The sequence below is a fragment of the Terriglobales bacterium genome (genome assembly GCA_035561515.1).
Taxonomy (GTDB): domain Bacteria; phylum Acidobacteriota; class Terriglobia; order Terriglobales; family Acidobacteriaceae; genus DATMXP01.
In genome coordinates this window covers 1-50,057 of the sequence record DATMXP010000002.1, presented here as the reverse complement: position 1 = coordinate 50,057, position 50,057 = coordinate 1, and the positions used below count along the sequence as shown (strand labels likewise).

Genomic DNA, 50,057 nt, shown 5'->3' with positions numbered 1-50,057 from the left:
GGTCAGGCGAGAGCCATTGCCGTAGAGGGTTTCAGCTTAAAGATTACTGATTTCCCGATTACAGATTCCCTGCTAAACCAGCAGCTCTTGCTGTAAATAGGCTGGTTTGTCCGCGGCTCTCTTCTCCGAGGCAAGGTCCAGCACCAGGTTTTCCAGCACCATGCGCTTGCTCGGAGGATTCGACCGGAGCGCCAGGTCGGCCCGCGCGATTAGCCGCAACGCTCGCGTCAGTTCGCGGCGCGACTGGTAACGTCTCGCCTGGCGGATGATGTCTTCCGCGGCAAACGGTGGCACCCGGAACCCTTGCCACAGTGCCTGCCACAACATGCGGGAATCGCGGACCTTGCGTTCGAAGATCACCAGCATCTGGCGGAACGTTTTCGCCAGCATGTACAGATGGCCGATTGCAGCTTCTTCGCCATCGCCCGAGGAAAGAATCGCGTCCAAAATTTCGAGCGCCTTAACGCGATCTTTCGCCGAGATAGCGTCGGTAAGCTCATAGAGCGACCGCTGCTTCGCCGCCAGCACCATCGTCTCGACGTCGCCGAGCGTGATGCGCTTTTTCTCGCCGACGAACAGCACCAGTTTTTCCAGCTCGTTCGAGACAAGCATCATGTCGCCGCCGAGCGCGTCAACGAGTTCGCGGGCAGCATCGGCATCGATCTTTACGCCTTCCTGCGCCGCCTGTTCGTTCACCCACTTCACCGCTTCCCCTTCTTCCACGCGCGCCAGTTCCACGACGTTGCAGAATTCGCCAAGCGTCTCCTTGATGCGCACGTAGCGATCGCGGTCGGTCATGTCCATCTTGCGCGGATCTGCGGGAATGGAAATGTGATCGGCGACAAAAATCAGCAATGCATCGGGATTCGGATTGTCGAAGTAGTGCTTGATCGCCTCGAACTCGTCATCGTGCGAACCGCGCCCGTAAAGCTCCTTTACGCCGCGAATGAAGAAGACCTGGAACGGCGCCATCAACGACGGAGTCCTCGCATGGTCGAGGACCTCGACCAGTTCGGTTTCGGCGAGGTCGAAATCGTACAGCGAGAATTCGCGCATGTCTCCCGGAACAAGGAAGCTGAGCACCGCGTCGCGGCAGCGTTTCCGGAAGAACGCCTCGTCGCCAATGAACAGATATCCTGCCTTGAGTTTCCGCTCCTTGACTTCGGAGACGAATCGGTCAGGTTGGGCGAATGCCTTCAGAAGCCCTCCAGGATGTTCGAGACCAGGCTTCGCGCCACGTCGCGTGCAAGACGGTCGAGCGCTGGAGTCTCTTCGTCGAAGAAGCTGGAGAGTTCGCGCGAGATTTGGTACTGCTCGCGAAAGACGTAGTTCGGGTTGTCGAACAGGATGGTTCCGTTCTTGCCGACCAGCGAGACGCGCATGTTCACCGCAACCAGAGCCGTCGAAACTCGGCCCGTCGCGGAATCGTAGGTCACCGGCGCAGTCTGCGTCTGAACCACAATGCCCTTCAACGTCGCGTCAGCATCGGGATCTTCTTCGTGGACGATCCGGAATTGCGTCCGCGTGGTCAACTCGCGAACGATCGCGGTTGTCAGCACCTGTTCCACTCGATACGAATGAGTCTGGTTGATGAAAGCCGGAATCGCGAGCGTCTTTACTTGCGGCAGCGCATTATGCTTCGAGCTGGTCGTGTGATAGCCGCAGCCTGTCAGAATGACCGTTGCCAGAATCAACGCTGCGGCGAGTTTCACTGAACTTGTCCCCTTGGACGACTGGCGACCAACTGTTCGGCGCAGCCGATGGCATTCAACGCAGTCACGCGGAGATTGTCAGCTGCGGCCCAGATCCAGATTCCATTGGCGTTCTGCGCATCCGCGCGCAGCGTCACCATGATGCTTTCCTGTCCAGCAGCGCCTACGTTGCTGGGCGATTCTTCCTCGCCCCGCACGATCTCCACGTGTTCGCCGGCTAAAGCCTGCGCCAGATCGCCCATCGAAGCTGGCTTCTCAAGTTCAAGATAAAGGGAAAACGCATGTCCGTGGAAGATGGCTGCCTGGACGAGCATCAGCGAAGGCACGGGCACGCGGCCGCGAACAATCCGCCGCAAGTGCTCCGCTATCTTCTTCTCGGTGCTCTCCAGGCTCGAAGCGGCTGCTGCGCCGAAGCGCGATAGGAGATTGAACGCCACCTGCGCGTCGTACACGTCCTTCGGCAGGCTCTGGAACGACAGCAGATTCACCGTCTGTTGGTGGAGTTCGTCAAGCCCCTTCTTGCCCCGCTCAGAGGCCGGCTCGAATACCGTCACTGCCGTGGTCCGCGCTTTAACCACCTTGCTCAACCGCAGCAACAGCAGTCCAAGGACGATCGAAGCAGGATGTGCCACAATCACTGGCCCAGGCTGCAAGTCCATCGGCATGCCTTCCGCCAGTTCGCGGTCAAGCCAAGGCGCGCGAACACTGGCCGACTTCTCGTCTTCCAGCCCGTACGAGAGATCCACGACGGCGCTTCCGGCGCGAAGCGCCAAAGGGAAAGTCTGGCGCGTAAACGATGGATCGGAGGTGAAGAAGACCACATCGGCGTCATTGAAGTTATCTACGGCAACAGCCTGAACGAAGGTTACTTCTTCGCCGACCGCTTCTAACTGCCCAAGCGTGTCTTCGTCATCGAGCAGCCGCACTTCGGCCGCTGCCATGGTGCTCTCCGGCAGAATCTCCGTAAGTTCCTTGCCCTTCAGCGTGCTCGGTCCCACAACTGCGAGCCGTACCCCAACTCCAGCCGGACCGTGCGTCGTTCGTGAGTTCATTTCGATTCCGCCGCCTCCTTCAACTCCGCCTGCTGCCGACGGCCATGAAACAGATACCGCATCCCCATGATGACGCCCGACAGCATGTAAACGAGGGCGATCACAAAGAGCGTGACGTGCGAGAAATACCAGATCATCGCGATAACGATGGCAATGATGATCACCAAACGGAAGGGACGCCGACTACGGAAATCCAGGTCCTTGAAGCTGTAGAACCGCCAGGTGCTCACCATGAGCAGTCCGGCACATAGGACCAGCACCCCCCAGGCAAGCGCCATCCACCAGTTCGTAAGCGGATCGCCAAAGAAGTGCACCGTGGCAGCGACCACACCTGCGCCAGCGGGAATCGGCATTCCCACAAAATATTTCTTGCCAGGTCGCCCGGGATTCCAAGGCTGGGGGTTCGTCTGGATGTTGAACCGCGCCAACCGACTGACGCCCGCAACCAGGAATGCAAATGTCGCAATAGCTCCGAACTGGACAATACGATCGAGAAAGTCGTGCCCGCCGAGTTGTCCCAACTGCCGGAAACCCCAGACCCACGCCAGAATTGAAGGAGCTACGCCAAACGTGATGGCATCCGCAAGAGAATCCAGTTCACGGCCGAAGTCTGTGGTCGTGTTCGTCATCCGGGCGATGCGGCCGTCGAGCCCATCGAACAAGATGGCGAATCCGATTGCCTTGGCCGCGTTGTCGTAATGCCAGGACTCGGCAAGCGACCCCAGAAACGTGTGGTAGAGGGCGTAGTAGCCGAAAGCAATATTGAAGGTGGTTGCCAGCGACGGCAGGATGTAAATGCCTTTGCGAAGGCGCTTGCTGTTCTTGAAATCCGTGGCACGGCGCATGGGATGATCGCTCATGCGCGCTCCGTGCTGCTGACAGCTTCGGTTTCCGGCCGCGTACCTGCGACTGGCGCGATGGCCAACACACTCGATCCACCCTTCACATGGTCGCCAATCTTGACCTTGATATCCGCTTCAGCGGAAAAAACTACATCGCAGCGTGACCCGAACTTGATCAAGCCGATGCGTTCCCCGCGCGTAACGCGATCTCCGACTCGTTTGGTGAAGACGATGCGGCGCGCGATCAACCCAGCAATCTGCTTGAAAATGACCGTCTGGCCTTCGCCTTCGACCGTCACGATATTTTGTTCGTTCTGATCGGACGTGGCATCGCCCATGGCATTCGCAAATTTGCCTTTCCGATACTCAACATGTCGAATCAATCCGCCGATCGGAGTCCGGTTTACGTGCACGTTGAAGACGTTCAGGAAGATGCTGATACGGTTCACCCGCACACCGTTGACTTCAGTTATTCCGACGCTCGTGACCTTGCCATCAGCCGGGGAAACGATGGCGCCGGGAGCGGTCGGAATGCTGCGCTCCGGGTCGCGGAAGAACCAAAGGAAAAATGCCCCAAGCAACAGCGGAAGGATCGCTACGGCCGGAACCGTAAGCGCTCCCAGCAGAACAGCGAGAATAAGCGCTGCTAGACCGTAATAGATGCCATCGCGAACCATGAGTCTTTGGAATTATATAGGCCGCGAGGCTGCGGCGTTGGACGATCATTGGCGAACGATGATTCGGGAAGAAGGCGATGGCGGAGGACGCACTTTGCTTTACGCCTCCGCCGCCAAATGCGCAGGCGAGAAAAAACTCTCAAACGATTGAATTACGCGACCTGATGATCGCGACGATACTGCTGTTCGATCCGCTCCATTTCGTCTTTCAGACGAAGTTTCAGCTTCTTCAATCTCACTTCCTCTAATTTTTCGTCTTCGGAGAGATACCGCTTATTGATCAGGCTTTCGAGGCGTTGGGAGTACTGTTGGTGTTCAGTTGCCAACCGGCGAAAATCTTCGTTTTGGGCGATTAATTGTTCACGTGCAACAGAAGCCATTCAGGCCTACCTCCGAACTACAAGGGGTTTTAAGGTACCACCTTCCAGAGCACCCTTCAATGCTTTTCGAGCAGCTCCGGAGTGCACAAATACCGGTACAAAACGGCGTTCTCTTCGGGTCCCGAATAGTAGTTTTTTCGCACCGCTAACTGTTGAAATCCGCAACGCTCGTAGAGAGTTCGGGCGTAAGAATTGGATTCCCTCACCTCTAAGTGGATTGCCTCGGCCCCGCAGCGTTGTGCCAGGTCAACCAGCACGTGCATAAGCGCCTGACCGATTCCCTTCTTTTGCCTGTCAGGAACAACCGCGACATTCTCGAGTTCCCATTCGTGATCTATGGAGCGTGCGACCGCGAACCCGAGCACGCGTTCATCGTCTTCGGCGACAAGGACGGTACGCCGGGCGGCGATGTTTTCCAGAGCCTGAACGTATTCATCTTCCGGCCAATGTGCCGAGGTGGGACACGCGGTTGCTATCTCGTGGATGGCCGGCACATCTGTCCGAACAGCTCGACGTATCTTCATCCGATCAGTTTCGGAAGAGAAAACAGTTCGGCGTCCGAGGCGCGAAGGTAGTTGGCTTCCAGCAGATCAGCGGCAACAGTGACGCCGGCCAAGAGCTTCTCGTAGCCGATACGCGCAAACGTGTCGGCGTGCGGGTTTGGGATTTCCTGGATCACTACATTCTGAGATGCGGCTGCAGCCCTGATAGGGGCATCCGGAGAATAGGCTTTTGTTGTGGAATTCCTGATGATGCCGAAGAACTCGTCCCAACCCAGCAGTGATTCCTTTGGGTCACCAGCCCCATATTCCCCTACGAAGGCTTGTTTGCGACCAGCATCCATCGCGACAAGCACAGGGCCGTCAACTTTGGTGACTCGTGCGGCAGCTTCGAGGACCGAGACGGCCGCTATGGGCTTCTGAAACACCTCCGCGAAGGCTTTGATCGTAGAGAGGCCCACACGAAGTCCTGTGAACGAACCCGGACCGGAGGCGACCACGAAGGCATCAAGATCGGTTTTCCGCAAGCTGGCTTGCTGAAGAGCTTCCTGAAGCGCAGGGACCAACTGAGCCGAATACATGCGCCCTTCAAGCGGCAGCAGCGAGAGTATGTCAAAGCGCGAAGATTCCGCGCGCACGAGCGCGAGGCTACCCTGCCTTCCCGAGGTGTCAACGGCCAGCAGCAGCATTAGCCCACACCGACCGGAGCGTCTTGCACAAGTTCAAGGAGCACTCCGCCCGTGGATTGAGGGTGAACGAAGACGTATAGATGTCCGCCGGCGCCGATCTTGATTTCCTCATTGATGAGGCGAGCGCCGGAAGCTTTCAGTCTGTCGACCGCTGCCTGAAGATTGTCGACGTGCAGCGCGACGTGGTGCATCCCTTCGCCACGCTTGGCCATGAACTTGGCGATGGTGGAATCATCGGAAGTGGGCTCGAGAAGTTCGATGCGGCTCTCGCCGACGGTCACCATGGCCACCTTGACCTTCTCGGATTCGACGGTTTCTTCGCCGTGGATCTCCAGCCCAAGGTTCTCGTAGAACTTACGCGCCTGTGCCAGGGACTTTACGGCAATACCGAGATGGTCGATGCTGTAGCTCATCGGTACTCCTGAAGGCTGTTAGCCTTTGTTAACCAGTTCCTCGATCAGAGAGTATGGGTCACGCTTATGTTCCGCGATCTCCGCGGCATAAGTATCCACGCGTCCATCCTGCTCTTTCAGCACGCGTTGAAGCAGCGTGTCGCGAAGCATCTCGATCAGGCGCTCGCGCCAGTTTTCGATGCTCTTCTTCCTTCCCAAGTCGCTTTTGCCGAGGAATTCCTGGTAGCTGCCGATGGCGGTAGCCAGTTCGCTGATGCCTGTGCCGTCGCTGGCGACGGTTTTCACCACGGGCGGCACCCACTCGTCTTTGCGAACAGAAAGCGATTGCATGGAACGGATTTCGCGTTCGACGCGCTCGGCGCCATCGCGATCGCTCTTATTGATGACGAACACGTCAGCGATCTCCATGATGCCGGCCTTGATCGTCTGCACGTCGTCGCCCATGCCGGGAACGAGAATGACAACCGTGACCTCGGCAAGGCGCACGATATCGACTTCGTCCTGTCCGACGCCGACTGTCTCTATGAGGATGACGTCGCGACCAGAGGCGTCCATGACAGAAGCTACATCGGCGGTGGTACGAGCGAGACCGCCGAGAGATCCGCGAGTCGCCATTGAACGGATGTAGATACCGGGATCCGCGTAATGAGAACCCATTCGGATACGGTCGCCAAGAATCGCGCCGCCGGTGTATGGACTTGTCGGGTCCACGGCAATGATGCCGACGGTCTTGCCCTGCTTGCGATATTCGCGCGCGAGTTGGTCGACGAGCGTGCTCTTGCCGGCGCCGGGTGCACCTGTAAGTCCAATGACGCGGGCGTGTCCGGTGTACGGAAAAAGTGTTTTCAACAGCTCGGCCGAGTATGGGGCACGGTTCTCCACCGCTGTGATGGCACGAGCGAGCGCACGTGGACTTCCGGAGCGCAGTTCGTCAACAAGAGATTGGATTTGCGCGGTCACGATGAAGGACTAGGTAGTTTAGCAAAGATCGGTTGTTCACCCGCACCGGGCGGCAGTCGTCCCAAATCGGGAAAGCGCAGAGACAAGCGGCAACATACGAAGCGAAGTTGCGCTCCTAGTCTAAGGAACTTCTCTGGTTGGAAGTTCGATTTCAGTACCGGATTTCATACATGTCCCTTGCCCGCCCCTATTGGTTATTGCTCCTCGTTCTGACTGTTTCTCTATTTCTCGCAGGCTGCGGCTCCTCTTCCGGAGGCCTTATCAAGATCTCCGACGGACCGCCCACAATTTCTTTCACCGCCAGTCCAACTTCCATTTCCGAGGGTGAATTCACCACGCTCACCTGGAACGTACTCAACGCAACTTCGATCAGTGTCTCGCCGAACCTGAATGAATCGGATGACGGATCCGCCCTTCCTCGCTCAGGCTCGCGCACCCTGGTTTTGCAGACAACGACGGTCTACACGATGACTGCGCAGGGGCCGCGGGGAACGGCCACTAAGGAGGTGCGAGTGGAGGTGGGAGCGGCAAACCAGTCATTGACATTGGAGGCCGACCCGACGACTACGCTTCCGGGCGGCGGATCGACGCTGCGCTGGAGCAGCACCGGAATCACCCAACTTTCGATCGACAACGGTGTGGGGACTGTGACGCCGGGCACCGGGTCGGTCAGGGTAACACCCACGCAGACAACCACCTATAAGGCGACCGGCACTGGACCGAGAGGAACGCAAACAGCGAGTGCGACGGTGACCGTGGCCGGCTCCAACGAACTGGCGATTTCCCTGACGGCAAACAAGACCACCCTGGCTCCCGGCGAAAAGGTAACGCTTACCTGGGTCTCGCAGAACGCGAACTCGGTGAAGTTGGAGCCGCAACCCGGTGCTGTCGGTTTGTCCGGAAGCGTAGAACTCGCCCCGACGGCTACCACTACTTATGTCGCGACGGCGACCGGGGTGAACGGAAACACCAGCACCTCAAGCGTAACGGTAAACGTACTCTCTTCGTCGGCTGGCATGGAAAACATCAAGCACGTGATTTTCTTCATGCAGGAAAACCGCTCGTTCGATAACTACTTCGGCGTGCTTGGTCCATATCGGCAAGCGAAAGGTCTACCGGCGGAAATCGACGGCCTTGACCTGACCCGTGCACTTAAAACTGTGAGCGGACGAACGGTGTATCCGTTCCACCAAAGAACGGTTGAGACGGATGTGATGAGTCCGTCATGGAATGAAAGCCACTTCTATGTGAATCGGCAGGCGAACGGCGAATTCGCGATGGATAACTGGATGATGCAGCAGCGATGCTCCATCTATGTCGACACTGACCCTGAGTGCACACGCACGATGGGCTATTACGACCAGCGCGATATCCCCTACTACTACGAATTGGCGACGCAGTTCGCAACCAGTGATCGGTTCTTTTCGTCGGCAATGTCGGGGACGCTGGTCAATCGCGCTTTCCTGTTCTCGGCGACTTCGGGCGGCATGAATAACCCGGAAGATCCGTTCCCGGTATCGGCACCCACGATTTTCCGGAAGCTTTCAGAAGCCGGCATTTCGTGGCTCTACTTCTACCAGGACGACAGCGTCTTCCTCGGCTACTACACGTGCGGAGGCGCGTGCGATTGGGACCGCTACATGGATCGTGTTTTCCCAATCTCGAAGTATTACGAAATTCTGGCAAGTCCTACGGCGAATGAAGACCTACCGCAGGTCGTCTTCATTCAGCATGCGGCGAAGTTGCGCCTGGACGAACACACGGGAAATAACATCCAGGAAGGAGTAGCGCTCTCGAAAAAGCTGATCGACGCGTTGATGAACAGCAAGGCATGGCCGTACTCGGTGTTCTTCCTCACACATGATGAAGGCGGTGGACTGTACGATCATGTGCCGCCGTATCCCGTGGTGAATCCGGACGGGAAAGCACCAATTCTGGAAACGGGCGACATCGGCGAGTGGGACAACTTCACGTACAGCGGATTCCGTGTACCCCTGATGGTGGTATCACCGTGGGTGAAGCCGAACTACGTTTCTCACACGAACCGTGAGTTCACGTCGATCCTGAAGTTCATCCAGACGCGCTTCGGTCTTACGCCACTGACGCAACGCGATGCGCAAGCCGACGACATGATGGAGTTCTTCGACTTCACCTCGCCCAGGCTGTTGGTGCCTCCGCCGCTACCGGAGCAACCGACGAATGGGACAGTGGACAGGAGCCTGCAAGCGTATCCGTAATAGACAGAAGAGGGACGGTCGAGTGACCGTCCCTCATAATTTCGAACGTTAATTCTTCAGTATCTGGCGCGCGATCACCAACCTTTGGATCTCGCTGGTGCCTTCGCCGATGGTACACAGCTTGACATCGCGGTAGAACTTCTCGGCCGGATAGTCCTTGATGAAGCCGTATCCGCCGTGGATCTGGACCGCTTCGTTTGCGGCCTTCACGGCGACCTCGCTGGTGTAAAGCTTCGCCATCGACGATTCCAGCGTGGTCTTCATGCCGCTGTCTTTCATCCAGGCGGCGCGGTTCGTGAGCAGGCGGGCGGCGTCGATCTCGGTCGCAAGATCGGCGAGTTTCCACTGAATCGCCTGGAACTCGCTGATGGCTTTTCCGAACTGCTTGCGCTGCTTCGAATACTTCAACGCCGACTCGTAGGCGCCCTGCGCCATGCCGAGTCCGAGGGCAGCGATAGAGATGCGTCCACCGTCGAGGACACGCATGGCGTCGATGAAACCGTTACCTTCTTGACCAAGCAGGTTCTCGGCGGGAATTTCGCAGTCCTCGAAGATCATCTCCGAGGTGTCGCTGGCGCGCAGGCCGAGTTTGTTTTCCTTCTTGCCCGGGCGGAAGCCCTTTGTGCCCTTCTCAACGACAAAGGCCGAGAGACCGTGAGTGTGCGCTGTCTTGTCAGTCACGGCGATGACGACCATGGCGTCGGCATAGTGACCGTTGGTGATGAAGGTCTTTGTGCCGTTCAGAACCCACTTGTCGCCTTTTCGCACAGCCGAGCAGCGCGCGCCACCTGCGTCCGATCCGGAGCCGGGTTCGGTCAAGCCCCACGCGCCGATCCATTCGCCAGTTGCGAGCTTCGGGATGTACTTCTTCCGTTGTGCCTCATTGCCAGCGACATAGATGTGGTTCGAGCAGAGCGACGTGTGAGCCGCGACGATGATGCCGACCGATCCGTCTACGCGCGAAAGCTCTTCGATAGCAATTACGTACTCGACGTAGCCCATTCCGGCGCCGTTCAGTTCGGTCGGGAAAATCGTTCCCAGCAATCCAAGGCGACCGAGTTCCTTGATGGTCTCCATTGGGAACTGCGAGGCTTCGTCCCAGGCCATTACATTGGGCCTGATTTCCTTCTCGGCGAATTCGCGGACCGTCCTGCGCAGGTCCTGTTGCTCATGCGTGAATTCGAAATCCAAAACTTCCTCCACGAGTGCGATATAGGGCCGGGGGGCCGAACAGGATTATTCATACGCCGACAGAGGCGGGCGCCACCCACACCGAACATTTAGATATAACACAAACTTTGGGTGCCTCAAACAAGTGCTTATGACGGTAGTAATAGTCCGGCGGTCATTGGAGGGAGCGAATGGCGGCGAGGAGCTCATCGGGACGCGGCAGGCGTTTTGTCCGCTGATACGAATAGATTTGCTGGCCGTTGACGTAGACGTTGAGGGTTCCCGGGCCACCCATTTTGAGCGTAATCGGCATGCGAAGTTCGCGTTCCAGTTCGCTTTTCAGGCGCACGGCCTGGGTTCGGATGTCGTGTCAAAAGAAACAGCGGCGGATGACGACTTTCATGGCAATTGAGATGCTTTGGCCAACTGGGCAGCAGCGAGTTTTTCACCTTCGCGACAGAGTGCATTGATCCATGCGGCGTACATGTCCATCATCTGGCGGTGCATGCGCTTGCCGATGAACAAGGTGAGAAATCCGGACACGTCCTCCCAGGTCCTTACGCGAGTAGTGCCATCAGGCATCAGGATAAATTCATGGCCGTGTGTTCCAGCAAAACCGGGAGCCTTGCCCGTCCAGGAGACGCGAATGGGGATGAGGATCTCCTGGATCATCGGCCTAAAAATGATCTTCTTCGGTTGAAGGATCTCCATGAAGAAGGTGCTGCCTGGCTTCCACGGCGCGCCAGTGAGCCAGTGCGACTTGCCGACAACCGGGTTCCACTCCGACCAGCGATCCATGTCGGAGAAGACCTGCCATACGTGCTGAGGTTTGCAGCGCGCAATGGCTTCGTACTCGAAATGCTTCATACTCTCACAACCTCTTTCACTATCTGTACGGCTCGTTCGCAAGCGGCGCGATCGACGTCCATATGTGATACGAAACGTACGACCTCATTGTTCACAGAACCGATCAGCAGGCCCATTTCGGCCAGCCTTTTCGTGAACTCGGTTGCGTCGATTCCGGTGCCGCTGATGTCCACAATCAGGATGTTGGTCTGCACCGTTGCCGGGTCGATCTTGAGTCCGGGGATTTTTGCCAGTTCTGCTGCCATGAACTTGGCATTCGCGTGATCCTCATGCAGTCGGGCGGGCATCTTCTCGAGCGCGATCAGACCAGCGGCGGCCAGAATTCCGGCCTGTCTCATTCCTCCTCCGAGAGCCTTGCGGTATTTCCGCGCCTGGTCAATGAGTTGCCTGCTTCCAACCAGCATGGATCCGACCGGAGCTCCAAGCCCTTTCGACAGGCAGAACATAACCGAGTCGAACTTTCTCGTAATGTCCGCGACCGGCTTCCCGAGGGCCGTGGCGGCGTTGAAGATGCGCGCTCCATCGAGGTGTACAGGGAGTCCCTGCTCGTGGGCGCCGTCGCAGATCTCTTCCGCTACATTGGTCGGGTACACGGTTCCTCCGGCCATGTTGTGCGTGTTTTCGAGCGACACCAGCCCCGTCTGAGCAAGATAGTAAGTCTTGCCGGAAATCTTCTTTTTCACCTGGTCCCAATGCAGAATGCCGCCTTCCGCGGCGATGGGACGAACCATGCATCCGGAGAAACTCGCCAGGGTGGCCATTTCGTAGTTGAAGATATGGCCGCGCTCCTCGCAAATGATCTCCTGTCCCGGACGGGTATGAATCTTGATAGCGATCTGGTTCCCCATGGTGCCAGTTGGGACGAAGATGGCAGCCTCGCGCCCGAAGATCTCTGCTGCGCGCTGCTCCAGCCGATTGATCGTCGGGTCCTCGCCGTAAACGTCGTCGCCGACTTCGGCTTCAAACATTGCCTTGCGCATTTCCGGTGTCGGCCTGGTAACGGTGTCACTGCGCAAATCAACGGCTACAAATGGCTTTGCCGCTTCCGACACCTGGGATTTTGTTTCTGTACGGGAATACATGAAGAACTCCTGGGTATGAATCCAGAAGTCTAAATGATGAAGAGTGCGGGAGCGAAGAGCTCCCGCGGAAGTTCAGGCCGCGCGCATGGACTCGATGGTCACGAGTTTGTCGTGCAGGCATTGCAGCACGCGTTCGTGTTCCTTTAGCAAGGTCTTGAACTCGTAGGTAGAGGTGTGGCTGATTTCGGTTCTCAGTCCCCGCAGACGTTCTTCGAGGACATAAATCAACGTTCGGAGTTCCTGCTCAGTGAGATCGAGCTGCATGTGCCCTCCTTCCCTGCCGGCGGATTCGGACAGGACTTTCAGGGCCGAGGGAGTATTCGCACAGACGAAATCATAACGCCAACTGGTATGCCATGACTTCCATCACCGATTCGTGTGCTAAGAATGGGACCACCGGACCGGTGCCGGTGGTCCGGTGCAGTCCTAGGCGGCTCGACGAGATCGCCCACGGCTGGTTCCAGCTTTCCGTGCCGATCCTGGTTTCCGCGGCGACTCCATCTCCTCGGTTTCCTCCATCTCTTCGTCTTCCATTTCTTCCATCAGGCGCTCGGGCTTCATCTTCTTCAGGAAGGTTTCCATCTTCTTCAATGTCTGCTGCTCTTCCTTCAGGTTCTGGTTCAGGAGTTTTACTGCCTTGTTGTGACCCATTTGCTGGGCCAAATTGATCAGACTGGTGTAAGCGGCGATTTCGTAGTGCTCGACCTTACATGCGGCACCAACGTTGAAAATGTCCATCAGGTCCTCGGATGGATCTTCTTCCTTGAAGGAGTCGTGCTCGGCGATGAGGCCCTGGATGCCCTTACATTCCGTTTCTTCCGGATCTTCCTCAAGGCTCTCGAACGCCTGCTCAAGGCGCTCCACCTGCTTTTCTGTCTGCTGACGGTGCGACTCAAACGCTTTCTGCAGGTCGGGACGGCTGCACTCGTTCGCCTGTTCCTCAAGCGCCTCAAGGATGTTGCGCTCGGCGTCAAGCATGTCACTCAATTCGTGCAGGAATAGTTCGTGGGCTGTCTGCATTTGCTTCTCCTAGGGTCAATGAGATGCAAATCGAAGAGACCGAGCGAATGGCAGTTCACGTTGTCTTGCGTTTTCTGTCGCGTGGTTTTCGGGTATATTCACCTATCCGAGAATGGCTAATTTCTACTCCAGATTTCTGCAGTCCGTTGAGCAGTTCCCGTCCATTGTTGCCGTGGAATTCCAGAAGGAATCAGGCGAACTGGAGCGGTACACATATGCCGACATGCGCCGGATGTCTGATTCGGTCGGCAATTGGCTGCTCTCGCAGGGTGTGCCGCGCGGAACGCGCTGCGCGATTCTTGCGAACAATGGTCCCCGATGGGTGGCCACGTACCTCGGCATTCTCGCGGCTGGAGCGGTGGCGGTTCCCTTTGACACAGCATTTACTTCCGACCAAGTTGCCAAGCTGCTGCTCGACAGTGGGGCGGATTTTCTATTCGTCGATGCAAAGCACTTGCCGACCGCCAAGGAGGCGCTGAAGAAGGCACCGGTGAATCTGCTGCTCACCCAGCGCATCGACGGCGAAGAACGTCCGAACTTCGACGCCATGCAGCAGCAAGGCCCCGGTGATTTCCGTTACGTTGACCTTGGCTTCGATGACATGGCGGCGATCCTGTACACCTCAGGCACGACCAGTGATCCAAAGGGAGTGATGCTGACGCACGGAAGCATCGCCGCCGAAGCCGAAGGTGCGTTTCGCCTGGTGACGGATCTTGGGCCGTCTGACGCACTGCTGGGTATCCTGCCGCTATTTCACGCATTGGCACAAATGGCGAACCTGCTGCTGCCACTCGTCACCGGCGCCCGCGTTGTCTTTCTCGAGGCGCTGAACACTACCGAACTGATGAAGGCCCTGCGGGAACGCGGGATCACGATCTTCTGCTGTGTGCCCCAGTTCTTCTACCTCATTCACGGACGCATCATGAAGGAGGTAAGCGCCCGCGGACGACTTACCGAAAAAGCCTTCGGCATGATGCTGAAGACGAGTTCACTCCTGCGGAAGCTCGGCATCAACATCGGTCCGGTGCTGTTCGGAAAAGTGCACCAGATGCTCGGCTCGAAGATGCGTTACCTGATCACCGGCGGCTCACGCCTGGATCCACAGGTGGGACGCGACTTCTACGCGATGGGCTACACCATCCTGAACGCGTACGGCCTTACGGAAACGAGCGGTGCCGCGACAGTTACACGCCCGAATAACAACGTCATCGGGTCGGTCGGACAACCGATGTACGGAGTGGAAGTGAAGATCGTCAACCCGCAGCTCGATTCAGAGATCGGTCGAGAGGTGGGGGAGATTGCAGTTCGTGGCGGCGTGGTGATGAAGGGTTACTACAACCGGCCCGACGCGACTGCGGCGGTGATGCAGGACGGTTGGCTGCTTACCGGTGATGTGGGATATCTCGACGAGGGGAACAACCTTTTTATTACCGGCCGTGCCAAGGAGATCATTGTTCTCAGTTCGGGCAAGAACATTTATCCGGAAGAGATCGAAGCGCATTTTCAGCGGAGTCCTTTTGTTAAGGAAGTCTGTGTGATTGGGCTGGAGGGCAAGCCGGGAGAGCCGCTTTCCGAGCGCCTGCATGGGGTTATCGTGCCAAACTTTGAAGTGCTCCGTGAGCGCAAGATCGTCAACGCGAAAGAGATCGTCCGGTTTGAAATCGAAACGCTATCGGCCCAACTTCCCGCGACGAAACGAATCCTGAGCTACGACATCTGGCAGGAAGACCTCCCGCGCACAACAACTCGTAAGCTCAAGCGTCGCGAAGTAGAGAAGAAAATTCGATCCGGTGAATCGACCAGCGTCGGTGAGCAGACGACTACGCGAGATCTATCCGATGCGGATCGTGACTGGCTCGACATTCCGGAAGTGGCGCAGGCTATCCCGGTTATCCGCTCGGCCGCCAAGACGAAACGCGAACATATCTTCCCCTCTGACAGCCTGGAACTCGATCTCGGGCTCGACTCGATGGAGCGCGTCGAGTTGCTGGTTGCACTGGAGAAAGAACTCGGTGCTTTCGTTGAGGACTCGGTGGTGTCCGAGGTTTATACCGTTCGTGAACTGGTGGACGCCGTGCGTGCGCGCATTGGGGCTACGGGTACCCGTGAATCGAGCCAGAGTTGGGCAGGGATGCTGGCCGAGGATCCGACTGAGCCCGAGATTCTAGCCATTGCGAGGCCGCATCCAGTCTCCACGATTGTCTGGTACCTGATCTCGCGAGTCTTCCTGCTGATCGGAGTCTTCTTCTTCCGCATGCAGGTGCGCGGGAAGGAACGTCTGCCAAAACAGGGACCGTTTATTTTGTCGCCTAACCATCAGAGCTACCTGGATGCTCCGGCGCTTCTCGGCCTGCTGCCGTGGCGAGTGTTCAAGCGGCAGTTCTCGGTGGGTACAAGCGAGATCTTCGGTACCGGAATCGCGCGAAAGATTGCGTACACGCTGAACCTGGTGCCGGTCGACCCGGACGCAAACCTGGTGCCGGCGATGAAAGCGGGCTCTTATGGACTACGCCACGGCAAGGTGCTCATCCTCTTTCCTGAGGGAGAACGGAGCATTGACGGCAGTCCGAAGAAGTTCAAGAAGGGGGCGGCAATCCTCTCGGCGAACCTGAACGTCCCAATCGTGCCCATTGCACTGTCCGGATTTCACGAAGCATGGCCACGCGGCAAGGGCTTCCAGGGGTTCACCAAGCTTCGCGTGGTTTTCGGCGAGCCTATCTACCCGGGTGATAAGCCGGAAGACGAAGCTGTATACGAGTCGCTCACCACGGAGCTGCGCAACCGCGTCTTGAAGATGTGGGAAGAAGCGCAGGCCCAGCAGGCGCAACCAGAAATGGCCCGCTAGTTAGCTTTAAGCAAAAGCGTGCTTGAACCCTTCGACAACGTGTCCGTCGAAGTGTTTCTGCGCTGCGATCTTTTCGATGACCTGTGCGGGCGCCAATCGTGTTCCCTGCGAACCGGATTCATACAATGACGCGAGCATCAGGACCTGCGCTTCGATCGGCATGCCATCGATCTTCCCGGCGCGTGCTTCATGAAACGCCATCAGGATGGGAACTGCGCGGGTCAGGCTGGAATCTTTGCCTTGAACGGATTTTTGGCTTTTCGCTGATTTGTTGATTCCAGAAGCCTTCATGAACAGATCAATCGATACGCCTGACTTCTCCATGTCTTCCAGCAGAGCCGCAGCCCGGATGTCTTCGATGCGCTCAAATGGCAAGCTCATGGCTTCAGCGATCTTGGTTGAGCAGAGCGCCAGACGGCTGTTCTGACCCATCTTGCTGTTGGAGATGAGCTGCTGCAGCAGGGCCGTCATGCCGTCATAGCTGTCGCGCAGATCGTGTACGTTCTTCGTAACCCGTTCATACAGGGTTCCCATAGCATAGCCGGTGATGATGAGAATGCCGCCCCAGGCAGCGAGGTCGAACCAGCGCTCCACCTGCAACGGCGTCACGTCGATAAGTCGCTTCGGAATCGGGCGGAAGTACATGACCACAACCACGAGCGAGATGCTCGCAATAGCAGTCATGACGGCATGGCGGCGTCCGTAGTAAAAGGCTGAGAACAGGGTCGGCAGCATGTAGAGCCCGAGCACCACCTGCTGCGATGCGACGAGATTGTTCGCCAGAGCGGCGAGGACAAAGATGGACAGGAGCAACCAAAGCTCTTTGTTCACTTTGGCGAACGAACTGTCGTGGCCTTTTTCTGCCGTAGTCTTCGGCGGCATGGCGGGACTCCTTCAGCTATGTACGAATGCTGAGGAGATTTCAGCCCACTTCATCTACCTGTCACAAGTACGTCAGTGCAGATGTTGGTGACTGCCGTAACGCCGGAAAACAGGCATATTGTGAGCTGCATCACAGCTACTTTGCCCGGGGATGAGTGGCGTCGTAAACCGAAACAACATGCTTCATCGAAAGCTGCGTATAGCGCTGGGTAGTGGACAGGCGTTCGTGACCGAGAAGTTCCTGAATGGCGCGAAGGTCGGCTCCCTCTTCCAGCATGTGCGTCCCGAAGGCGTGCCGCAGCGTGTGCGGATGAATGTCAGCGGGCAACCCGCGCGCCACCGCGATCTGCTTCACGATTCGTCCCACACTACGCGTGGTCAAGCGCGTACCCCTCAGATTCAATAGCAGAGCCGGATTGGTCTTCTTCTTCGACTTTAGAAGTTCCTGGCGTTTCGGCAGATACTCGCGAATTGCTAGAGCGGCCGTCTCTCCAAGCGGCACAATGCGTTGCTTGCGGCCCTTGCCTCGCACAAGAATCGCCTCATTCGACCAGTGAATATCGTCGAGATTGATGCCGATCAACTCGGAATTTCGCAGGCCAGAACCGTATAACAGTTCCATCAGTACACGGTCCCGCTCGGGAAAGGCGGCATTCTCGGGCATGTCCTTATCGAGAACGGTATTGATTTCTTCCATGGTAGGGACGCGCGGCAATTTCTTCGGCAATTTCGGAGTCGATACCAGGGCAGCCGGGTTCTGCTTCACCATACCTTCGCGCGCCATCCAGCGATAAAAAGAACGCACGGCTGCGAGATGTCGTGCAACGGACGTTTTGCCCAGTCCGCGATCATAAAGTTGGGACAGGTAACCGCGAATCCTGACGTGGTCAACCGATGAGGGTTTCTCTTCCCCAATGTATTCGATGAAACTTGTGAGGTCCTTCGTGTAAGCCAGGATCGTGTTCGGCGATGCGTTCCGCTGCTGTAGCGATCGCAGGAAATTCTGAACTGCCTTCGTCATGGGGCCCGTACTGGTCATCCTTGTTGCTCCGAAACTCGTGTGCGCAGCTTGGATCGCGGGTGCAGCTTATGGACTGCCTTGAGGCGATCAAGCGCGAGGTGCGTATAAACCTGGGTAGTCGAAATGTCGGCGTGGCCAAGAATCGTCTGCACAGTTCTCAAATCGGCGCCGCCTTCCACCATATGCGTCGCGCAACTGTGCCGTAGCATATGTGGGCTTGCCGGACGACCCGTGGCTTTCGCCGCCGCCTGGACCAGTTGCCAAATCCGTTGACGAGTAAGAGTTTTTGCTCCGCGGGCAATAAAGACGTTTGGCGAATGTTTCCCCGCGGCAAGAACGGAACGTGACTGCGAGAGGTACTCTGAAACAGCGTCCGCCGCCAGACGTCCCATCGGCACGATGCGGTCTTTGTCTCCCTTTCCCCGGACGAGCGAGTAGCCGAGATCGAGCTTCACATCCTCGAGCTTCAGGTTCACAAGTTCGGAAACCCGAAGGCCGCCCGCGTAGAGCATCTCCATCATTGCCTTGTCCCGCGCCCACAACGCATTTGCGAGTTTTGAATCAGCGACCTGCCGCTCGGCTTTCATCACTTGGGCAGCTTCCGTGCGAGAAAGCGCTTTAGGCAGGACTTTCCACTGGCGTGGCGTCTCGATGTTCAGTGTGGGATCTTCCTCAATCATGCGATCGAGCAGCAGGTACTTGTAGAAGTGGCGTAAAGCCGACAGCTTTCGCGCTACGGAACGCCCGTCCACTTCATTCGTGAGTAGGCGCTCCAGAAACTCGCGGACGTCAGCGCGTTTCGCCTTGATCAAAGTGCGGCGTTGCTTCTCAAGATGTTCAGCGAATTGCAGCAGGTCGCGCCGGTAGGCGGTCACACTCAGGCGAGCGAGTCCTTTCTCGACCTTGAGGTAATCGCAGAATGCGAGCAGCACTCGCTCATTGGTAGCAGCCGATGGCACGATCACATTATCGGACGAAGATGTGGCTTCTGAGATTATCCGTCCCGGTACTACCTGGCATTTTCCTCTGCGAGCTTCAGCACTTCCGATGCCCAAACCGGCCCCTGGGGCAAATCCTCGTGCTTGAAGAAAACATAGACCTCGCGGGTATGAGCGTGCGACCCCAATCGGCCTGCAATCTGGTGCAGATCCGAACTGCTGTATTCAGGCTTGCGGTAGCGGTAATAGGAAAAGCTCGCGGTGACGACGTCGGGAGTAACCAGATCTTCGTTCTCGGCGACGCAAAGGGCGGCGTTGTGCTCGGAAAGAACTCGATACACCTCGTCCGCAAACCAGGATTGATGCCGAAACTCGAATGCGCAACGCAGTCGTTTCGGAACTGAGCCGAGGAACTGCTGAAGCAATGGAAGGTCGCACTTCAGGTTTGGTGGAAGTTGAAACAGGGCTGGACCGAGGCGTCCAGCACGTTCGATTGGATTGAGCGAATTCACAAAGCGCTCGAGCGGCTCCTGCGCGTCCTTGAGTCGCTTGAAGTGCGTAATCGCCTGGTGCGCCTTGAAAATGAACTTGAAATTGTCGGGCGTCTCAGCCAGCCACTTTTCTGCTGTGCTTTCGGCGAGCATCCGGCGGAAGGTATAGTTCACTTCCGTTGTGTTCAACCGAGTGGCGTAATAACGAAGGAAGTCTTTTTGCTTCACTTCAGGCGGGAAGAAGTCTGGTTTCCAACTGGCGTACGCCCACCCCGAAGTCCCCACGTACAATCCTGCGCGAGAGGCTGATTCCTGACTGCTGGATGCCATTTTGAGATGGTACTACTAAGCCGCTTTCTTTCTGCGCGATTTCGTTTGCGCAGCCTGTACTGTCGTCCCCGTCAGGCTGCCGCCTAGTTCTTGCAGCGTTTCAAGCTTCGGCAGCTTCTGCTTTGTCTTCAGAAGAGGTTCCCAAATGTCCCCCATCTTCTCGACCCGAGCCAGAGTATCTTGTGTCTCAAACACCAGCAATTCGGGATCCTGCTTTTTGAGGCAGAGTTCCACCTCTTTCCACTCGATAGGGGTGGAAACCGTCGGCCGATCCTTGGCGCGCATCGAGTAGACATTGACTGTGGTCTTGTACTGATCGTTTTGGCTCCAGTCGACCAGGACCTTATTTACTCGGAGGGATTTCTTCATATCGGATACGACGTCGTCTGGGTGGACGGTTTCGAGTATGCGGGCGATGGTTTTCGCGAAAGGCTTTGTCTGGTCGTACGTGACGGCGGTGTTCAGTGGGACGTAAATTTGCAATCCTTTTGAACCACTGGTTTTGGAGAAGCTCTTCATCCCGAGTTTGTCGAAGATGTCCCTCACCCAGAGTCCCACCCGACAGCATTTCAGAATGTCTGCCGGAGGCCCGGGATCCAGGTCGAACACGATGTAAGTGGGCTGCTCGATCTTCTTCCCTAACGAAAGCGAGGTATGTAATTCGATGGAAGCCAGGTTCGCCGTCCAGACCAGGGTGGGAAGGTCCTGGATGGTGCAATAGTCCATCCAGCGATTGTTTCCGTGACTCCAGACTGCGGTGGTCTGCACCCAATCCGGACGATGAGTGGGACAGTTCTTCTCATAGAAGAACTCGCCTTGGACGCCATTTGCATAACGTTTCATCGTCAGGGGGCGGCCTTTCAGATGGGGCAATAACACTGGAGCGATGCGGACGTAATAGTCGATGATCTGGGCCTTGGTAAAGCCCGTTTCCGGATACATCACCTTGTCCAGGTTCGATAGGGTCAGTTCCCGACCCTGGATTTCGACGGTCTCGGCGGTTCGCTTGGCCACGTAGAACTCCCGTTAACTTGGATGCGGGCAACCCGGTTACGGCGGCAAATCTGGCCGCTCACAACTTGGTGCATGGCTGGTGCCATCCAAGTTCGGGTGCCGACTAAGGACGAAGACCAACTGCCGATCAGTTCCTCGATCCCGCCGGAGTTTGCGCCGGAACAGGAGCAGCTTTTCCGCGAGGTACTCACCCTGCTGAACGGCAGCGGCGTTCCCTACGTGATCTCGGGGGCTTTTGCCTTGCGCGAGCACACCGGAATCTGCCGCGACACGAAGGATCTCGACGTATTCATGCCACCGGCAGACGTGGCCACGGCCATGGAGTATCTGCACCGGCACGGCTTTGAATGCGAGGTGGCAGACCCGGTCTGGCTCGCCAAGGCACACCGCGGCGACTTCTTTGTCGACATCATCACCGGAATGAGCACCGGCACCATCACGGTCACCCGGACCTGGATCGATCGGGCCACGCCTTCGGAACTATTCGGCGTTCCGGTCAAGGTGCTCGGGGCCGAGGAACTTATTGCTTCCAAACTGTTCGTAACCCGCCGTGAACGTTTCGATGGTGCCGATATCGCGCACGTGATCTACGGCACGAAAGGCAAGATGGACTGGGCATGGTTGATGGAGCTCGTCGGGGAGCATTGGGCGATTCTCTTCTGGGCGCTCGTTCTGTACCAATATTGCTATCCCGCACAGACCGACTATGTACCCCGGTTCATCTGGGATGACCTCCTTACCCGGTTTCGAAATGAGATCGAAAATCCCAACCCGGATGCCCGTTTCCGCGGCAGCCTGATTGACCCGCGTATGTTCGCCATCGATGTGAATGAGTGGCGCATGCCCGACCTGCACTCGGAATACCGCAACGCACGGGACCCGAAATTACCAAACCTTTGCGAAAACCCGGCAGCCTGAAGCTGCGTCCCTCAAGGTAGCCATGAGAATCGCTGCGTTAGCTGATCTGCATTTCACGCCAGCCGCTTACGAAGGCATCAAGGTCACCATGGAACGTGTCCGCCAGGACGCAGACGTACTGGTGCTCGCGGGCGATCTGACGAACTACGGAAAGACGAGCGAGATGGAAGGGTTGCTGAATGTTCTCGTCCGCCTGCGTATCCCCATAGTCGCGGTACTCGGAAACCACGACTACGAAAGCGGCCAGCAGGATGAACTCATGAAGATGATGACCGTGGAGGGAATCAAAGTGCTCGACGGCACCGGCTACGAGCGCGACGGCGTCGGTTTCGCAGGAACCAAGGGCTTTATTGGCGGCTTCGGCCGCGGTGTTCTGACCGCCTTTGGCGAACCCGAGATCAAGCGCCTGGTCCAATCCGCGATTGACGAAGCCCTTAAGCTGGAGCGCGCCATGTCACAGTTGAGGACAGAGAAACGAGTGGTGGTACTTCACTATGCGCCGATTGTGGGAACGGTTCAGGGAGAGCCGCCAGAGATCTTCCCTTACCTCGGGACCTCTCGGCTCGCGGAAGTCGTTGACCGGCATGGTGCCAATCTTATCGTTCACGGACATGCACATCATGGCGGACGCGAAGGAAAGACAGTGGGCGGGGTGCCGGTGTACAACGTAGCGCTCCACCTTTTGCAGGAGCAACAGCCGCCTGCGGCATACCGGCTCTTTGACGTTTAAAGTTTGCTGACGAGTTCGGCTACGACGAACAACACCAGCGCCAATCCCACAAAGAAAAAGACCAGTGCGGCCAACATCAATTTCTGCTTGGCAGGGGGCGGTGCGGTTACTCCGAAGTATACCGAGTAGAAGTCGAAGAACTGCTCAATGAGACCTTTGCGTTCGGAAGCCACTTAGTCATGCTAGCAGAGGACAGCGGACGCCTCGGAAGTTTCAACGCCGCGCGAGGAGTGCCAATGTTATAAGTGGAAGGGGGAGCGGCATGGAAACAGAAACCGTCGCACAGGAACTCGCACGCCTGATCACCGACCGCAATTGGCAGGCCGTGCGTGCCACTGCGTCCAAGCTCCCTGCTCCGGAGTTGGCGGATATCCTGCCGGAACTCGAGAAATCCCATCGCGTACTGCTCTTCCGCATCCTTCCCCGTGAACTTGCGGCCGACACAGTCGCGTATATGGAGTCCGGCACTCGCGATGAATTCCTCAAGAATCTCACCGACGAAGAAGCCCGCCAGCTACTGGCAAATCTTTCACCCGATGACCGCACGGAGCTTTTGTCCGAACTGCCGAGCCAGGCCACGCGCCGGCTCCTGAACCTGCTCAGTCCCGAAGATCTCGCCGAGGCCAGAAACCTGCTCGGCTACCCCGAGCAGAGCGTCGGCCGATTGATGACGCCCGACTACGTCTCGGTGCGTCCGGAGTGGACCGCGTCGCAGGCGACACGCCACATCCGCCAGTATGGCCGCGACTCTGAGATCTTCGACCAGGTCTACGTTACTGATCGCCAAGGGAAGCTAGTCGGCAGAATCTACTTGCGGAAGCTGATCTTCACGCATCCGGACACGCCGGTCACCACATTAATGGAATCTGGTATTCAGTCGGTTTCTGCATTCGACGACCGCGAAGTCGCCGTGCGGACCGTCGAACATTACGATTTGAACGTTCTTCCCGTGGTCGGATCGGATGGCGTCCTGCTCGGCATCATCACCGTCGACGACGTGCTCGACGTGGCCGAAAAGGAAGCCACGGAAGACATTCAGAAGATGGGCGGCTTGGAGGCACTCTCCGGCCCGTACCTCCAGGTTAGCTTCCCGTCGATGGTTCGCAAGCGGGGGGGATGGCTCGCGCTTCTCTTCCTCGGTGAAATGCTGACGGCTACGGCGATGTCTTACTACGAACACGAGATTGCGAGCGCCGTCGTCCTGGCATTGTTTATTCCGCTCATCATTAGCAGCGGCGGAAATTCCGGTTCACAGGCAGCATCGTTGATCATTCGCTCGCTCGCTTTGGAAGAAGTGAGACCTCGTGATTGGTTTCGGGTATTTCATCGTGAAGTACTGACCGGAGTCGCGCTGGGTACAGTTCTCGGGTCCATCGGCTTTGTCCGGGTCGTCCTATGGCAACATCTGGGAATCACGAATTACGGTGAGCATTACCTGCTGGTTGGGTTCACCATCTGGGCGAGTCTAATCGGCGTGGTCCTGTTTGGCAGTCTTGCCGGCAGCATGCTTCCGTTCGTCATGCGTAGCTTTGGTTTCGACCCAGCTGCCAGTTCCGCGCCCTTTGTCGCCACGCTTGTGGACGTGACCGGACTGGTAATCTATTTCAGCATTGCCCACTTCATTCTGCGCGGTGCTTTGCTCTGAGCGCGTCGGCCTGCGCGCCTTTATTGAAGCTGTTAGACTGTTTGGTTTCCGGAGGCCTCATGATTCGGAAGTTCCTCCTCTGTGCACTCCTGCTGACTCTCTTGCCAATGTACGCGCAGGACGTCGCCTCGTTCGAAAAGCGTATCCAGGTTCGCACTCTGCCCAACGGGCTCACGGTGATCCTGATGCAACGGAAGGAAGCGCCAGTCTTTTCCTTCTTCACCCTGGTTGACGCCGGGTCAGCACAGGATCCCAAGGGCGCCAGCGGCCTGGCACATATGTTCGAGCATATGGCCTTCAAAGGCACGGACAGCATCGGCACCACTAACTACGCCGCCGAGAAAATCGTGCTCGAGAAGATCGAAAAGGCCTATGCGGCCTACATCGCGGAGCGCGACAAGCGCGTGGGTCAAGATCCGAAGAAACTCGCGGAACTGGAAAAGCAGTGGCAGGATCTGACCGCCGAAGCGGAAAAATACGTCATCCGGAACCAGTTCCCCGACTATATCGAGCGTAACGGCGGCGTCGGACTGAACGCCAGCACATCGGAAGACGACACCACTTATTACTACTCCATGCCGGTGAACCGGCTTGAGTTGTGGTCTTACCTTGAGTCGGAGCGCTTCCTGCAACCGGTAATGCGGGAGTTCTACAAGGAGCGCGACGTCGTTTACGAAGAGCGCCGCATGCGTGTCGAGAGTAACCCCATCGGACGACTGCTGGAGCAGTTCCAATCGGCTGCATTCACCGCGCATCCGTACGGCACTCCGGGAATCGGCTGGCCATCCGATCTCCACTCGTTTTCGGCTACGGAAGCGATGGAGTTCTACCGCAAGTATTACGTGCCCACGAACATGACCATCGCCGTCGTAGGTGATATCGAGTTTGCGAAGACCTGGCCCGTGATCGAGAAGTACTTCGGGCGGTTGCCGAAACGGCCACAACCGGATGAAGCTCTCACCACTGAGCCGCCACAAACCTCCGAGCGCCAGGTAGTTCTGCGCGAGATGAGTCAGCCGGTATACATCGAGGGCTATCACCGTCCTGACTACCGCAACAAGGATGACGTGGTTTACGACGCTATTAGCGACGTAGTCTCAAACGGACGCACCTCTCGTCTTTACCGTTCGCTGGTGCGCGACAAGCGAATCGCCCTTCAGGCCGGCGGCTTCAGCGGTCTGCCCGGCATTAAGTATCCGCACCTGTTCGCTTTTTACGGGATCCCAAACCGCGAGCACACGGCTGACGAGATTCGCACAGCTTTGCGCGTCGAGATCGAACGTCTCAAAAACGAGGACATCACTGACGACGAACTTCAGATGGTGAAGACGCGTGCCAAGGCTGGCCTCATCCGCAGCCTGGGCAGCAACTCCGGTCTGGCTTCCCAACTGGCCGTGTACCAGGCCCGCTTCGGCGACTGGCGTGAGATGTTCCACCAGATCGACAAGATCGAGAAGGTCACGAAGGCCGACATTCGCCGTGTAGCGAATGCCACGTTCGTGGACACGAACCGTACAGTCGGCATCCTGGAGACCACCCGTCCGGCAGCAGCGCGCCAGCAACCCGGAGCACAATCTCAGAATCAGCAGCAACCGCAATGAAGGACTCCATGAACAGACTCATTCGCAGCTTCGCAATCTTCCTGATGATGTCTTCCATTGGCCTGTGCACTGCTGCGTCGCAGACGGCGAAGGAACCTGCCCCGGTTCCCAAGAAGAGCCAACAGGCCCCCACGCAAACCAAGGCACAGCAAAACGAGGTCAGCAGGATCGCCATCCCGCCCCTGCCCAAGTTTGAGCCTCAGCAGCCCCGGCGGATCGTCCTCAATAACGGCATGGTCGTATTCCTGCAGGAAAACCATGAATTGCCGGTAGTGGGCGGAACTCTTCGCGTCCGTGGCGGTTCTCGCGTGGAACCCAAAGAGAAGACGGGTTTGATGGACATCTACGGAACGGTTTGGCGCACCGGCGGATCGAAGCAGCGCACTGGCGACGAACTCGATGACTTCCTCGAGGTCCGTGCCGCGAAGATAGAAACCGGGTCGTCCGACGATTCCACGTCCATTTCATTCAACTGCCTGAAGGGCGATTTCGATCAGGTTTTCTCCGCCTTCCGCGAACTGACCTTCGAACCCGCGTTTCGCGACGACAAAATCGACCTGATTAAGAAACAGCTCTTTGCAGCCATCTCGCGGCGCAACGACGATATCGATGACATCGCCGGCCGTGAGTCGGTGAAACTGGCTTATGGCGCCGACAATCCATACGCTCGAATCGATGAGTACGCCACGGTCCTCGCTGTCACTCGCCAGGACCTGCTCGACTGGCACGCGCGTTTCATGCACCCGGAGAATGCAATTCTGGGTATTTACGGCGATTTTGACCCTGCACAGATGGAAGCAGCCATCCGCAAGGCTTTTGAGAGTTGGCCGAAGGGTACCAAGGCGACCGATCCGAACATCGAGTTTCAACCCGCTAAACCTGGCATTTACTTCATAGCCAAGGAAGACGTAGACCAAAGCTCCGTCCAGTTGGTCACGTTGGGGATTCGGCGCGACAATCCGGACTACTTCGCCGTTTCCGTCATGAATGAGATTTTGAGTGGAGGCTTTGCGTCCCGCCTGTTCAGCAATCTGCGTACGAAGCAGGGCCTGGCCTACTCCGTCGGCGGAGGTGTCGGTTCTGCCTGGGACCACCTCGGCATTCAGCAGTACAGTATCGGCACGAAAAGTGAAACCACCGCAAAATCTATCCAGTCCCTGAAAAAGGAATTGGCGGATTTGATCGCCGCTCCGCCTACGGCGGAAGAGTTAAAGCGGGCGAAAGACTCGATCCTGAACTCCTTCGTTTTCAACTTCGACTCGAAGCAGAAAGTACTCGCTGAAAAGATGCGCTACGAATTCTATGGATACCCTGTTGATTTTCTTGAGCGGTATCGTGCAGCTATAGATAAGGTTGCGGTCGCTGATGTTCTTCGCGTGGCGCAGAAATATGTGCATCCCGATCAGCTGGCGATTCTCGTGGTGGGGAATCCCGGGGAAATCGGAAATCAGCTTGCAGCTTTGGGCGCGGTTACGAATATCGACATTACGATTCCGCCTCCGCCCGGCGCACCCGCAGCAGCAGGTGTAAAACCTTAGAATTCGGCTAAGTGGAGTACTTATTTCCCCGGAAAATCGTGAGCTGTTGCTGAATTCAGAGAGTACACGACAACTTCCACAGGGGTAGTCGCGTCTGTATGTAAAGCGAATGACTCGACCTGTCCCTCATCGACCAGCTCGTCAGAAACGTGACGTGCTCCTGGTGGAAGCTCCCTCGACTGCGCGCGACCGCCACAACCGTACCCTCGTTCGCAACGGATACAAGGTCATCCCCGCCGATAACATTGACTCCGGCCGAGAGCAGTGGTCACCCCATCGTTACGGGCTTGTAGTAGTGTCGCTGAACGGTTTCGGCGAACAGGCCGCTCGCTTCTGCGACGAGATCAAGGAAGCCGATGAAAGCCAGGTGATCGCAATGATCTTCAATCCAGACCAGGAACTCCCGGCAACCGAGTGCCCTACCCTCATTTTCACGACCGAACCGGATGAATACTTTTTGGCACGGGTAGAGACACTTACGTCAGTAGCATATGCCGCATAGCTAGCTACAATAGCTAGCATTCTGAACTCCGAACCCAAGGTCCGCCGCCTTCCGCCCGCAACTCCGCTCATCGCGGTACTCGGGCTGACGTTTCTTGCTTACGTCAGCACCCTGCAATTTCAGTTCGTGTACGACGACGAAGCTCAGATCGTCGGAAATCAACTGATCGAGCATTGGAAGTATGTGCCCTATTACTTCAACATGCAGGTTTGGGCGCATATCAATCCGAATGCAGTCGGAAATTACTATCGGCCTATATTTATGCTGTGGATGCGCATCAACCATGCGCTCTTCGAGTTTCATCCGCTCGGCTGGCATCTCACGACTGTCTTGTTCCACTTGCTCGCTACGTTCATGGTTTTTCGCCTGGCGCGCCGGTTGAGTTCCCGCGAAGATATCGCCTTCATCGCCGCCCTCGTCTTCGGGCTTCATCCGGCGCACATTGAAGCCGTTGCGTGGGTCTCCGGAGTCACCGAATCCCTGTTCGCGGTTCTGTTGCTTGGGGCGTTTCTCGGTTTCCTCAATTGGCGGGAAGGCAAGAACAATGCGCGCGCTTGGTCACTGCTGCTATTTGCGCTCGCCATTTTCTCGAAAGAAACATCTGTCTTGATGCTGCCGCTGATCTTCGCCTATTGCTGGCTTAACCCACGCGAAGACCGTCCGACCATCGCAGCGCGCTTCTGGACGTCCCTGGTTCCGACATTCCCTTACGTTGCCGTCACGATGGCGTATCTCGGATTGCGCTACGTTGCGCTTAATGGACTATCTCATCCACTCCATGAGTTAAGTCTGCGCGTCAACCTGCTCACGATCCCGTCGGTGCTTTGGTTCTATCTGAAGATGCTCGTGGTCCCAGTTGGCCTGAGCGCCTTTTACGACACGCCGTACGTCACCAGTCCGGACCTTCATCATTTCTGGATTCCGTTGCTCGCAGTGATTGTCGCCGCAACGGGTTTGTTTTTCTGGTGGTGGAAGACGCGCGACCGCCTTGTTGCCTTCGCCTCGGTGCTGCTTGTCCTGCCGCTTTTACCACTGCTGAATTTCACGTTCTTTTTCGATGGAGAGATCGCCCACGACCGCTATCTGTACGTTCCCTCGATCGGATTTGCCCTGCTGGTGGCAATCGCTATTACGCGGCTGAAGTCGTCCCGAACACTGTGGATGGTTACAGCCGCTGTCGCGGCCGTCTTCCTCTGTCTGACGATTTGGCAGTCACTCTACTGGGCTGACAATCTCGTTCTCTACAGTCGGGGGGTGAACATCGCGCCGAATAACAACCTGGCGCTTAACAATCTCGCCAACGAGACACAGAGACGTGGAATGCTCCGCCAAGCCACGGCCCTGTACGCGAGGATACTCGATCGCAACCCGAGCTTTTATTGGGCCAACTACAATCTGGCTTACGCGCTGTTCCAGGAGGAAAAGTACTCGGAAGCAGCGCACTTCTTCCGCCGGGCAGCATCGCTCGACGCCAGCGATGCCGGTACGTTCTACTACCTCGGACAATGCGAGATGCATCTCGGGCGCCTTGATTTTGCTGAAGCCGCATTCCGCCGCGCCATCGCCACCGACAGCCGCCTGCTTGGCCCGCGTTACATGCTTGGCCTCGTGCTGAAGCAGCAGGGACGCACCCGCGAAGCTCTGGACTACTTTCGCGCCGAACTGACCAAGAACCCCAATGACGCAAATGCCCGCAAGGAAGCGGATGCGATTGCGTCCACGATGTAATCGAGACTGCTGACGGTCACGCGCCTCGTCCTGTATTCTGATTAATCACATCACCGCAAAGGAACCAGCCGTGCAACTCGATTTTCTCGGTGACACTAAACGTACTCATATGTGCGGAGCACTCCGCGCCGCTGACGCAGGTACCACAGCCACCATCATGGGATGGGTTAATAAACGCCGTGACCTCGGCCAGCTCATCTTTATTGACGTTCGCGACCGCACCGGTGTCACACAGGTCGTCTTCGATGCCTCCAGTCAGGCGCTGCACGAAAAAGCGGAGACACTTCGCAATGAGTTCGTTGTCGCCGTAACCGGCACGGTTACCAAGCGCGATGCGCAGACTGTGAACAAGAACTTGCCCACCGGCGAGATCGAGTTGGTCGCGAGCGAACTCAAGATTCTCAACGAGTCCCAGCAGCTTCCCTTTCAGCCGGGCGACACCGTGTTACCCAACGAGGAAATGCGTCTGAAATACCGCTACATCGATCTGCGCCGCGAAAAGATGCAGGCCAACATCGAGATGCGGCACAAGGTCGCGCTTGCGATTCGTGATTACCTTTCCAGTCAGGGCTTCTTCGAAATTGAGACACCATTCATGACTCGCAGCACTCCAGAAGGTGCTCGCGACTACCTGGTCCCCAGCCGCGTGCATCCGGGACAGTTCTACGCATTGCCCCAGTCGCCTCAGCTGTTCAAACAGATCCTGATGATCTCCGGCTTCGACAAGTACTTCCAGATCGTGCGCTGCTTCCGCGACGAAGACCTCCGCGCCGACCGTCAGCCCGAATTCACACAGATCGACTTGGAGATGAGCTTTCCCACCCAGGCGCGTGTGTTCGAAGTCGTAGAAGGCTTTCTCAAGGCTGCGTTTAAAGTTGCGGGAGTCGACATCCCGACGCCGTTTCCGCAGATGACCTACGACCAGGCAATGCGCCTTTACGGCTCCGACAAGCCTGACCTCCGCCTACCCGCCATGACAGATGTCCGCGAATTCTTTGCGCCTGAAAACCTCGACACGCTAAAGATCAATAACGGACAGCCAGTGATGGCCATCCGGATTCCGAAAGTTGGCGACCTCTCGCGCAAGGAACGCGATGACCTGAAGCCCCTCTTCGGCGACCGCAAAGACGCGAAGCTGTTCGAAGACTTCAAACGGCTTGAAAAGTCCTTCCCCGAAGCAACCGCGAAGATCAAGCAGGCGACGGGAGCCGAAGAAGGCGACCTGATTGTGCTTGTTGCCGGCAGCGCGATACCTTCGGAACACAGATCAGAAGGCGGGATTAAGCCTGAAGTCAAACAGCACGACGTCGCCGTCTACACCGCAGCTGGGCAATTCCGTCTCGAACTTGCACGTCGCTTTGCGGACAGGCACAAGTTATTTGCCGGCGATCGGAAGCAGGCCAGTTCGTATCACTTCCTGTGGGTAACTGACTTTCCGATGTTTGAACGCGACGACGAAAACAATCGCTGGGCCGCCGCGCATCATCCGTTCACATCGCCTCATGAACAGGATATGGACAAACTCACCAGCGATCCGGGCTCAGTCCGCGCCAATGCTTATGACGTAGTCCTGAACGGCACCGAACTTGGCTCGGGCTCGATCCGTATTCACCGGCAAGATATCCAATCGCAGATCTTCTCGGCACTGGGCATGACAAGAGAAGAAGCCGAACAACGGTTTGGGTTCTTCCTCGAGGCACTCACTTATGGCACGCCGCCGCACGGTGGCATTGCCCTCGGTCTCGATCGCATTGTGATGATCCTCGTCGGTGGAGACTCTCTGCGTGAGGTCATCCCGTTCCCGAAGACAGCCCAGGCTAAGGACTTGATGGTCGATGCTCCTACCCCGGTCAATGAAGCGCAGCTGAAAGACCTGAGCATCAAGCTTCGGAACTAATCTGCTCCATACGGCGGACGAAACCGTCCGCCGTTTCTCTACTCTCCTGCTTCATCCTCCGATTTATCGCTTCATCCCATGAAACCTCGTTTCGCCTTAACACTACGGATGTCCTTCATCTTGCGCCCATTGTTTTGATGTCGAGTGATGAACGTACAGCTAGTGTGGGCGGGTAACGCAGATGTTACTGCCACTTCTATTTTCCTCATCCCCCATTTCTCACATCACGTCACGTCTCAGGTTCGTTATGCCACGGCATCGAGCATATTCATCCCTTCGTTGACACTTGTGTCGCTTCACAGAACGACAACCTCGTAAAAATACGGCCAAAAATTGAAAAATTCATAGACTTTCGTCCCACTTTCCAGAAAGTCATACAGAACTCCTGCTCATCAAACGAACAAACTCCGTAAAGCATTGAATGCATTACCTACCCTCGATTTTTGAATGCTGGCCAGCAGAATGCCTTCCTTAATCCCAGTAGCACAGAGCCTCACCAGTGGGTTCGTCCCACAAATCTGACGTAATTAACTAGGGGGTTACACACGTGAAGAGTTTATCGTCAACGAAATGCGCAGTAGTGCTTTCACTGCTTTGCGCGTTTCTTGTGATAGGCAGCCTGCCGCTGATTGGACAGGAGCGCTTCGGCAACGTGACTGGCGTGGTTACAGATGCCAGCGGTGCCGTCGTCCCTGATGTCACGGTGACCGTCACCAATAAGGACACCAACCGTACCTTCAGCGCGAAAACGCGTAATGACGGTACTTTCAATGCTAACGACCTGGAACCGGGACGCTATTCGCTCCTCTTCCAGAAGACTGGCTTCAGCCGTTATGAAGTTCCCGACGTCGCAATCATGGTCGGCAGGACGATTAACGTGCAGGCCCAGTTGAAGGTTGGTGGCGTCGATCAGAAGGTGGAAGTCGTCGAAGCGGCTCCCCTCATTGATACCAGCACCAACATGGTTGCGACCAACGTTACGGTGGAAGAAATGGATCGTCTCCCCAAGGGACGCAACTTCCAGGGCGTTGCAGTTCTTGCTCCGTCCGTCAACACCGGCCAGCTTGAGGGCGGGTTCCAGATTAACGGTGCATCCGCCGCTGAAAACAACTACTACATCGACGGTGTCTCCACCACGTCCGTAATCGACGGTTCCAGCCGCCAGAACGCTACGTTCGACTACCTGCAGGAAGTTCAGGTTAAGACGACTGGTCTTGATGCCGAGTACGGTGGCGCACTCGGCGGCGTGGTCAGCGCTATCACCAAGTCCGGTGGTAACGACTTCCACGGCGAATTCCACTACCTCTTCTCCGGCAATAAGATCAGCGCAGGTCCGACTGAGCGTTTGATCCTCGATCCAAACGTTCCGGCTGATTTCATTGGCTCAAAGGACGTTGCGTACTTCCAGGATCCCAAGCAGAAGCTCGATATTCACGAGCTCGGCGGCTCTTTCGGTGGCCCTATCGTGAAGAACCGTATGTGGTTCTACACGTCGTTCTCGCCGCGCTTCCAGGCGCAGCGTAACAACTACCAGTTCACCGATGTAACGCCCACGTACGACGACGCCGGAAACATTACCGCCCCGGCGCAGTTCTCCAACGGCAACCTCGACCGCAGCTTCACTAAGCAGAACTGGTTCAGTAAGCTGTCGCTCGATCCCACCTCGCGTATCCGCATGAACTTCAGCTTCCTCTACACTCCGGAATACCTCAGAGGCGCATTGCCCGCATTTCTCGGCTTTGGAGTTTTGAGGACCAACCAGAGCAAGGAAGCCAGCGTTCAGAACAATCGCCTTGGTTATAGTCAGGCGGAGAACAACGTTACAGGACAGTTGGACTTCACCTTGACGAACTCCACGCTCCTGAGTGTCAAAGGCGGCCGCTACTTCTTGAACTACAAGGACACCGGCGTCGACGCTCTGTGGCAAACTCGCGTGGGTAACCAAGCGTCGGGCATTCCGAACTTCCCGTCCGAACTCGCCGGGGCGACCGGATCGGCTTCCGCTGTTGCGGCACGCGTGCTTCATGACACAACCACTCGTGCATACGTGCAGGCCGATCTGAGCCAAGTCGCTCGGTTCCTCGGGCAGCACAACTTCAAGTTCGGCGTCGGAACCCAGAAAAACATTAACAACGTTAACGACAGCGCTCTCGGTCCGTTGGGCCGTACTACTCTCTACTGGAACCAGGCCTGCACTTATGCGGGTTGCAACACTGGTACCACCACCGGCGCTTACGGCTACTACATCGTGGAAGACTTCGCGACTCGTGGTACCACCGGCGCGAATATCACCCACATTTATGTACAGGATTCCTGGAAGATCGGCCGCTTGGTCGTGAATCCTGGCGTTCGTTTCGAGAAGGAAACCATTCCCTCGTTCCGGCCGGACATTGCCAAGTACGCGTTCCAGTTCGGCTTCGGCGACAAGATTGCTCCTCGCCTCGGTGCCAGCTACGATCTGCTTGGCAACGGCAAGGTGAAGATCTCCGGCGGATGGGGCCGTTACTACGATTGGACCAAGTACGACCTGGCCCGCGGCACCTTCGGTGGCGATCTGTGGCACGTGTTCTACCGCACGCTCGACACGATCGATCCTCTCGTCGTGAACAACATCAACCTCGAAAATATGCCTGGTACCAACCTACTCACCGGCCAGTACCGCGATCGTCGTCTCCCTGGTTTCGAAGATCTCGATCCCAATGTGAAGCCGATGAGCACGGAATCCATCAACGCCGGCGTGGAATGGGAAATCTTCAACAACATGGTGTTCACCGGACGGTATGTTCGTAACCACCTGGTCCGCACCATTGAAGACATGGGCGCACTCGACGCCAATGGCGACGAAGTGTACCGCTACGGGAATCCCGGAGAAGGCACCAATGTATACGCTCCGGTTTCCGGCGCCACCTGCACCGTCACTGTCGCTGGTAGCTGCGCCTTCATTCAGCCGAAGGCTCAGCGTGACTACGACGCGATGGAACTGTCGTTGAACAAGCGCTTCGGCGGTGGCTGGCTGGGTAACATCAGCTACGTCTACAGCCGTCTGTACGGCAACTACTCCGGTCTCCAGAGCACGGATGAAATCCGTCCTCCGGGACTCAGCACCTTCGCCGGAAATCAGACCTTCTTCGGTCAGGTTTACCGTTCGGGTGGCAACGCCAACCGTTACTTCGACCTTGACGAAGCACTTTACGACGCCCACGGCAACGATGGCCTGTTCGGTCGCCTGCCCACGGACCGTCCGCACGTGCTTAAGTTCTACGGCGCCAAACAGTTTAAGTTCGGGACCGAAATCGGCGGATTCTTCCGCGTGATGAGCGGCACACCCGTCACAACACAGGTTGTCTCATCCAACGGCATTCCGATCTACGTGGAAGGCCGCGGTGATCTTGGCCGTACACCGACGTTCAGCCAGACCGATCTCCTCGTTGCTCACAACGTGAAGGTGGGTGAAGGCAAGTCGCTCCGGTTCGAGTTCAACATGCTCAACCTGTTCAACCAGAAGACCTCCATGTTCACGTGGGATCGTTACAACCGTGAGGATCTCTCCGACTCTTACGGTATTAACCTCCAGGACGTGAATCTCGATCAGGGCTTTGATTGGCAGTCGATGGTCAACGCGTTCGGTTCTGGCGCGCTTGACTACCGCTACAAGAAGGCCGCCATCTTCAATCCTGGTTTCTCGGGACGCTTCTCCGTGAAGTTCACCTTCTAACCAGGCCTTGCTCGTGACTAGGGGCTGCTTCGGCAGCCCCTTTTTCATTCGGAAAACGACACCTAATCTGCGGAAGCAGTTGCCGCTTTTCCCTCTTGCCAAGGCGGCAATATCCTCGTTAGCACCGCGAGAATGAAGAACGGCAAGATCATCAACGCTCCCGCAATCAACAATCCCTCGCGGGAGATTAAGTCCAGCTTGTAGGTCGTGTATCCAAGAAAACTCTTCGAGAACAACTGCCCGCCAATGACCACATTCCAGCGCATCGAGAATATTCCAACGAGTGCCAACGCCGCGGAAACCCCATAGATCCGTTTCCGTACCGACTCGGAGAATCGGACGAACTGCGTCAGTCCCAGGAATGCAATCGGAACAAGGGTGCCCACAATGATCTGCAAAACGATTTGCGACGTAAACAGTCGAGTACGCACCATGAAATCGAGACTTCGGAAAGACTCGTCAGCTTCGTAGATCCTTTGGATCAGGTCGACCATTTCCAGCGTGAAGTCGATGATGAACGTATACAGCAGGTACTGGGCAATTGCGTCTACACACCGCATGTCGATCGGTTGCTTCCGAATGCGCATGGTAGCCATGTAGATCAGCATGACCACAGCAATCCCTGACACCATGGCCGAAAACAGAAACACCACTGGCATCAGCGGTGTCGACCACCACGGATTCGCTTTGATGGATCCGAAAATGAAACCAACGTATCCATGCAACAGAAAAGCCGACGGTATGCCGATGAGGGTAATTGCGTATCCCACCCGGTCATCAATCTTCAGCGCTTGTTCACTCACGTTTTTCGATCCCAGCGTGAGCACCTTGTAGACAAGCCGCTTCCAGCCTCTGCTCGTCTGCGCCCATTCCACGATTTCCTTGCGGTAATCGAGCCAGATCTCCAATACCAGTACTGCCATCAGGTACCACAAATAGACGAAGCCGAACATAGCCATGGCCGACGAACGATGTGGAGTTAAATACATCTCAAAGGAGCGTTCCGGCCTGCCCAGGTGTAACTGCAACGGTAATGGCGCTACCAACAGGAACGAAAGCGCGGTCAGCAGAGCGAGCCTGTACGTTGGTTTTACAGCTTCAACGTGAAACACACGCTCCAACGACGCCAGGATGAATGCTCCCGCCACCAAACCTGTTACGAACGGATACACCACAATGAGAACGCTCCACTGCAACTCGATTTCGTTCGGGTACATGAATCCGTCGAAACCCATATTCGCTCCTTACCTCACCGAACCGTCCAACCCGTTGTAGAAGACCTTTGCGCCTGTTGCGAGGTACGGCTTCAGCACCTGTACGCTGTGCGTCCGCAGGAATTCGTGTACCGGATCCGCCGGGTCTTTCAGATCAACCAGTTGCCTGGCACCGGTCGGGCAATTCTCGCAACATGCTGTGGTCAAACCCTTGGTGATCCGGTGATAGCAGAGCGTACATTTCTGCGCAGTTTTAGTTTCCGGATGAAGGAACCGGCAACCATACGGACAGGCCTGGATACAGTACCGGCAACCCAGGCAATACTTCTCGTCGACGAGCACCACGCCCTCGGGCGAATCGAACGTCGCTCCCACCGGACAAACCTGTGTGCATGGTGAATCCGCACAGTGATTGCACAGCTTCGGAACAAAGAAGTTCTTTCCACCGACCGTTTCTGACGGCGGGAATCCATCCTTGCCGCCGTTCGGCGAATCAACCTTCGGACTCTCAATGTGCCAGTCGGTTACGTGATATCGCTCCACCCACGTCCGGAAATACCCATCTGGAACGTTGTTCTCTATGGCGCAAGCCCTTACGCAGTTGCCACATCCGATGCACTTGGTGATATCCAGCAGCATGCCCCACCAGTGCTTCGAGTGGTCGTAGTTGGGTGATTTTTCCGGTGTGCCGGCGAGCACGTGTTCCCACGCCAGGGCCGCGGCCGGAAGCAGTACGAGCAATCTGCGGCGCGTGATCATGATTTCTTCTTTGCCTCCTGAGCGACCGGCTGGTCCATAGACGGCGTATGTGGCTTGTGACACGAATTGCAGGCCGCATCGCCCGCATGATCCTTTGTCACAACCTGCGGGAATGTGCTCGGTTTCGCCGCATTCGCCTCATGGCAGCGCGCGCACAAGACCTTCGTGTCTGGAAGTTGAGGCACCACAGCGGCCGGGTCCTCAGCATGGTTCGCCAGCGGGCCGTGACAGGCCTCGCAGTTCACGCCTTTGTGCTTCCCTGCCAACTTCGTCTCCAGAATGTCGGCATGGCAGTCTTCGCATGCCTTGTGACCTGCGTACTTCACCGCCTTGGAAGCATTCTCAGCCAGAGCGTTACCGCGATAATGTCCATACTGTCCGAATGATTTGGGGACGAGTTGGGAGCGCAGAAGGAGGAACAGAAGAAATCCAGCGAGAAAGACGGCTGCCAATCTCAGCAGGTGTTCGGCATCTTTCAGTCTGGCCACAATGTGACCTCTCGGGCACCCGTTCTTCACGGGCGTGATGGGTCACAGGAAATATCTTAATGACGCAAGAGGCCGTGATGGTCGTCACAGGCCCGTGTTCAGTGTGAACACGACTGACTAATCGCCCGAGCGGGCGCTCGCTGCGTAATAGCCTTTCCGGGCTTGCACCTTTAGGTCTTTGCCTACGGTCTTAATCTCGATTTTGCGGAAACTGCCGTCGCGCACGGTGTTTGTCGGGGTATACCCGATGCTGTACTGTGACCGTAGTTCAGCAGCGATCTGGTCGAATGCTTCCCGCAGCTTCTCTATCTTGTTACCGACATCGATCACCCGGCCGCCCGTCTCCTGCGCCATCTTCTTCATCTCGCCTTCACCATAGTAGGCGCCACCGTAAAAACCGCGATCTGCGATCAATAGCACGTACACGATCGTATCGGCCTTTTGCGCCGCTTCCACGGCAGCCTTCATATTCATCTGGCTGCCCTGGTCCGCTCCGTCGGTGAGCAGGATCATGGCCTTGCGCCCCACTTCTGTAGACAGCTTCTCGCGTGCGGCAAGGTAGACGGCGTCATACAGCAAGGTTCCCTTCGGAGTACCGCTAGTCGGAACCGGACTGCCGCCAGTGCCCGGGAGCGACACAAATCCGCCGCCGGAGTTGATTTTCGCCGACTCCAAGGCATCTCGGAGCACTCGTGCTTCGTTTGTGTAGTCGTGCAGGAGGTCTACATTCACATCGAAGCTAATGACAAACGCCAGGTCCTTGGGACGAAGCACGTCACGCAGGAACGCTGCCCCTACCTCTTTCTCCATCGGCAGCACCCGCTCCTGGCTTACGCTGGTGTCGATGAGCAACCCTAGGGTCAGAGGCTGGTTGGTTTCTGCCGAGAAGTACTTGATGTTCTGAGGTTTACCGTCCTCATACACCTCGAAGCTGTCCTTTGTCAGATTGGGAATCAGGGCACCCTTTTTGTCCTTCACATTGAAGAACAAATTCACCACATTGACGTTTGCAGTAAATGTAGGAAGATTCTCCTGAGAATCCTGCTGCGGTTCCTGTGCTGTTCCGATCAGCGGAAAGCTCAGGAGCAGCATGACTCCGGCCCAAATATTCCAACCGGCTCGGGTACTAAACAACATGATGTGACGGTGTCCTCGTTGTTACACTTATTGTAATGCAGCGTTTCATACAGCGGTTTCTCGGAAAGGGCAGCAAAGGAATGATTCGCAACCGAAAGCCCTCGTCGATGTTGGCTCTGTTCGCCGGCATGTGCCTTCTATTCTTCGTTGTCAATTCCGCATTCACCCAGAGCTCGGGTCAGCAAACGATTCCCGACGCACCTTCCGCAAGCCGTCCGTTCCCGAAACCTTCAGTCCCGTCGACCTCTGCCCCGGCACCTCCGGATACGCCTGCGGAACAACCGCCCTCGGAGCCACAGGAACAGAGCGCTGAGCCGGCTCCTCCCGCCAACATCACCACCGTGCCTGCTGGTGGAGCAACCAGGGAGCACGCCAGTGGGCGTGAAGAACTCTTCACTTTGATTAAAACCGTGAACTTCGTCCAAGTTCCGGTCACGGTGAAAGACGACCGGGGGCAACTTGTAGCCGGACTGCTCCCGCAGGACTTCATGATCCTGGAAAACGACGACGCCCAGCGAATCACCTTTTTCACCAGCGACCCGTTTCCGCTGTCGGCGGCAGTTGTCCTCGATCTGGGAATGACTGATGTGGCGGTCTCACGTGTTCGCGAAACGCTGCCGGCCCTGGTCGGCGCATTCGGCCAGTTCGATGAAGTCAGCCTCTACACCTACGGCAATACGGTGCAACGGGTTCAAGGCTTCACCCCCGCGCAGAACGAAGTATTCCTCCAGACCATGCGTAAACTTCAGAAGCAGGCCACCGGCAGAACGATGGGCGCTCCGATGATTGGCGGACCGCTTGGCTCTGGGCCCACCATCAACGGGCGACCGGCAGACCCCGGCGCCGCTGCAACGGTCAACGCGCCACAGTCCGGGGATATCTATCGCCCAACGTCACGCGTCCTCAACGACGCCGTTCTCCAGGCTGCCCTGGAACTCGGCCAACGCGATCGGACGCGCCGGAAGGTCCTGTTCATCATCAGCAATGGACGCGAACTCGGCAGCGACGCCAGCTACAGCGAGGTTTTGAAGGTTCTCCTTACGCACCAGATCACCGTCTATGCGGTAGGCGTCGAGGAAGCTTCCATCCCCGGATATAGGCAGTTGAATAGGATTCGTATTCCCGGCCAGGGTTACGGCGACATTCTTCCCAAATACGCCGCCGCAACCGGCGGTCAGGTGTTCCGCGAGTTTACTCGCGACGCCATCGAAACTGCGTACGCGCAGGTCACTCAGGAAGCCCGTAACCAGTACACAATCGGATACCTGACTCGGCCGTCTGCCTCTTCGCAATATCGCAGCATCGAGGTTCGCGTTCGCAGGCCAGGTTTGAAGGTCATTGCGCGCGATGGTTACTATCCACTGCCGCCAAGTGCGAAGTAAGCACTTTGGTGACGCTTCGCTGTGAGGTGCGCCTGCGGTATGGTATAAAGCAGGTACTCCCCTAGGTAAGGGTTAGAATTCAAAGGCGCTTAGGAGCGCCTGACTAGAGGCTGGGCATTTGAGTTTTATTAACTTCGCAGCCCGCGAAATCAACTGCAAGATTGTTTATTACGGCCCCGGCCTCGGTGGCAAGACCACCAATCTTCAGATTGTGTACGACAAGACCGGCGAGAAACAGAAGGGCAAGATGATCTCGCTGGCCACAGAAACTGACCGTACCCTGTTTTTTGACTTTCTGCCCCTCGATTTGGGCACCGTTCGTGGATTTAAGACCCGTTTTCACCTCTATACCGTCCCTGGACAGGTCTTCTATGACGCCAGCCGCAAGCTGATCCTGCGCGGCGTAGATGGCGTAGTCTTCGTCGCCGACTCGCAGGAAGAGCGCATGGACGCCAACATCGAGGCCCTGGAGAACCTTCAGGAAAACCTCAAGGAACACGGCTACGAGTTCGCGAAGATCCCCTACGTTCTTCAGTTGAACAAGCGTGACTTGCCCAGCGCCCTGCCCGTGGACATCCTCAAGAAGGAACTAGTGAAGAAGGGCGAGCCTGTATTCGAAGCGGTTGCGTTTCAGGGCACCGGAGTCTTCGAAACCCTCAAGGACGTCGCCAAGCAGGTTCTTACCGAGCTCAAGAAGGGCTAGCAATCTCCTCGACCTCGATCCTCAGGTCTGAGCGTCAATCCCAAAAAGCTGATCATCAACAAAAACGGCCCCCATTTCTGGGGGCCATCGGTGTTGTCCGTTCGTAGTGCGGATCGGTTATGTTTGTACGATTTTGGGAGTGACAAAGAAGAGCAGTTCCTGCGTCGAGGTGCTCACCGCGCGGCGCCTGAAGAGGTTGCCGACCACGGGGAGGCTGCCCAGCAACGGAACCTGCTGCACAGAAACCGTATTCTGCGTCTGAATCACGCCGCCAATCACCACCGTACCGCCGTCGGTGACCAGCACAGACGTCGTTGCCTGTTGCGTGATGAGCGTTGGGTTGCCGCTGACCTGCTGGCTGAAATCTGGCGTCGTGTTCTCAACGTCGATATTCAGGAAGATGGTGTTCTCAACCGTGATCTGCGGCGTCACCGTCAGGCGAAGGAACGCTTCCACATACGTCGTAGTAGGCGGACCACCCAACTGGGCTGCGGTCACAACCGGCACGCGCACGCCCTGCCGGACCAGCGCCTGTACGTTGTTCTGGGTTACGATGCGCGGCCGCGACAGAATCTTCAGCAATCCACGCGATTCCGCCATCGTCAGGATCATGTCGAGGCGGTAATTAGAGCTCACGTTGTTGAAAGATAGGCCGCTTGTCGGGCCGTTGGCCGCCAGGTTCGAGAACAGTGGAATCTGGTTGCTGCCCACTGTGAAGTACTTCGGTCCGGCCACGCCCACCTGCAGCGGGCTCGTCCCGACGGAACTGGCACCACCCACCGCGGACGGTCCATTGCCCCATCCGAAGCCAACCTGCACGCCGATATCTCGTGCGAAGGTGCGGGTCGCCGCGATGACGCGAGCTTCGATTTCCACTTCCTGCGTCTTGCGATCGAGTTGCGTCAGCAACCGCTGTACTTCCGGAATCGACGCCGGAATGTCCTGGATGATGAGCGAATTCGTACGAGCATCCGCGATCACATCACCGCGCTGCGTCAGGAAACGCTTCACGGTAGGAACCACGTCAGCCGCGCGAGCATAGCTCAGGAAGTGCGTGACGGTGACTTTCGGAACCGATAATGCTTCCGCTTCGTTCTTTGCGCGGAGTGCGTCGGCTTCCTTGCGGAGCGTGTCCACAGTCGCGATGCGCAATACGTTGCCGTCGAGCTTGCGATCAAGTCCGTTGTTCGCGAGCACGAGGTCAAGCGCCTGATCCCACGGTACATCGTCGAGTACCAGGGTAAGGGTACCGCGCACGTTAGGATCGAGAACGATGTTGAGACCGCTGATCTCGTGGATCAGACGGAAGAAATCCTTCAGGTCGACGTCTTTCAGGTTCACCGAGATCGGTTCGCCCGTGTACTTCGGACGCGCCGGAGCCGCTGTCGCCTGCGCTGCCGCCTGTTGCTGGGCCAGGTTCGTCGCAGGTTGAGGAGCCATGCTGGCGCTCACCGGAGGCATAACCGCCGTTTCCGACGCCTTCATTCCACCCGAGATCACATTCGCTGCCGCTTCGGCCGATGCCTTCGTATCGTTGGCCTGTTTCGCATTGCTGACCGGATGATACTGAGGTTCCACCATCACGAAGTCTTTGGACTCTGTCGATGCTGGCTCTGCCTGCTTCGCGACCTCCACCGGCTTCGGTTGTTCGACCGGAGCTGCGGCTTGAGGTTGGCTCTGGACCGGTTTTGGAGCCGAAGCCACCACCGGCGCGGGCTGCACCGGGGCAGCCTGGGTCGGAGCCGCCTTCACGGCTACGGGCTCATGAACCCGAACCACAACCTTGTTCCCCGAGGGAACCACCTCGTACTCGCGCATGGTTGCCAGATCGACCACCACACGCGTCACTGGAGGCTGGTCCTGGAATCGTCCCATGCGCACCGCTTTTACATCGCCGGAATTCACATTGAGGACTTTGTTCCGGCCAGACGGAACCGCATTCGCGATGTCGACGACCAGTCGCGCCGGCGACGTGAGTTTCATCGCCTTCGCGCTCATCGGGCCGTTGCCGAGAATCTCGATATCAACGGTATCCTCGCCGCGTGATACGCCAATATTGTTGACGACGACCGGGCCACCCGTGTGTACCGGGGCACTCGTCTTCATCGCCACTGGCTTCACCGTCGGCGCCGCAACCTTCTGTTGCGCCACGGCTGGAGCTGCGTTTACCGCGCCCTTGTCCCCAATCTTGATATTCAACGCGCCGGCAACCTGGCTCACATCTACGGTCGCGCCGGGCTCAATCGTTAACTCCACGCGCGCCACATCGGCACCACTTGCGCCCGTATAGCCAATGACGTGATACGACTTCACGCCTGGCAGATCCAGGTTGCGCGTGCGTTCTTTCCATTGTCCGGCGGAAACCCCGCTCAAATCCACGAGCAACAGGTTTTCCATCGGACGATATTCCGTATGCGTGAAGGCACCACTCGCATGGAGGGTGATAACCGTGGCGTTGCCTTGGGCGGACGCACTGACATTCGTCAATTGCGATGTTCCCGCCATGCCGACGGCGCTCAGAACGAGCAGCAGAGTTAGAAGACCCAGCAGTTGCTTCAGCCTCATCTCGTTTCTCCCCACGCGGCGCTTTCGCCCTCGCGTGTGCGGCGATCCATCGCCGCTGAAGAATTACCCACCGTCCGTCTCCCTTGAAGTGGCGGACGGATTCACAGATTCCCAGGTTCGGCCCGATACTGAAACAGCGACCGACTTGATATCGCTACCTACCAAACTCTTGCGCCTGCCCGGGAGAATCCTCCGTGGGCAGGGTTTCCCAACGTTACCTATACAACTGGAGCGTTGACTTTTTTCACTACTTCTCGCACGCCCTGTTTACCAAGTTTGTCCGTCGTCATCTCACGGAACACAACTGTGTCACCCGTAATCTTCACCACGGTTCCGTTGAAGACCGGATCGTTCTCGCGGAGGAAGTACGCCCGTTTTGCCGCGTTCTCTACCACCGCGATGAATCCGTTCGGCGATTTCACAATGCCCTTCAACTGAATCTGGTCCACCATCAGGCAGCGCTTCCCCGTTTCGCACGCCGGCCCCATGCCGGAGGCACGCACGATCGGGCTCACAAACGGATCTCGACGGTTCGGCCTGGCTGCAACCCTCGACATTTCTTCCTGCTTGGCGACCGCAGGTTTCACCTCCCCGGGTTTCTCCGCGGGCTTCTCGGCCGCTTTCGCAGGAGTAGCGGTTGGCACCGGAGTAGCCGCCTTTGGCGTCGTCTTCTTTCCGCCGAATGGACTGTTAACCTTCTGCGCTTCGGGTTTGGTGCTTGTAACCGGTTGTGCCGGCTTCGCAGCAGGCTGCGCTGTCTTTGCGGCTGGCTTCGCCGCGGCAGGGGCTTGTGCGCCGGCAGCCGCAGTCTTCGCCACCGATACCGCCGGATGTTGTCCGGGCGTTTGCGCGCTGAGCGTTCCCACAGCCAACGTAATCATGAACAAAGTTGTTACCGGCTTCATATCCAATCCCCTGCTACTTCTTTGCCGGAGCCGCCGCGGGTTTCGCGGTCGCTGCCGGAACGTCATGGCTGAAATACGTAGTGGCCAGGAATGATGCGGCCACAGTCTCTGTCGGAGCGTAGTTGTAACGTCTCTTTACCTTCGCTTTACTCGCATCCGCCACTGCCGCCATCTGCAATCCCGTGACGTTGATGATGCGTTCCAGCTTTCCAAGCTTGTCGAAGAAGCCAAGCACCGAGTAGTACGGTCCATCCACGTTTAACTCGAATGGAACCTCCACAAAGAACTCCTTCGTCCCGACCGGCTTCGAGCTATAACTCCGGACTTCGATTCCAGCCGTGCTCGCTGTCGACTGCACCAGGCGGATGAACTGGTCGGCTTCCTTCTCATCGGGGACGATCCGCTTTTGAATCTCAAGCTGCTGCTTCAGGCTCTCGATCTGGCGTTCCAGGTCGCTCAGCTTGGATTGGAACGGCTTGAGTGAGTCGTTCTCCGCGCGCACCGCCGCGAGTTCCTGCCCCGTTTGCGTGTTCTGGTCTATCACCGGCTTGAACAGCAGGAAATATGCGGCTCCGGTGATCACCACGGCTCCGACAATGATTACGACCAATTGTGTTCTGACCGGCAGATCGCTCCACTTCGCCATAATGTCCGCCCTTTACGACTTCTGTTTTTGCTCACAGACGATCGTGAACGTGAATGCCTGGATCTCCTTCACGGTGTCGTCCTGGTATGTTTCCTTGATTTCCACCGACTTGAAGTAGTCCGTCTTTTTCAGGTTGGTGATCAAATTCGCGACCGCGCTGGCGCTGATGGCTGTACCCACGAGGTTGATGCTGTTGCCCTCCTCGTTCATGCTGTTCAGCCACACGGCGTCCGTGCTGTTGACCGTATTCGCCACCGTGTTCAGCAACTCTGTCGGGCCTGCCTGCGCTTCCTGCAACTTGTGAATCACCTTCACGCGCCGGTCATAAAGCTGGAACTGCTTCTCGCGTTCTTGATACTTCGCCTTTGTGCTGGCCAGTTGCGCGTTCAACAGCCGTTCTTTCGACAAGTCGGTCTGTAGCTGCACTTGCTTGCCATTCAGATAGCTCAGGTACCAGTAGTTGCCGCCGACCACGACCAGCAGGACGATCAAGCCGATCAGCGTCGGATTCACGCCCGACCCACTCATCGAGAACGACGGCCGCCTGGCCTTCTTCGATTTCGCTACACCTAGCAGGTTTATGCGGATCATAGGTCTTCAAAACTCCTTAGGGCCAAACCCACCGCGACCGCCAACTGCCCTGCGTTACGGTCAATCAGATCGGAAGCATTCGAGACGTAATCGATCTTCGCGAACGGATTCAGGATCTCTACCGGCAACGAGAACTCTTGCCGCAGTGCTTCCATCAGGCCTGGGACCTTGGAAGAGCCACCCGCGAGGTAAATCCTCTCGATGTGCTCTCCCGCCGCGGTTGCGCGGAAGAAGTCGAAGGTCTTCTGGATTTCCAGGACGATGATCTCCGTCACCTGCTGCAGGATGGGCAACTTGGCGTCTTCGCTCACCGTTCCGACTCGCTCACCCAGCTTCAGCGACTCTGCGTCGTCGAAACTGAGGTCCAGCTCTTTCTGCAGGGCATCCGTGTATTGGTGCCCGCCAACGCTCACATCTCGGGTGAACAACGGCGTCGAGCCCTTCAGAATATTGATATTCATGACGCTCGCGCCCAGGTTCAGCAGCGCTACCGTCGCACCAGGTGCCGGCTCGTAGTTGTACTCGTAGCAGTTCTGTAGTGCGAAGACGTCAATGTCTACAATATTCGGGCTTTTGCCCGCCATCGAGAGCACGTTGGTGTAATTGAGAATCTTGTCCTTTTTCACCGCCACCAGCAGAACGTCCATCTGCGGCCCACTCAGGTCCTCTGAAAGGATCTGGTAGTCGATGTGCACGTCCGTGATGTCAAAAGGAATATGCTGCGCCGCTTCGGTGTTGATGCTCTCCGCGAGTTGCTCTTCCGTCATCGTCGCAACCTGGATCCGTTTCACGATGACGGAATGTCCGCTCACTGAGGTGGCAACCGACCTCGTCTTGATTCCCGCGTCGGCAAATAATTTTGTGATCGCGCTGGCTACCGCGGGCGAATCCATGATCATCGAATCCACCACCACGTCATTCGCCAGCGGTTCTACGCCGACGTGCGCCAGTTCAATCGCTCCCCGTGACTTCTTCAGCTCCACCGCCTTGATGCTGCTGGAGCCAATGTCCAATCCAACGATCGTTTTCGAGCCGCCCATTCCAAACATAGAGTTTCGCCTCTAACGTGCCGCAACTGCACGAGCCGCTTTGGGTCTTTTCTTGGCTTTCCCTTCGCCCACCGAACTCTTGCGCTCCATCCATGTGTCGAGGATGGTCTTTTTAAATTTCCAGCGGTTACCCAGCTTGAAGGCCGGGATCTTCTCCTCGTAAACGTACTTGTAAAGCGTGTCAGGACTCACGCCCAGGTACTCGGAAGCCTGGCGGATGTTCATTACTTCAGGCGCATCGGCCATAGGTTGTAGCCCTTTCCACAGATGTACTGCCCTCGCTAGGGGCGAAAAGACACGGCACCCGCTCTTTTGGAGCCGATGAGGAAATCCTCTGCGAGTCTCGGGGGGGAACTGCGAGCGTGCTGGTTATATCAGGGTTAATATGGGCGGTGTCAAGGACAACTTCCGGAGTTTTGGGTTAGTTTCCGGTTTCTGCCCCTCAGTTTTCGGCACTAAAGTACATGTACGTGCCCATCTTTTGTATCCAGCTACTCTGAATGCCACTATATGCAGTGGTGTTAACGCATTTAGTTCTAAATATCCCCTGAGGAAACACTAAGGACGTACGGCTACCTCCGGCGTTCGGTCCTATCCTTCCGTTCCTAAGTGCCTGATTCTCAATCATTAGCCGTCCAACCCTCCAATTTTCAGGAATTTACATCTAAGTCCACGAAACCCAAGCACCGGCAGCCTCAATAGCGCCCAAGCTACCGCATGCAGACACAGGTCAGAGAGTTTCGACACCATCTTCGTCTCGCTTTCATCGTCCCGCTGGTCCTCGCGGCCTTGCTAGGGGCCGCTTTCGTTATTCAGGCATGGTTCCTCCGCGGTGCCCTGCTGAATGCCCAGCACAGCTACGACGTTCAGACCCGCGCTCGTTCCGTCATGAGGCTCATCCTCGACATGGAGACCGGGCTGCGGGGATACCTTCTCACGGGCAGCGAATCCTTTCTCCAGCCTTACCGCACGTCTCTGCCACAGGTTCAGCCAGCCTTCGACCAGTTGGCTGAACTCGTGCGCGACGATCCGCGACAGACACAGGCTCAGGTCGCCATGCAGAGGAACTTCGAAGCGTGGCAAAACTACGCCGAGAGGATGATTGTGATCCGCAGGGTTTCAGGACCGGTGACCGATTCGGATTTCAACCTCGAGGGGAAAACTCTCATGGACGAAATCCGGCATGAGCGCGACCAGATCCTCACGATCGAAGAAGGCCGGTTTCAAAACCGGGTCAGGGGAGTTCAGCGCACCGTCACCACGCTCTTCATCATGGCGACAGTCCTTTGCGTTGCGGTTGGATTCGTCATCGCCACCTTCTCGCGGCGCGAGCTTTCCACGCTTGCCCGCACTTTCAACCGGACTTTGGTGACGGCTTACGAGCGTGGCGAAGAGCTTCAGCAAAGTCAGAGCTGGCTCGAGGGCGTTCTCACCAGCATCGATGACGGAGTGATCGCCGCCGACCTCCGCGGACGAATTGTCTTCTCGAATAATGTCGCGCAGGCGCTTTTGAATCGCAGCCAGTCGGAACTAAACCTCGCACCGGTATCAGAAACAGTTCACGTCATCGACGAATACACCGGCGAGCCGCTTTCGGACCCGTTTCAAAGTGTCGTAGTTACTCAGGCCCGCGTTACTTCATCGGCGCACAGCCTGTTGCTGCGTCACGATGACAGCCGCGTTCCAGTTTTTGTCGCGGCGTCGCCGATGCGGGATGAAAGTCATGCTCTGACGGGCGTAGTGATCGTGTTGCGCGACGAAACCGAACATCGCCAGTCGGAACGCACTCTTCAATCGGCAGAGAAGATGGCCAGCATCGGTCGTCTCGCTGCGAGCGTTGCTCACGAGATTCATAACCCGCTCGATTCGCTGGGCAACATTCTTTACCTGCTGGAGCACGGAACCCTTGATGAGGCTTCGAAAACCTATGTTCGGCTGGCTCGCGAGGAACTGGAGCGCGTCAGCAACATTTCCGAACAGATGCTCACGTTCAGCCGCGAATCGCGGCAACCGGTAGAGGTCGACCTCGCAGAAGTGATCGACAATGTACTCACGCTTTTCGCGGCTCGCATCCGGCGACAAGGCGTTGTCGTTGTGAAAAATTATCAGCCTTCAGTCTCCGTCCTCGCGTTTCCTGGCGAACTCCGCCAGGTTTTTTCAAACCTGGTTGGCAATGCCCTGGATGCAATGCCTGGCACTGGACGACTGACGATCAGGACTCGGGCAGCGCGCAAGTCGGAGGGCCTCGGCCGCGACGGCGCGCGTGTGCTTATCTGCGATACGGGTGCTGGAATTCCCGAAGAAGTACGAGGCCGTTTGATGGATCCCTTTGTCACGAGCAAGGGTGAAAAAGGAACTGGTCTTGGCTTGTGGGTGTGCCGCGGGATCGTGGAGAAGTATCGCGGAACTCTCACTTACCGCACTTCCACATCGCCCGGGCGCAGTGGAACGTGCTTCTCGGTCTTCTTCCCTACGACCGCTCAAAAAGCGCCTGTTGAACTGGACCGCCGGAAGGCTAGCTGACAATTAACAGCGATAGATTGCTATAATCGACCTGAGCGCACCCGTGGCTCAATGGATAGAGCGACGGCCTCCGGAGCCGTAGGTTACAGGTTCGAGTCCTGTCGGGTGCGCCATTTCTTTTCCAGGCCGCATTCCATCCACACAACTCTTCGGCCTTCATTCCTGCACGGTTTTATTATTTCGTTTCTTTCGGCGGAACGGTCAGTCCGAATACTGAAATCATGCCCTTGCCGGCGACGTTGGCGCCGCGCGGGTCCTGTGGGTTTGGCAAGTATAGGGTCTTGCAGTATTCGCACCGGTAGACCTCGGCGTTCTTGCCCCAAGCCTGTTCGACGTCGCCGCATTCCTGCTCGATGACGTCGGTCATGTAGAACCAGCGCTTCAGGTGACCGCCACAAATCTTGCCCTTCTCGTCCTTCTCGTTACACGAACGTTGCAGGTGCTTCTTGAGTTTGACCTTATGCTTGGGCAGTTGTTGGACTTGCGGTTCTGAACTGGGTTGGTTCTCCGTCATCGGTGCTACTTCCGTGGTGGCCAAGGTCGACCTCTACTGAAACAGGATTGAAGCGCCATTCTACCCAAGCACCAGCCGAAATGGATGTTCATGCGTCACAGGAGTTACGCCTGCACAACATGTACCGCGGGATTCCTTTTAGGGGTGCCCCGGTCTGTTCTGATATCCCCACCCCTCCCCCCTAC

At 56.9% G+C, this 50,057-nt stretch carries 47 protein-coding genes and 1 tRNA gene; 15 read left to right on the top strand and 33 right to left on the bottom strand.

Going from position 1 to position 50,057, the window contains the following annotated elements; all coding sequences use genetic code 11:
• Positions 1-72 precede the first annotated feature (72 nt).
• The 10 genes from holA to meaB form a co-directional block, all read right to left on the bottom strand.
• On the bottom strand, positions 73-1,125 hold the full coding sequence (gene holA / locus VN577_00760) for a DNA polymerase III subunit delta (protein ID HWR13328.1): 1,053 nt from the start codon (positions 1,123-1,125) through the stop codon (positions 73-75).
• 71 nt (positions 1,126-1,196) lie between these two features.
• The gene (lptE, locus tag VN577_00755) at positions 1,197-1,712 is read right to left on the bottom strand and encodes an LPS assembly lipoprotein LptE (GenBank protein HWR13327.1); all 516 of its coding nucleotides are present in this window, start codon (positions 1,710-1,712) and stop codon (positions 1,197-1,199) included.
• Entirely contained in the window at positions 1,709-2,764 is a 1,056-nt protein-coding gene (locus VN577_00750) for an Asd/ArgC dimerization domain-containing protein (protein HWR13326.1), read from the bottom strand. The genes lptE and VN577_00750 overlap by 4 nt, the downstream gene beginning before the upstream one ends.
• Positions 2,761-3,624, bottom strand: a complete 864-nt coding sequence (locus VN577_00745) for a phosphatidylcholine/phosphatidylserine synthase (protein HWR13325.1) — start codon at positions 3,622-3,624, stop codon at positions 2,761-2,763. Before VN577_00745 ends, VN577_00750 begins: the two co-directional genes overlap by 4 nt.
• Positions 3,621-4,283: a phosphatidylserine decarboxylase gene (locus VN577_00740; protein ID HWR13324.1), complete on the bottom strand. Its 663-nt coding sequence runs from the start codon at positions 4,281-4,283 to the stop codon at positions 3,621-3,623. Before VN577_00740 ends, VN577_00745 begins: the two co-directional genes overlap by 4 nt.
• A gap of 152 nt (positions 4,284-4,435) precedes the next feature.
• A complete protein-coding gene (locus VN577_00735) occupies positions 4,436-4,663 on the bottom strand; it encodes a DUF465 domain-containing protein (protein HWR13323.1) in 228 nt (75 codons plus the stop codon).
• 56 nt (positions 4,664-4,719) lie between these two features.
• On the bottom strand, positions 4,720-5,187 hold the full coding sequence (gene rimI, locus VN577_00730; GenBank protein HWR13322.1) for a ribosomal protein S18-alanine N-acetyltransferase: 468 nt from the start codon (positions 5,185-5,187) through the stop codon (positions 4,720-4,722).
• Positions 5,184-5,852, bottom strand: coding sequence for a tRNA (adenosine(37)-N6)-threonylcarbamoyltransferase complex dimerization subunit type 1 TsaB (tsaB, locus tag VN577_00725; GenBank protein ID HWR13321.1), 669 nt, complete (start codon positions 5,850-5,852; stop codon positions 5,184-5,186). The genes rimI and tsaB overlap by 4 nt, the downstream gene beginning before the upstream one ends.
• Entirely contained in the window at positions 5,852-6,265 is a 414-nt protein-coding gene (gene mce, locus VN577_00720) for a methylmalonyl-CoA epimerase (protein HWR13320.1), read from the bottom strand. The genes tsaB and mce overlap by 1 nt, the downstream gene beginning before the upstream one ends.
• Positions 6,266-6,283: 18 nt before the next feature.
• Positions 6,284-7,225: a methylmalonyl Co-A mutase-associated GTPase MeaB gene (meaB, locus tag VN577_00715; GenBank protein ID HWR13319.1), complete on the bottom strand. Its 942-nt coding sequence runs from the start codon at positions 7,223-7,225 to the stop codon at positions 6,284-6,286.
• Between the two features lie 170 nt (positions 7,226-7,395).
• On the opposite strand from meaB, the gene VN577_00710 reads away from it, so the two are divergent.
• A complete protein-coding gene (locus VN577_00710) occupies positions 7,396-9,462 on the top strand; it encodes an alkaline phosphatase family protein (protein HWR13318.1) in 2,067 nt (688 codons plus the stop codon).
• A gap of 48 nt (positions 9,463-9,510) precedes the next feature.
• Here the strand turns inward: VN577_00710 and VN577_00705 are convergent, their stop codons facing one another.
• The 6 genes from VN577_00705 to VN577_00680 all read right to left on the bottom strand — a co-directional run bounded on the left by VN577_00705 (position 9,511) and on the right by VN577_00680 (position 13,601).
• The gene (locus VN577_00705; GenBank protein ID HWR13317.1) at positions 9,511-10,653 is read right to left on the bottom strand and encodes an acyl-CoA dehydrogenase; all 1,143 of its coding nucleotides are present in this window, start codon (positions 10,651-10,653) and stop codon (positions 9,511-9,513) included.
• 154 nt (positions 10,654-10,807) lie between these two features.
• The gene (locus VN577_00700; GenBank protein HWR13316.1) at positions 10,808-10,981 is read right to left on the bottom strand and encodes an Rdx family protein; all 174 of its coding nucleotides are present in this window, start codon (positions 10,979-10,981) and stop codon (positions 10,808-10,810) included.
• A 50-nt stretch (positions 10,982-11,031) separates the two neighbouring features.
• Positions 11,032-11,499: an SRPBCC family protein gene (locus VN577_00695; GenBank protein HWR13315.1), complete on the bottom strand. Its 468-nt coding sequence runs from the start codon at positions 11,497-11,499 to the stop codon at positions 11,032-11,034.
• Entirely contained in the window at positions 11,496-12,581 is a 1,086-nt protein-coding gene (ltaE, locus tag VN577_00690; protein ID HWR13314.1) for a low-specificity L-threonine aldolase, read from the bottom strand. The genes VN577_00695 and ltaE overlap by 4 nt, the downstream gene beginning before the upstream one ends.
• Before the next feature lie 72 nt (positions 12,582-12,653).
• Positions 12,654-12,845 carry a hypothetical protein gene (locus tag VN577_00685; GenBank protein ID HWR13313.1) on the bottom strand — a complete coding sequence of 64 codons (192 nt, stop codon included), beginning with the start codon at positions 12,843-12,845 and terminating at the stop codon, positions 12,654-12,656.
• Positions 12,846-13,007: 162 nt separating this feature from the next.
• Positions 13,008-13,601: a ferritin-like domain-containing protein gene (locus VN577_00680; GenBank protein ID HWR13312.1), complete on the bottom strand. Its 594-nt coding sequence runs from the start codon at positions 13,599-13,601 to the stop codon at positions 13,008-13,010.
• Positions 13,602-13,713: 112 nt separating this feature from the next.
• Between VN577_00680 and VN577_00675 the strand changes: the two genes are divergently transcribed.
• On the top strand, positions 13,714-16,446 hold the full coding sequence (locus VN577_00675; protein HWR13311.1) for an AMP-binding protein: 2,733 nt from the start codon (positions 13,714-13,716) through the stop codon (positions 16,444-16,446).
• Between the two features lie 6 nt (positions 16,447-16,452).
• On the opposite strand, the gene VN577_00670 is transcribed toward VN577_00675, so the two are convergent.
• The 5 genes from VN577_00670 to ligD all read right to left on the bottom strand — a co-directional run bounded on the left by VN577_00670 (position 16,453) and on the right by ligD (position 21,122).
• Positions 16,453-17,328 (bottom strand): hypothetical protein, encoded by an 876-nt coding sequence (locus VN577_00670; protein ID HWR13310.1) that lies wholly within the window; start codon positions 17,326-17,328, stop codon positions 16,453-16,455.
• 136 nt (positions 17,329-17,464) lie between these two features.
• Positions 17,465-18,367 (bottom strand): site-specific tyrosine recombinase/integron integrase, encoded by a 903-nt coding sequence (gene xerA, locus VN577_00665; protein ID HWR13309.1) that lies wholly within the window; start codon positions 18,365-18,367, stop codon positions 17,465-17,467.
• On the bottom strand, positions 18,364-19,308 hold the full coding sequence (locus VN577_00660; GenBank protein HWR13308.1) for a site-specific tyrosine recombinase: 945 nt from the start codon (positions 19,306-19,308) through the stop codon (positions 18,364-18,366). Before VN577_00660 ends, xerA begins: the two co-directional genes overlap by 4 nt.
• Before the next feature lie 50 nt (positions 19,309-19,358).
• On the bottom strand, positions 19,359-20,108 hold the full coding sequence (locus VN577_00655; GenBank protein HWR13307.1) for a DUF72 domain-containing protein: 750 nt from the start codon (positions 20,106-20,108) through the stop codon (positions 19,359-19,361).
• Between the two features lie 15 nt (positions 20,109-20,123).
• Positions 20,124-21,122: a non-homologous end-joining DNA ligase gene (gene ligD, locus VN577_00650; GenBank protein ID HWR13306.1), complete on the bottom strand. Its 999-nt coding sequence runs from the start codon at positions 21,120-21,122 to the stop codon at positions 20,124-20,126.
• A gap of 72 nt (positions 21,123-21,194) precedes the next feature.
• Between ligD and VN577_00645 the strand changes: the two genes are divergently transcribed.
• Together VN577_00645 and VN577_00640 are read left to right on the top strand one after the other, a co-directional pair.
• On the top strand, positions 21,195-22,040 hold the full coding sequence (locus tag VN577_00645) for a nucleotidyltransferase (protein HWR13305.1): 846 nt from the start codon (positions 21,195-21,197) through the stop codon (positions 22,038-22,040).
• A gap of 22 nt (positions 22,041-22,062) precedes the next feature.
• Complete coding sequence (locus VN577_00640) at positions 22,063-22,770, top strand: metallophosphoesterase (protein ID HWR13304.1); 708 nt, start codon at positions 22,063-22,065, stop codon at positions 22,768-22,770.
• Here the strand turns inward: VN577_00640 and VN577_00635 are convergent.
• Positions 22,767-22,943, bottom strand: a complete 177-nt coding sequence (locus tag VN577_00635) for a hypothetical protein (protein ID HWR13303.1) — start codon at positions 22,941-22,943, stop codon at positions 22,767-22,769. The two genes, VN577_00640 and VN577_00635, sit on opposite strands and share 4 nt — an antisense overlap.
• Before the next feature lie 89 nt (positions 22,944-23,032).
• Between VN577_00635 and mgtE the strand changes: the two genes are divergently transcribed.
• The 7 genes from mgtE (at position 23,033) to VN577_00600 (ending at position 35,396) form a co-directional block, all read left to right on the top strand.
• Positions 23,033-24,415, top strand: a complete 1,383-nt coding sequence (gene mgtE / locus VN577_00630; protein HWR13302.1) for a magnesium transporter — start codon at positions 23,033-23,035, stop codon at positions 24,413-24,415.
• Between the two features lie 59 nt (positions 24,416-24,474).
• Positions 24,475-26,016: a pitrilysin family protein gene (locus VN577_00625; protein ID HWR13301.1), complete on the top strand. Its 1,542-nt coding sequence runs from the start codon at positions 24,475-24,477 to the stop codon at positions 26,014-26,016.
• An 8-nt stretch (positions 26,017-26,024) separates the two neighbouring features.
• Positions 26,025-27,554, top strand: coding sequence for a pitrilysin family protein (locus VN577_00620; protein HWR13300.1), 1,530 nt, complete (start codon positions 26,025-26,027; stop codon positions 27,552-27,554).
• A gap of 109 nt (positions 27,555-27,663) precedes the next feature.
• The gene (locus VN577_00615) at positions 27,664-28,056 is read left to right on the top strand and encodes a hypothetical protein (protein ID HWR13299.1); all 393 of its coding nucleotides are present in this window, start codon (positions 27,664-27,666) and stop codon (positions 28,054-28,056) included.
• Positions 28,057-28,182: 126 nt separating this feature from the next.
• Positions 28,183-29,784, top strand: a complete 1,602-nt coding sequence (locus VN577_00610) for a tetratricopeptide repeat protein (protein ID HWR13298.1) — start codon at positions 28,183-28,185, stop codon at positions 29,782-29,784.
• A 70-nt stretch (positions 29,785-29,854) separates the two neighbouring features.
• Positions 29,855-31,681, top strand: a complete 1,827-nt coding sequence (gene aspS / locus VN577_00605) for an aspartate--tRNA ligase (protein ID HWR13297.1) — start codon at positions 29,855-29,857, stop codon at positions 31,679-31,681.
• Between the two features lie 580 nt (positions 31,682-32,261).
• Positions 32,262-35,396, top strand: a complete 3,135-nt coding sequence (locus VN577_00600; protein HWR13296.1) for a TonB-dependent receptor — start codon at positions 32,262-32,264, stop codon at positions 35,394-35,396.
• A 62-nt stretch (positions 35,397-35,458) separates the two neighbouring features.
• Here the strand turns inward: VN577_00600 and nrfD are convergent, their stop codons facing one another.
• The 4 genes from nrfD to VN577_00580 form a co-directional block, all read right to left on the bottom strand.
• Positions 35,459-36,631 carry an NrfD/PsrC family molybdoenzyme membrane anchor subunit gene (gene nrfD, locus VN577_00595; protein ID HWR13295.1) on the bottom strand — a complete coding sequence of 391 codons (1,173 nt, stop codon included), beginning with the start codon at positions 36,629-36,631 and terminating at the stop codon, positions 35,459-35,461.
• A 9-nt stretch (positions 36,632-36,640) separates the two neighbouring features.
• Positions 36,641-37,369 (bottom strand): 4Fe-4S dicluster domain-containing protein, encoded by a 729-nt coding sequence (locus tag VN577_00590; GenBank protein ID HWR13294.1) that lies wholly within the window; start codon positions 37,367-37,369, stop codon positions 36,641-36,643.
• Positions 37,366-37,857 (bottom strand): multiheme c-type cytochrome, encoded by a 492-nt coding sequence (locus VN577_00585; protein ID HWR13293.1) that lies wholly within the window; start codon positions 37,855-37,857, stop codon positions 37,366-37,368. Before VN577_00585 ends, VN577_00590 begins: the two co-directional genes overlap by 4 nt.
• A gap of 117 nt (positions 37,858-37,974) precedes the next feature.
• Positions 37,975-38,994 (bottom strand): VWA domain-containing protein, encoded by a 1,020-nt coding sequence (locus VN577_00580; GenBank protein HWR13292.1) that lies wholly within the window; start codon positions 38,992-38,994, stop codon positions 37,975-37,977.
• Between the two features lie 80 nt (positions 38,995-39,074).
• On the opposite strand from VN577_00580, the gene VN577_00575 reads away from it, so the two are divergent.
• The gene (locus tag VN577_00575) at positions 39,075-40,376 is read left to right on the top strand and encodes a VWA domain-containing protein (GenBank protein HWR13291.1); all 1,302 of its coding nucleotides are present in this window, start codon (positions 39,075-39,077) and stop codon (positions 40,374-40,376) included.
• Between the two features lie 118 nt (positions 40,377-40,494).
• Positions 40,495-41,079, top strand: a complete 585-nt coding sequence (locus VN577_00570; GenBank protein HWR13290.1) for a GTPase domain-containing protein — start codon at positions 40,495-40,497, stop codon at positions 41,077-41,079.
• A gap of 117 nt (positions 41,080-41,196) precedes the next feature.
• Here the strand turns inward: VN577_00570 and pilQ are convergent, their stop codons facing one another.
• The 6 genes from pilQ to VN577_00540 all read right to left on the bottom strand — a co-directional run bounded on the left by pilQ (position 41,197) and on the right by VN577_00540 (position 47,081).
• Positions 41,197-43,644 (bottom strand): type IV pilus secretin PilQ, encoded by a 2,448-nt coding sequence (pilQ, locus tag VN577_00565; protein ID HWR13289.1) that lies wholly within the window; start codon positions 43,642-43,644, stop codon positions 41,197-41,199.
• A gap of 218 nt (positions 43,645-43,862) precedes the next feature.
• Positions 43,863-44,549, bottom strand: a complete 687-nt coding sequence (locus VN577_00560; protein ID HWR13288.1) for a hypothetical protein — start codon at positions 44,547-44,549, stop codon at positions 43,863-43,865.
• 13 nt (positions 44,550-44,562) lie between these two features.
• Complete coding sequence (gene pilO, locus VN577_00555; GenBank protein HWR13287.1) at positions 44,563-45,195, bottom strand: type 4a pilus biogenesis protein PilO; 633 nt, start codon at positions 45,193-45,195, stop codon at positions 44,563-44,565.
• 12 nt (positions 45,196-45,207) lie between these two features.
• The gene (locus VN577_00550; GenBank protein ID HWR13286.1) at positions 45,208-45,786 is read right to left on the bottom strand and encodes a PilN domain-containing protein; all 579 of its coding nucleotides are present in this window, start codon (positions 45,784-45,786) and stop codon (positions 45,208-45,210) included.
• Complete coding sequence (gene pilM / locus VN577_00545; GenBank protein ID HWR13285.1) at positions 45,783-46,835, bottom strand: type IV pilus assembly protein PilM; 1,053 nt, start codon at positions 46,833-46,835, stop codon at positions 45,783-45,785. The genes VN577_00550 and pilM overlap by 4 nt, the downstream gene beginning before the upstream one ends.
• Positions 46,836-46,847: 12 nt before the next feature.
• Positions 46,848-47,081 (bottom strand): helix-turn-helix domain-containing protein, encoded by a 234-nt coding sequence (locus VN577_00540; protein HWR13284.1) that lies wholly within the window; start codon positions 47,079-47,081, stop codon positions 46,848-46,850.
• A 471-nt stretch (positions 47,082-47,552) separates the two neighbouring features.
• Between VN577_00540 and VN577_00535 the strand changes: the two genes are divergently transcribed.
• Together VN577_00535 and VN577_00530 are read left to right on the top strand one after the other, a co-directional pair.
• Positions 47,553-49,358, top strand: a complete 1,806-nt coding sequence (locus VN577_00535) for a CHASE3 domain-containing protein (protein ID HWR13283.1) — start codon at positions 47,553-47,555, stop codon at positions 49,356-49,358.
• Between the two features lie 37 nt (positions 49,359-49,395).
• Positions 49,396-49,471 (top strand) — tRNA-Arg (locus VN577_00530).
• 62 nt (positions 49,472-49,533) lie between these two features.
• On the opposite strand, the gene VN577_00525 is transcribed toward VN577_00530, so the two are convergent.
• Positions 49,534-49,896 carry a hypothetical protein gene (locus tag VN577_00525; protein ID HWR13282.1) on the bottom strand — a complete coding sequence of 121 codons (363 nt, stop codon included), beginning with the start codon at positions 49,894-49,896 and terminating at the stop codon, positions 49,534-49,536.
• Between the last annotated feature and the right edge of the window lie 161 nt (positions 49,897-50,057).

Excerpts from the sequence above, each read along its gene's own strand:
- VN577_00645 (HWR13305.1), top strand. The coding sequence starts at position 21,195 with ATGGCTGGTGCCATCCAAGTTCGGGTGCCGACTAAGGACGAAGACCAA.
- mce (HWR13320.1), bottom strand. The coding sequence starts at position 6,265 with ATGAGCTACAGCATCGACCATCTCGGTATTGCCGTAAAGTCCCTGGCA.
- tsaB (HWR13321.1), bottom strand. The coding sequence starts at position 5,852 with ATGCTGCTGCTGGCCGTTGACACCTCGGGAAGGCAGGGTAGCCTCGCG.
- xerA (HWR13309.1), bottom strand. The coding sequence starts at position 18,367 with ATGACCAGTACGGGCCCCATGACGAAGGCAGTTCAGAATTTCCTGCGA.
- VN577_00625 (HWR13301.1), top strand. The coding sequence starts at position 24,475 with ATGATTCGGAAGTTCCTCCTCTGTGCACTCCTGCTGACTCTCTTGCCA.
- VN577_00560 (HWR13288.1), bottom strand. The coding sequence starts at position 44,549 with ATGAAGCCGGTAACAACTTTGTTCATGATTACGTTGGCTGTGGGAACG.
- ltaE (HWR13314.1), bottom strand. The coding sequence starts at position 12,581 with ATGTATTCCCGTACAGAAACAAAATCCCAGGTGTCGGAAGCGGCAAAG.
- VN577_00575 (HWR13291.1), top strand. The coding sequence starts at position 39,075 with ATGATTCGCAACCGAAAGCCCTCGTCGATGTTGGCTCTGTTCGCCGGC.
- VN577_00590 (HWR13294.1), bottom strand. The coding sequence starts at position 37,369 with ATGATCACGCGCCGCAGATTGCTCGTACTGCTTCCGGCCGCGGCCCTG.
- VN577_00680 (HWR13312.1), bottom strand. The coding sequence starts at position 13,601 with ATGCAGACAGCCCACGAACTATTCCTGCACGAATTGAGTGACATGCTT.
- VN577_00675 (HWR13311.1), top strand. The coding sequence starts at position 13,714 with ATGGCTAATTTCTACTCCAGATTTCTGCAGTCCGTTGAGCAGTTCCCG.
- VN577_00655 (HWR13307.1), bottom strand. The coding sequence starts at position 20,108 with ATGGCATCCAGCAGTCAGGAATCAGCCTCTCGCGCAGGATTGTACGTG.
- VN577_00735 (HWR13323.1), bottom strand. The coding sequence starts at position 4,663 with ATGGCTTCTGTTGCACGTGAACAATTAATCGCCCAAAACGAAGATTTT.
- VN577_00640 (HWR13304.1), top strand. The coding sequence starts at position 22,063 with ATGAGAATCGCTGCGTTAGCTGATCTGCATTTCACGCCAGCCGCTTAC.
- mgtE (HWR13302.1), top strand. The coding sequence starts at position 23,033 with ATGGAAACAGAAACCGTCGCACAGGAACTCGCACGCCTGATCACCGAC.
- nrfD (HWR13295.1), bottom strand. The coding sequence starts at position 36,631 with ATGGGTTTCGACGGATTCATGTACCCGAACGAAATCGAGTTGCAGTGG.
- rimI (HWR13322.1), bottom strand. The coding sequence starts at position 5,187 with ATGAAGATACGTCGAGCTGTTCGGACAGATGTGCCGGCCATCCACGAG.
- VN577_00580 (HWR13292.1), bottom strand. The coding sequence starts at position 38,994 with ATGTTGTTTAGTACCCGAGCCGGTTGGAATATTTGGGCCGGAGTCATG.
- VN577_00550 (HWR13286.1), bottom strand. The coding sequence starts at position 45,786 with ATGATCCGCATAAACCTGCTAGGTGTAGCGAAATCGAAGAAGGCCAGG.
- VN577_00670 (HWR13310.1), bottom strand. The coding sequence starts at position 17,328 with ATGCCGCCGAAGACTACGGCAGAAAAAGGCCACGACAGTTCGTTCGCC.
- VN577_00540 (HWR13284.1), bottom strand. The coding sequence starts at position 47,081 with ATGGCCGATGCGCCTGAAGTAATGAACATCCGCCAGGCTTCCGAGTAC.
- pilO (HWR13287.1), bottom strand. The coding sequence starts at position 45,195 with ATGGCGAAGTGGAGCGATCTGCCGGTCAGAACACAATTGGTCGTAATC.
- pilQ (HWR13289.1), bottom strand. The coding sequence starts at position 43,644 with ATGAGGCTGAAGCAACTGCTGGGTCTTCTAACTCTGCTGCTCGTTCTG.
- VN577_00710 (HWR13318.1), top strand. The coding sequence starts at position 7,396 with ATGTCCCTTGCCCGCCCCTATTGGTTATTGCTCCTCGTTCTGACTGTT.
- VN577_00750 (HWR13326.1), bottom strand. The coding sequence starts at position 2,764 with ATGAACTCACGAACGACGCACGGTCCGGCTGGAGTTGGGGTACGGCTC.
- VN577_00685 (HWR13313.1), bottom strand. The coding sequence starts at position 12,845 with ATGCAGCTCGATCTCACTGAGCAGGAACTCCGAACGTTGATTTATGTC.
- VN577_00535 (HWR13283.1), top strand. The coding sequence starts at position 47,553 with ATGCAGACACAGGTCAGAGAGTTTCGACACCATCTTCGTCTCGCTTTC.
- VN577_00620 (HWR13300.1), top strand. The coding sequence starts at position 26,025 with ATGAACAGACTCATTCGCAGCTTCGCAATCTTCCTGATGATGTCTTCC.
- VN577_00695 (HWR13315.1), bottom strand. The coding sequence starts at position 11,499 with ATGAAGCATTTCGAGTACGAAGCCATTGCGCGCTGCAAACCTCAGCAC.
- VN577_00740 (HWR13324.1), bottom strand. The coding sequence starts at position 4,283 with ATGGTTCGCGATGGCATCTATTACGGTCTAGCAGCGCTTATTCTCGCT.
- pilM (HWR13285.1), bottom strand. The coding sequence starts at position 46,835 with ATGTTTGGAATGGGCGGCTCGAAAACGATCGTTGGATTGGACATTGGC.
- VN577_00745 (HWR13325.1), bottom strand. The coding sequence starts at position 3,624 with ATGAGCGATCATCCCATGCGCCGTGCCACGGATTTCAAGAACAGCAAG.
- VN577_00615 (HWR13299.1), top strand. The coding sequence starts at position 27,664 with ATGACTCGACCTGTCCCTCATCGACCAGCTCGTCAGAAACGTGACGTG.